Raw genomic sequence first — 57671 nt, 5'->3', positions numbered from 1 at the left:
ACGATGCCTGCGCACACGTCCTTGATTTCTCCCTCGTCGCAGATCTGAGTGTTGGCGTCATAGGATCTGCCGTTGCAAATAGCAGGATAAAGAACCTGAGAAGAATCACCGCAGGTAAGGGTGACTGAACCATCTCCGTTGTCTTTGGAAGTGCAGTCAATGATGGTGTCGTGGAGAGTGACTGTGTCCTTGACTGTGACCGTGTCGCTCGAAGAAATGGTGTCGCGGATGTTTATTGTATCGCGGACATAGACCGTGTCGATTCTGGTGATTTCTTTTTGTTCAGAATCGGCGGCAGAATTGACGCTGGTGGAATCGTCGCAGGACGCAAAAAGTAGAGCAGCGGTAACTGCAGCTATATAGAATTCCAAACACCTTATGTAGGCAAAGATAGAAAAAAGAAAAGCTGTTAAAGGGGTGTCCTGATGCTGGCTGTGACTTCTGGAATTTGCTTTAGTTGGTACTATGGAATTGTATTTTGCTAATTTAGATATTATGAAAAAAAATTGGGGATATTTCGTCTGTGTTGGATGTTTTGTTCGGCTGAAAAGACCAAGGAAATTCAACAAAGACGCATGGACAATGACCGCGCCTCGAAAAGTGGTTATTTGGGTGTGGCCCTTGTTTCTCCTTTTGTTGTCAAAGAAAAGGAACTGATGGGGTGCTGAAATCTGGATGAACTACGCAAATTTTGTGGGCTTCAAATTTGAGGTCCGTTTTGGAACTTATATCTTGTAGGACTCTCTATGGACATTTCTCATTACCTGCCTGTGATTTATGGAATCGGGGTTCCCTTCTTGGGGACGGTTCTTGGTGCGGCCTGCGTGTTCTTTATGAAGGGAAATTTGCGCCCCAAGGTGCAGCGTGGCATGATGGCATTTGCTGCGGGCGTGATGGTGGCGGCTTCTGTGTGGAGCTTGTTGCTACCTTCCATTGAGTCGTCGGGTGATTACGGCAAACTTGCTTTTGTTCCGCCGGTGGCTGGATTTTGGGCGGGCATTCTTCTGCTTTTCTTGATTGACAAGATTACTCCCCATTTGCATTTGGGTAGCGATTCGCCGGAAGGCCCGCGGGTGAAAATGAAACGCACGACAATGCTTGCGTTGGCGGTGACGATCCATAACATTCCCGAAGGAATGGCTATTGGTGTGGTGTTTGCGGGTTGGCTTGCTGGTATCAGCGGGGCAGTTGGTGCTGGCGATGTGGCAAGTGCGGGTGCTGCGGGAGGAATTTCCTTGGCGTCTGCGGTGGCGGTTTCTGTGGGTATGGCCTTGCAGAACTTTCCGGAAGGCGCGATCATTTCGCTGCCTTTGCGTGCGGAGGGCGAGACTCGCCTGAAGTCATTTGGACTTGGCTTTATTTCTGCGGTGGCGGAAGCAGGTGCTGCGGTGATTACCATTCTTCTGGCTGGTTTTGTTTTGCCGGCGATGCCCTATTTGCTGAGCTTGGCTGCTGGCGCCATGATCTATGTGGTGGTGGAAGAACTTTTACCCGAGGCTAACGAAGGCGTTCACTTTGACGGTGTGACCTTGCTTTTTGCCTTAGGATTCTCCCTGATGATGGTTCTGGACACGGCGCTTTAAATTAAGTTTGGACCTATGTCCAAGTTTTCTGAATATATCGGTAGTCAGTTTGGGAATCCCCGCGGTGTCGTGGGGGCGATTTGTTGCATCATCATGAATGTCATTAACAGGGCCATGTACAAGAATACGGTGGCTCTTGTGGATGTGAAATCCGACGACAAAATTCTGGACATCGGTTTCGGTAACGGTTGCTTGCTGCAGCGACTCTATGGAAAGTTCAAGTGCGACTTGTACGGCATTGATATTTCCGAAGACATGGTGAATGCCGCCATGGAGCGAAACAAGGTGGCTGCCGATGATGGAAAACTTCACTTGCAAATCGGTGATTGCTGCGACTTGCCTTTTGACGAAGGAATATTTGCGGCGGTTACATCTATCAATACCATCTATTTTTGGAATGATACGGCAAAGGGCCTTTCTGAAATTCGCCACGTGCTGAAACCGGGGGGCATTTTTTACAATGTGGTTTACACCAAGGAATGGCTGGACAAACTTTCCTACACAAAAAAAGGGTTCAAGAAATTTGAACCTGAAGATTTGATTTCGCTGGGGAGCAATGCTAACTTTGAAAAGGTGACCGTAAAGGAAATCGTCAAAGGCAAAAGTTTCGTGGTGATGTTCAAAAAATAAAAAACGGCAGGGACTTGCGTTACCAAATCCCTGCCGCGGGCCTTCGCCCATTTTGCTGTGTGGATCAGCAGAAAAAATCCTTCCAGATCTGAGTGCCTAATTCGCTAAGTCTGATTTGAGTCCGTTCGATTTCTTCGTGAAGACCCTTCCGGATAATTTCCTCGATGGTGGTGAAGGCCACATCGGAGCGGAGCTTTCCTAAAAGGCGAATGGATTCTGCGTTGCTCTTTACGGGGAAGGCGATGTTCTTCAGACAGATTTCAGCCTGTTCCAGACAATAGCGCAGGGAACGTGGGAAGTCTTCTGTCAAAAGCAGGAATTCCGTTACGTTGTATGGCGTTACATTGGAATTACGACGGTGGAACATTTCGTATGCACCGACGCTTTTTAGAACGGCATTCCACTGCACCGTATCCATGGCCATGCCCACCATGCTCACATCCGGAAGGAGGATGTAGTATTTTACATCCAGAATTCGGGAAGTCTGGTCGGCTCGTTCCAACATGGTTCCCAGGCGGGCGAAATTCCAGGCGACATCGTGGCTCATGGTGCCCTGAATGATACCTACCGTCAGCTGGCTGAATTCCTTCACGCTGCTGTAAAAGGCATGGGGGGAAGCCAATGCCTGCTGGGACATTTCAGGATCGTTCAGTTTCAGGTAGAACTGATTGATGGCAATCCATAGTTCCGAAGAAATTCTTTCGCGGACGCAGCGGGCATTTTCGCGGGCGGCAGCCACGCAGGAAATAATGCTGCTGGGATTTTCCTTGTCGAAGGTAAGGAACGTCAGGGCGTTTTCAATGGAAACGTGGGCGTACTTCTTGAAAAAATCGTCAGCGTTTCCTGCGGTCTGGATTACAGGTTCCCAGGGGCGTTCTTCGCCGGGCAAGTCCAGCTGAAGCTGGAGATTGACATCGATACTTCGGGCCACATTTTCGGCACGTTCAATATAGCGGGCAAGCCAATAAATGGAATTTGCAACTCTACTAAGCATAAATTTTCCTAAAAGGTTTGAGGTTTGAGGTCGCTCAGCTTTGTTTCGCTTTTGGGTCGCACCATTCTGGTGCTTTGGGGTTAGAGAATCGCGGCTACGCCGCCTTTGTCTAGCTCTAGGGGCGTAAGCCCCGACCTCATAGCTGAAAGCCTTACGCAGTAAGGCGCGCTCACTGCTGTTGTTGTTGTTCCATCCATTGTCTGGCTTGTCCCAACTCTGGGGCCTTTTCGTTTTCGGCGATGACCCAGGTGTCCTTGCAGCCGCCACCTTGTGAGCTGTTCACCACGATGGAACCTTTGCGGAGTGCCACGCGGGTAAGGCCACCGGGGAGAATGTAGGTGTCCTTGCCTTGCACGATGTAGGGGCGCAAATCCACATGGCGACCTTCAAAACCGCCGTCCACAATGCAGGGGACGCGACTGAGTGAAATCATGGGCTGTGCGATATAGTTACGGGGATTGGCCTTGATCTTTTCCTTGAAAGCTTCGCACTCTTCCTTAGTGGACTTAGGGCCTACAAGCATGCCGTAACCACCAGATTCGCTGGCTGCCTTCACCACCATGTTTTCGATATGGTCGATGACGTGCTGCATATGCTTGGGGTTTTCGCAGACGAAAGTAGGTACGTTGGGGATAATGGCTTCTTCTCCCAGGTAGTACTTGATAATCTGCGGTACATAAGTATATATAGCCTTGTCATCGGCAACACCGCAACCCGGCGCATTGGCCAGTGCCACGTTACCCGCCTTGTAGGCTTCCATCAAACCGGGAACACCCAGGCAGGAATCGGGGCGGAAAACTTGCGGGTCCAGGAATTCATCATCAACACGACGGTAGATTACGTGAACCTGTTTCAGTCCGCGGGTGGTTCGTGCATACACCTTTTTGTCTTGCACTACCAAGTCATCGCCGGTCACCAAGTCCACACCCATTTGCTGTGCCAGGAAGGAATGTTCGTAGTAGGCGGAATTGTAGATGCCGGGGGTCAGCACCACAACCTTCGGGGTTTCAACGCCTTCGGCCAGGTATTCCAGGGCATGGCGGAGACGCGTGCAGTATTCGTCTACCGGGCGGATGGAACAGTGAGTGAAAACCTGGGGGAAGGTGCGCTTCAGAATCTGGCGGTTCTGCAACACGTAGGACACGCCGCTGGGGCAGCGCATGTTATCTTCCAGAACATAGAAGGTGCCGTCGGTATCGCGAACCAGGTCGGTACCGGTAATGTGGGCCCAGATTCCCTTGGGCGGCACGAAGCCTTCCATCTGGGGGCGGTAAGCGGTGCATGTGTTGATGAGGCTTTCGGGGACAACCTTGTCGCGCAAAATCTTGCGGTCGTTGTAGATGTCTGTCAAAAAGCAGTTCAACGCTTCGGTACGCTGCTTAAGACCTGCTTCCAGATGTTTCCAGTCGGCGGCACTGACGATACGGGGGATGACATCGAAGGGGATGATCTTGTCCTTACCATCCTTGTTGCCATACACGGCGAAAGTGATGCCGTTGTCGTAGAAGGCTGATTCTGCAACTTTCTGACGACGCTGCAGTTCTCCTTCGGGGAGTTCGTTGATGCGGCTGATCAACGGTTCTGCCGCCGGACGGGGAGTTCCATCGGGAAGGCAGAGCTCATCGTAAAAGCCCTCGGTATTGTAGTTTCCAAATTTCATGTTCTGTTTTCCTTGTGTGTTTTTTAGGTACGAGGCTTCTGGTTCCAGGTACGAGGTTTATTTCTCGTCTACGTTGACGGCTACTTTCAAGGTGTGATCGCCGCCGCCCGTAATGACGCCCTTTAGGGGGCTTACGTCACCGAAGTCTCTTCCCCAGGCGAGGATGATGTGTTCCTCGCCGCCCAGCACATTGTTGGTGGGATCCAGTTCCACCCAACCGTGGCCGGGAATGTAGGTGCTTGCCCAGGCATGTGTGGCGTCGGCACCTACAAGTTTTGGCTGACCCTCGGGCGGGTGGGTTCGCAGGTAACCGCTTACATAGCGGCACGGCAAATGCAGTGACCTTAGGCAACCAATCATCAAGTGGGCGAAATCCTGACAGACGCCTTTGCGCCCGCGAAGAATTTCTTGGGGTTGTGCGCCGATTCTTGTGGCACCGGGAGTGTACTTGCAATCCGTATAGATGCGGGTCATCAGTTCCTTGGCGGCGTCAAAAATTGGGCGGCCCGGTTCAAAACTTTCCAGCGCGTAGTTCTTGACAGATTCGTCGAAGTTGGCGAAGGGCGAAGTGTAGGCGTACATGGCCGCGTCCAGAATTTCATCGTTGTTTGGACGTTCCAGAATTTTTGCCACTTCTTCCCAGGGCATGGTTTCTCCGGCTTTGGGCGGTTCCTCTTCACGGACTTCTACAACGCCTGTGGTGTTGAATCTGAAATGAGTGTGTTCTTCTTCAACGCTAAAGGCGAGAACGCGGTTCCCGAAAATGTCCAACCTTTCCTGGCGTGCCGTAGGATTGGGTTCCACTTCGATATTGTGGCTAATCCAATTCTGCCGGCTGACCATGCGGGGGAGCATATGGGCTAGGTGATTGCTGTAGAGAACGGGCAGATGGTAATCGTAAACTGTTTCGTGATCGATCTGATATACAGGCATCTTAAACCTCCGACACTTCTGTGGTTGTGGCGTGAATAACTCCTGCGCGAGGAGCGTGGTTCAAGTAGAGCCTGCTTATGATTTCTGCGATATGTTCTACATTCTTTATTTGTTCGTCAACTAGTCTTGTTAAGTTCTCCCTTTGATATCCGATAGTTCCTGCTAACGATTCGATGTTCGCCAGACGAAGATCCGTAAGGACTCGCATCAATTCAAGATCCAGAGGCGAGAAGGCGGCTTCTCCCTGGAGGTTTCCTGGCAGGTGTTCCGTTTCTTCACGCAGGCGTGCAATCTGATAGGCGACGCTTCGCGGATTTGATTCGTCAGACAACAGCAAATCCAATACCGGCACCACTTGCAAACGGCCGCCGTAGCGACGGTGGTAAGTCATGAGACCGTCACCAATTTCAAGTACGGCCTGCAACAGGCGCAGGTTTGCAATTTCTTCGGCGGGGGCCGTAGACAGCAGACTTTTAATCAGCTGTAAGGTGCGAATGGCGCATTCTATCTGTCGACCGATTTCTAGGAATCGCCATTCGTGGCCGCGCGTCATGGAGTCCGCTGCGAGCCCGGCCACGGCAGCACTGTCTGATAAGACTGCCTTTAGGTAAGGCAACAGTGATGCTGCACCTGCCCCCGCCGGCATTTCTGCAACACCGAATCCGTTCAGGTAAAGCCATAGATCTTCAGAAATTCTGTCTCGCAACTGAACAGCCAGATCGCGAATTTCTGTCAGTACACATTGCATCCCGTTACGGTTATCCTTTCTCAGGATGAAGTAGCGCAATGCGTTTTCCGGATCCTGTGCCATTCTCGCCAGGGATTCATCGGAAAGGCCTGCTTTCAGAATCCAGGGAAGTTCCGGCATTTCTGTCCAGGATTCATCAGACAGTCGCACTGCAATTCCTCTTGCAATACGAGCCATCATGTTGGAAGCGGACAGGTCCCGGCCGAGGCGATACAAATTCTCAGCAGCGCGGCTGGGCAAATCACCGCCTGCTCGAGAAGGTGTAATGGCCTGGTCGGCCGGGGCCAGGAGAGAGAAGTGGGCAACAGGTCTTTCGGAAAGCACCCAGATGTCCTTTTCTCCAACATCGCGTTCAAGGATGTGGGCCTTTGAAATGCTTGCTGCGGCGCTGTTTGCCAAGTTCTTGTCGATGAACTGGAAGATCCCCAGTCCGCCGGGCATTACGGAAGTTTCCTTTGCTGTGTTTACGGCAAAGAACCTCATCAGCGAAACGGCCGGTTCAATGCTTGCGGAACTGCTGACATCGCCTGGACGGTGTGCTAGAACTGTTGCCAAGTCTACGGACTTTTCGGCGACCCATTGTTCCGGCGAATTTTCGATAGCCTGCAACAGCGCAAGCTGCGCCGTTGTGGTCATGGAAGCGTATGCCTTGGGCTCCGGCTCCTTGAAATTTCCAGCGTCCCTAAAGGCTTTCTTGAAAATCCACTTTTCGGGTTCTGCAAGAACACGATCTATATCGTTAGCGTTTCCAAGCCAGACGGTTTCCACATCCTTCAGGAGCAATTCTTCTCCGAGAAGTTCCTTGCAAATCTCCGGGAGGAAGGGCTTGAACATAGGCGTTTCTAAAACACCTGTTCCAAGGAAGTTTCCGATGGCCACGTTCCCTGCGCGTACGGTGCTGATCAGGCCCACTGCCCCTTCGCCACTATCAATGCGAAGTTCCAGCGGATCGCACATGCCATCTTCGACACGACGGAAAATGGTACCGATTTTTTTCAGCCCCATCAAGGTCTTCATGTAGACTTGCAAATTTCGTACGGCCAAGTCGTCGTTTTCGACCAGGGGGATTCCCAAGTAGCGGGCCAGCATGGCATCTTCGGCACGACGGGGATTGTCCGGCCCCGAGGCCAGAAGCACAACCTTTCCACTGTCGCCTCGAGGATCTTGGGCGTTAATATCCTCGTGCATGGCGTCTAAACCATCCAGCAACTTCTTGAAGAAACCTGCCAGACGTTCCGTACGCATGCTGCGGAATAATTCCGGGAATGCGCGGCTGACGCCAATGCGGTTTTCCAGGGCGCGGCCTAAACCTTCGGGCACTTGCAAATGGTCTGCGATGGCGACGAAGGAGCCGTCTTCGAGGCGGGCCACATCTGTTGAGGATAGATTCACGAAGATGCCGCCGGCGGGTTTTACCTTCCAGGCCACTTGCATAAAGTCCGGATTGGCGAACAACAATGCGGCTGGCAACTTACCCTTTTTCCACAAAGTCTGATCGCCGTAAATGTCATGGGCCAAGGCGTTAAAAAGCCTGGCTCTCTGAGCAACGCCTGCTTCCAGGATGCTCCATTCCTCAGACGAAATCACCAAGGGAATGGGGTCGGTACCCTTGTGGCTGCCGCTGGAACTGGACGAAAGATCGTTCTCGTCCAGAACGTTATGCAAGCGCCTACAACGGTGCTCGAACTCCTCCTTCGACAATGCCGAAAGGGATTTGATAAATGAGTTTTCTGATTCCACACAGTTCATGCACTAACAAGTGCAAAAGCCGTGCCAAAGTCTGTGATGTTTCGATGAAATCGAAAAAAAGCCTAGCCTAAACGCCCCAAGCTTGCTGAACAAATTGCTTTTAAGACATTTTCCGACAAATTTTTCGTTTTTGACGAACTGATAACTTTATCGTAAGATTTATGTAGATACAATTTTTGATTGTTTTACATTTTTTGTTTGTAAAGGCTAGTGAGAAAGATCTGTTTTAACCTTGTATGTTCTGGAAAAAATCCCAGATAGTTTCGCCACGCATGGCTAACGCGCGGATGGTTAAACCTTTTTCCGCAAAAGATGTTCCAATGACGCCGTCAAAGCTTTTGCCCATTTCTCGAACTTTTTCTTTGAGTTGGATAAGCTTTTCTTTTTCGGGACTGTACACAAACATCATTCCGTTATGGGTGTAATTGCCCCAAAAGCCGATTTTCGTGTAATCGAATTTTTTAGGGTCAATCAGGGTGTGGTCGGCAAAGGCTAAATGTTCGCCCACGTAAAAGCGACTCTTGCTTTGGAATTTTTCCATGGCGAAAAATTCGCCCATGCCTGTACGGCCACAAGTGAAAATGTCGGTGTAATAAAATGTTGCGGAAGGATGAATCTGGACTCGAACATTGCTTTGATAATTGCTGCCGGCAAAAGGGATTGCCGGATAGGGCATGTAATTGACGCGGGCGTCGGCCCCGACGTTGATGTCGATATCCTTGGAGGCAATTTTTCCATCGGTATTGAAAACCTTCTCGTAGCTTTGAGAAAGGAAAGTGACGTCGCAACCTTCTTTGAAATCTAGCTGCAACGAAAAATGGTCTCCGCCGAGAAGTCCGGCGGAGGCTGCCATCATCATAATGTCTGAGTGTTTTCCATTATGAAATGGATGCATAACCTTGTAAGGGGACGTGTAGAAAGCGTCCTCGATTTCGGTCATGCCATTTCGCAGACAAGTCTTTATGCGGAGTGTGCTCTGCATAGGTCTCTTGCGGACCAGAGGAGACGTGCTAACCAAATAACGAGTGCAAGTGCCACTACAGAAACACCCAGGAAGGCGTCGTTCAGCATATCAGCTGCTGCAGGGGTAAAGTATTCTGCACCAAGTTCTGCGTATTCAGCGATAGCATCTACCAGCCACATGAGGGATGCGCCCCAGAACATGTAGCAAAGGGTTGAATACTTCATGGTGTCTTTGCCGTGTTTTTTCATCTGGTTGAACCAGAGAAGGCTTGCAATGATAGCTGCGAAAACGGTAATGAGTAAAGTCATTTTAAGCCCCCTTGGAATGGTTGACTGTTGCGTGGCTGCTTGATGGTTTCCGAACCTTTAGGAATATCAAGGAGGCCGCCCACGCCAATGTGACCATGCAAGCCATCCCAACGCCCACAGTGGACATTTCATGAATCATGACTTGCGAGGATTCGGGATCCTGTGCTGCAGTCAAGAAAGGGTAGAAAGGTTGAATTTCTCCGTGCCAGAAGTGCTCAAAAGCAAGCAGAGCGGAACCGCCCCACAGCAATTTTGATAAACGGCGGGGAGCCTGCAACGGGGCTTTATCGGGGAATTTTTTTTCAACCACCAAAGTGACGGCTGTGGTGATTAACGCCTCTGCGGCAGGAACAACAAAACATGCCATAAGTGACTCCTTTAAAAAATGGTAAATGTTTCGACGGGCTAAATACCTTCAAAAAGTACGGCTTTCTTGATCCACGCAATGACTTCATCTACGCCGTCCATACTCATGAGGTTTGTGAATAAGTACTTGCGACCTTCTCGCATCCGTTCGGAATCGCGGGCCATGACTTCAAGGCTTGCGCCTACAAGAGGAGCCAGGTCCGTTTTGTTGATGACCAGCAGGTCGGAACGCATAACGCCGGGGCCACCCTTACGGGGAATCTTTTCGCCTTGGGCAACGTCGATAACATAAATGCTTGCGTCGGCCAGGTCGGGGCTGAAGGTGGCCGACAGGTTGTCTCCGCCGCTTTCGATAAAAATAATCTGGACATCTGGAAACTTGCGGGCCATTTCGTCTACGGCTTCCAGGTTCATGGAACAGTCTTCACGAATGGCGGTATGGGGGCATCCTCCAGTTTCTACACCGACGATTCTTTCGGGAGGCAGGGCTGAATTCTTGATCAAAAATTCGGCATCTTCCTTGGTGTAAATATCGTTGGTTACTACGCAGATGCTGTATTCCTTACTCATCTTGCGAGTAAGTCTTTCTATCAATGCTGTTTTTCCGGATCCAACAGGACCGCCTACGCCAATTTTAACATAACTCATATTTTGCTCGTTAGCTCATGTAAAGTCGTGAATAAAGTTCTTCGTGTTTCATTCCTGCAATATCTATGCCAGTTCCGCCTACGCCCAAGTCATCCATGTCCAGCGTGCAGGCTCGCTGAACGGCTTGGATGATTTTCTTTTGGGAATTGCTTAAAATCTTTTGGCCGACCATCTGACTTAGAGGAATCATCTTGACGCCGTTTGTGACAATGGCGTTTAGCAAGCTGTAGGTGTAAATGCTTGCGGCTTCTTCCTTGTTTAAACCGATGTCGTTTGCGAAGAGACCGATTGCAATGGCGTGGTTTCCGATGCAAGAGCCATTTTTTAAAACTTCATCTCGATAAAAGTCCAGAGATGGAAAGCAGTTGTTTTTTGCACCTTCAAATTCACCATAGATTTTTAAAAATCTGCTACAAAGTTTTTTGGAGCCGGTGCGGACTTCTTCCGGTGCTTTTAAGGCCATAGAGAAACTGTCTAAATTTTGAATGTAGTCAAAATCGGCGGCATGATCATAACTGAGCATCATAACGCCTAGATCATTGTAGGGAAGCACGCTTAAAAAACTAGAAGCATATTCCTGGAGGGCGTCTCCATTTGTGATGGTCTTGTTAGCAATTAAAGTCTCAAGACCATTGGAGAGTGTGAATGCTCCAATGGGAAAGAGGCTGTCGCAAACTTGAATCATCCGAAGGGTGGCGAGCATTTTACGTACTAGTGTTGATGTTCATGGTGATGGCCATGTTCGTGATGTTCATGGTCATGGTCGTGACTATGGGAGTGACCGTTACTTGCACCGTGTGCCTTGCAGACGATGTAGTCAGAAAAAACATCTTCTACAATCTGAGGGAGAAATCCCAAACGGACTAGGTATTCGAAGGTGGGCTCGTCATAAGGAATGGTGACATCCTTTTCTGTAATTTGCAGGGAAAGATGCCTGTTACCCAATTCAAATCCAAGGCGTCCCATTTCTTCCATAGTCTTGACGGGAATGCGAACCAGTTTTGTCTTGTTGATCTTTACAGCGTAAATTTTATCGGGACTGACGGCGAGAACATCGCCATCAGAAAGGGATTCCTCAATCTGAATTCCTAATTCGGTTCCGTCATCGGCAACTTTAAAAATACGATGCTTGTCCAGTTCAAACCATTCGAATGGAATGTCTACCACGGTCTTGGAAGGAACTTCGTTTCCGTGATGGATGTTTCCGAGAATTTTATCGGCAATCATTTTTTGACTCCTTGCAGATTGCTTTTTAGAAAAGGAAGTACCTTCTGGCAAGAGAAAGTTCTGTGGCGGCTTCGCAGGTGATTCGTTCACCATCCACCTTTACAGTGTAGGTTTCAGGATCTACTTCCAGCTTTGCGATGCGGTCGTTGTGAACCATGTCCTTCTTGCCGATGTTTCGACAGTTGCTTACGGGGAGGACCATTCTTTCGAGGCCCAGTTCTTCCTTGATGCCATTTGCAAAAGCGTATTCCGAAACGAAGGTGATGCAGGTTTTTGCTAAAGCCTTGCCGTGGGCACCGAACATATCGGTATACACAACTGGCTCTGGGGTGGGAATGCTGGCATTGGCATCGCCCATTTTGGATGCGCAAATAAAACCATTCTTCAGGATCATTTCGGGCTTGGCTCCGAACATGTCGGGACGCCAAAGGACAAGGTCTGCGATTTTGCCAACCTCTACGGAACCAACGTACTTTGAAATGCCATGGGTAATGGCCGGGTTGATGGTATACTTGGCAATGTAACGCTTGATGCGATTGTTGTCGTTGCGTTCGCAGTCGGTGTCGAGAGTACCGCGTTGTTTTTTCATTTTGTCTGCGGTTTGCCAAGTACGGGTGATTACTTCACCCACGCGGCCCATGGCTTGGGAATCAGAACTCATCATGGAGAAAATTCCCATGTCGTGAAGGATGTCTTCGGCGGCGATGGTTTCCGGACGAATTCTTGAATCCGCAAAAGCCACATCTTCTTTATTGTTCTTGTCCAGATGGTGGCATACCATCAACATGTCCAGATGCTCGTCAATGGTATTTCTGGTGAAGGGCATTGTCGGATTTGTTGAGGACGGCAAGACGTTTTCGAAGGCGGCTGCGCGAATGATGTCGGGAGCGTGTCCACCGCCAGCACCTTCCGTATGGTAGGTGTGGATGGTGCGTCCCTTAAAGGCTGAGATGGTATCTTCTACGAAGCCGCCTTCGTTTAATGTATCCGTGTGGATGGAAACCTGGACGTCGAATTCATCCGCGATGCCTAGGCAAGTGTCAATAGCCTTGGGAGTGGAACCCCAGTCTTCGTGAAGCTTCAGGCCTGCAGCTCCTGCACGCACCTGTTCTCTCAAGGTTTCTGCACAGGATCCATTTCCCTTGCCGAGGAAGGCTAAGTTGACGGGCAAATCTTCTGCTGCTTCCAGCATCTTGTGAATGTTGAATGCGCCGGGCGTACAGGTGGTAGCGTTGGTACCGTCAGCAGGGCCTGTGCCGCCACCAATCATGGTGGTGATGCCACTGTAAAGAGCCGTACGAACTTGCGTGGGAGAGATAAAGTGAATGTGGGTGTCGATACCACCGGCTGTCAAAATTAGGCCTTCGCCAGCGATGGCTTCGGTGGAACTGCCGATAATCATGCCTGGGGTAACGCCATCCATCATGTGGGGGTTGCCGGCTTTTCCGATGCCAGCAATTTTTCCGTCCTTAATGCCTATATCGGCCTTGAAAATTCCAGTGGCGTCAATGACAAGCGCGCTTGTAATGACGGTGTCTAGGCATTCGTCATCCTTAAAGGGAACTGCCTGGCCCATGCCATCACGCAGTGATTTTCCACCGCCGAATTTTGCTTCGTCACCGTAAATGCAATAATCTTTTTCGACTTCAGCAATAAGGGAAGTGTCTGCAAGACGGATGCGGTCGCCTACGGTGGGGCCATACATTTGAGCGTAATCTTTTCTGGAAATCTTGTACATGTTAAGCTCCCGTAAAACCAGAGGTTGATGCTCTGCCAAATGCAGCCGTTTTTACGAATTCATCATCCATAGGGCCTTCTACTAGACCGTTCAATCCATGACCTTCGCGGCTACCACCGATTTCAACCAGGTTTACGGTCTTTGTTTCGCCGGGTTCAAAACGTACTGCGGTTCCCGCGGGTACATCAAGACGCATGCCGTAGGCAGCCATACGATTGAAATCCAGTTTTTTGTTGACTTCAAAGAAATGGAAATGAGAACCTACTTGAACTGGGCGGTCTGCCGTATTGGTAACATCTAGAGTAAGTGTTCTCTTGCCCGCATTCAGTTCGATGAAACCTTCCTCCACGAGAACTTCGCCAGGAATCAATTTCCCGGTAGCAGGAATTGGATCGTGTACGGTAACTAGCTTTGTTCCGTCAGGGAATGTGGCTTCCAGCTGAACTTCATGAATCATTTCTGCGACGCCGTCCATCACCTGTTCGGCTGTCAGCATCTTTCGACCCTCGGACATCAATTCTGCAACGGTCTTGCCATCTCGAGCCAATTCCAATAACTTGCTGGAAATGTAGGCGATGGCTTCCGGATAATTCAGTTTCAGTCCGCGTTGCAGTCTTTCACTTGCCACAATGCCTGCATAGTGCAGCATCAACTTTTCGGTTTCTCTAGGAGTTAAATGCATAATTAATCCGTCATCAATTTTTGGACTTCAGCCTTGTCACAAAGGGATGTTTCCCTGTGGAAAATGATGTTTCCCTTTTCCATGATGTTGATGTAGTGGCTGTTTTCCATAACGAAATCCAGATACTGTTCCACCAGCAAAACGGTAATGCCCTTCCATTCGTTAATCTTACGGATGGCGCGGCCAATGTCGTTAATGATGGATGGCTGGATACCTTCGGTAGGTTCGTCAAGAATCAAAATTTTTGGGTCCTGCACTAGGGCGCGTGCGATGGCAAGTTGCTGCTGCTGACCGCCGGAAAGGTCGCCACCGCGGCGTTTGGCGAATTTGGGCAGGATAGGAAACAGGTCGTAGAGATATTCGGGAATCTTGTTCTTACCCACCTTTTCTCCACGGCCAAGAATGGGCTGTATGCCCAATTCCAGATTTTCCTGGACGGTCATCTGCGGGAAAATGTCTCGACCTTGCGGGACGTAGCCAATACCGCAGCGAACGCGCTCGTAGGCGGGAAGTTTTGCAATTTCCTTGCCGTCAAAAACGAGAGATGTTTCGGGGCCGGTCTTTACTAGCCCCATAATGCTCTTTAGTGTGGTGCTTTTTCCAACGCCGTTTCGACCGATGAGGCTTACGATTTTTCCCTTGGGGATGTCCAGGCTCAAACCTTCAATGACGCGGCTTTCGCCATAATAGGAATCCATGTTTTTCAAATAAAGCATAATTATTCTCCACCACGACCCAGGTAAACTTTCTGCACGGTAGGATCGGCAAGAACTTCCGTTACGCTGCCTTCCATCAGAATTTTTCCTTCATGAAGGACTGTTACTTTGTCGGCAACCTGCTTCACGAAATCCATATCGTGTTCAATAACGATGACGGTACAATCCTTCTTGATTTCCTTCAGGATTTCTCCGGTTTTAAATGTTTCTGGCTTGCCCATGCCGGCGGCGGGTTCATCTAGCATAATGACTTCCGGCTTTTGCACCAGCTGCATTGCAATTTCGAGCCATTGCTTTTCACCGTGAGCCAATGCTCCCGCGCGCCATTGACGTTTGTCGGCCAGGCCCACTTTCTGCAGGGTGGCTTCGATGTTATCCAACTCTTCCTTCTTGGGCTTGCGCAGAATGGTGTCCATAATTCTCTTCCCTTTTTTCAGGGAGAGAATCATGTTTTCTTCCACAGTCAGGTTTACAAACACCGAGGGAACCTGGAATTTTCTGCCGATTCCAAGCCAGACGATCTTGTATTCCTTCATTCCCGTCAAGGTTACAGGATCCTTGTACATAGGATGGTAAACCACATTGCCTTGGGTGGGTTTTGTTTTGGCGCAAATAATGTCAAGTAATGTTGTTTTCCCTGCTCCATTGGGGCCAATGAAGAAATGAATTGTATTTCTCTTGACTTTTGTGTTTACATCGGTTAGAGCATAAAACCCATCAAAGCAAACAGAAACATGGTTGATATCCAATACAGATTCTGAAAGCTGTGTGATTTTGATAGGTGCGGGGTTCTTGGCAAGAAGTTCTTCTTTTGATACGATTTCGGTTTGCATAAAAACTCCTTAGACCTTTTTGAACAGAGAAGGAACCTTGTCGCGAACTAAGCCTACGATGCCGCCCTTGAAGAACAGGATGGTGACGCAGAAAAGAACGCCGATGATGTACTGCCAAATTTCTACAGTGCTTCCGGAACTCAAATTGTATTCGCAGATGTTAATGAAGAAGGCTCCGATGACAGCGCCAATAATAGTGCCGCGGCCTCCGATGGCCACCCAGATTACCATGCCGATGGAGTAGGTGATGGTCATCTGGGAAGGAGTGATACATCCATTGAAGTTGACAAAGATTGCGCCTGCAATGCCTGCGAAAATAGCGGAGAGAACGTAGATGAAAGTCTTGTAGCGACTTACAGGATATCCAGAGAAATAAGTCCTATTTTCGCCATCGCGAATGGCTATCAACACTTTACCGAACTTACGTTCTACAAGGAATTTGGAAAGTGCGTAAACAGCGATCAAGGCGATGAGGGACACATAGAATAGAAGGAGCATGTTTCCCTGATTGGCGCTGCCCTTGATGCTTCCAAAGATAGACTTGATCTCTGTAATGCCTACGTTTCCGTTGGTATAGGGAGACATGGCGATGAACAGGGAGCATGCAGCCCAAGTAAGAGCCTGAGAAATAATGGAGAAGTACACTCCCTTTACACGGTTCTTGAAAATGAAGTAACCTACAATCCAGGCGACTACGGCGGGGGCGATAATCACCAGTAGCAGACTTCCCGGAGAAAGTGTAAAAGGAACCCAAATCAGAGGCATCTCGGTAAGGCCACCGATGTGCATGAAATCGGTCAAATGACCGCCTGTGGCCTGCATCTTCAGGTACATGGCCATGGCATATCCACCCAGGGCGAAATACAATCCGTGTCCGAGACTCAAGATTCCTGTATAGCCCCAGATCAAGTCGATACCGATGGCGACAATAGCAAAGCTAATGCACTTGCCCAGGAACAAAATGGTGGAACCGCCGCTAACGACGCCCATCATCAAAAGGACGGGCATCATGGCGAGAATAAAAACGATAATTCCAAAAGTGATGTTGGATCCGTGTCTTTCGAAAAGTCTTAATGCTTTCATATTTGTACCAGTAATCCTTATTCGTTAAACCTTAATCCAAATTTCTGCTCTTGATAACGAACAGTCCCTGAGGTCTCTTTTGCAGGAATACGATGACAATCAGCAATACCACTGCCTTGGCGATGGTGGAGGAGGTGTAGTTTTCGGTAAAGATGGAGCTGATGCCGATGATGCCGGAGCCGATGACTGTTCCAATCAGGTTTCCGACGCCTCCAAGTACGACTGCCATGAAGGAGTTGACGATATAGCTTTGCCCGACAGTAGAGTCAATGGAGCCGAGAAGAGCTACGGAGCATCCTGCGATACCTGCAAATCCAGAGCCCATTGCGAAAGTCAAGTTGTCCACCTTGCGGGAGTTGATGCCCATGCACTGTGCCATGGGACGGTTCTGCATGACGGCTCGCATCTGGCGACCGAAATTGGACTTGTACATCACAAGCCAAACGGCACCCATGCAAAGAGCTACCAGCAAGATGATGAAAATTCTGTTATAGGAGAAAGTGCATTCTCCGAGAGTGATGCCGCCACTTAAAAAGGAAGGAGCCGTAACGTTTACACCCTGGGATCCAAAAATGGAGCGTGCACCTTGCTGTAAAATCAAGCTGATGCCCCATGTTGCTAAAAGGCTGTCGATTTCACGACCGTACAGTCTTGAAATCACGAATTTTTCAAGAAGGCTTCCTAGCCCGAATGCGACGCCAAATGCGGCGATGATGGCTACGAAGTAATAGAGTCCGCCAATAGATTCTGGCAGGAACTTGGCGAAAAGCTGCTGGACCACAAAAGTCATGTAAGCGCCGATCATGACGAATTCACCATGGGCCATATTGATTACGCGCATGACGCCAAAGGTAATGGCTAGGCCGAGCGATGTCAGCAAGATAATGGAGCTGAGGCTCAAGCCGTTAAAAAGGATGTTGATGGTCTGTTCCAAGGTGTCCTCGGTCCGTTTGCGTTTGTTTTTTGATTGTTAAAAGAAGTGTTGAAATAAAAGGTGGCGGGCCCAGAGACCCGCTTCCCTTTATAGAATGCAAGCGAAAGGCCTGCGGTCTTTATGAGGATGGGTATATTTTAGTTCAGCGGCTGGAGGCCTGCCTTAACTGCCCAATCATAGGTGGTCAGGTAAGGATCCGGTGCAACAGGAGCTGCGGTGGCGTAAACTTCCTTGATGAGACCATCTTCGGAAACTTCACCCACGCGGACAGGCTTTGCAAGGTGCTGGCTCTTGCCGTCGATAGCCACAACGCCTTCCGGAGCCTTGTAAGAAATGGAACCGGACTTGATTGCTGCAAGAACTGCATCCACTTCAAAGCTCTTTGCTGCCTTCACAGCTTCTGCCCACAGATAAACTGCGTCATAAGCAGCTTCTGCCGGGTCGGAGGTTACGCGGTTTGCACCGAACTTTTCCTTGTAAGCAGCAACGAATGCAGTGTTTTCAGGAGTGGAGGTGGTCTGGTAGTAGTTCCAGGAAACCAGATGACCCTTCAAGATGGCGGGGCCGATGGTTGCCACTTCTTCTTCAGCAATGGAGAAGGACATGGTCATGTATTCCTTGCTGGAGTAGTTCTTTTCGGACATCTGCTTGAAGAAGGAAACGTTGCCGGTGCCGTTCAAGGTGTTCACGATAACATCGGGCTTTGCGGCTTCGATCTTTGCGATGATTGCTGCGAAGTCTGTCTGATCCATGTCTGCGTATTCTTCGCCGACTACAGAAATGCCTGCAGCCTTAGCCTGTGCGTTGATGATCATGTTGGCGGTGCGGGGGAACACATAGTCGGAACCCAGCAGGAACAACTTCTTGTAGCCCTTGGAAATCAAGTATTCAATAGCCGGAACGATCTGCTGGTTAGGAGCTGCACCGGTGTAGACAATGTTCGGAGACATTTCCATGCCTTCGTACTGTACTGGATACCAGAGCAGGGACTTGTATTCTTCAAAGATGGGCTTTACAGCCTTGCGAGAAGATGAGGTCCAGCAGCCGAAAACGGTAGCGACCTTTTCGATGTCGATCAACTTTTCTGCCTTGGTTGCAAAAGTAGATGGTTCGGAAGCGCCGTCTTCTTCAACAAAAACAATCTGCTTTCCGAGAACGCCGCCGGCCTTGTTGATTTGTTCGATTGCCAAAACTTCGGCGTCACGGACGGACTTTTCGCTGATGGCCATAGGGCCGGTCAGAGAGTGAAGCAAGCCCACCTTTACGGTTGCGGATTCTGCAGCCTTTTCTTCGTTGCAACCCATGAGGCCAAATGCGCCCAGGACTACAGCACTAGCTGCAATAGTGGATAGGAACTTGCGTGCGATATTCATAGGGGTCTCCTTGTTGGTTTCGCCCTGTCAGGTGCAAAAGCCGTGCCAAAGTTTTAATTACAGGACTGGTTTGCCATTCTAACCCAGTGAATTAAAGGTTTTTAAAACATTGCGAAGGAAAGAATCTAGAGTGTAGTTTTAGATAATTTTCGTATAACAATTTCGTAGATACATTTTTTGAATATTTTACAGAAATTGTTTGTAAAAGTTACTGAATAAATATGGTTTCTTCGTTTAAGAAGCCCTAGGATTTACATTTTTATTTCATTTCCTGTAAAAGGCGGCCGATTCGAATAAATTTGACGTTTTTTATCCGCTATGGCACGCTTTTTGCGGATGTTCCAACAGAAAACTATGGAGGTGGTTTGGAATCGCAACAGAAGTACATCTTCTGCGTCCCTAACCACTAATCACTAACCACTAACCACTCCCTTATGAATACCGCAGAAGTTTTGATCAAGTCCTTGGAAAGTGAGGGCGTCAAGTATATTTTTGGAATTCCCGGTGAAGAAACCTTGGAATTGATGGAGGCCATCAAGAATTCTTCCATTCGTTTTATTACGGTTCGTCACGAACAGGGTGCGGCCTTTATGGCGGATGTTTATGGTCGTTTGACAGGTAAGGCCGGCGTCTGCCTTTCTACCCTGGGCCCCGGGGCTACCAACTTGGTGACCGGTGTGGCCGATGCCAATTCCGATGGTGCTCCGCTCATTGCCATTACGGGTCAGGTGGGTACGGAACGTATGCATTTGACAAGCCACCAGTATTTGGATTTGGTGAACATGTTTACGCCTATTACCAAGCGCAGTAAACAGGTGGTTCGTCCGGATACGGTGAATGAAATTGTCCGCATTGCATTTAAGTACGCCGAGATGGAAAAGCCGGGTGCCTGCCACATTGACTTGCCTTGCAATATTGCTGCTATGGAAGTGGCGGGAGAAGTGGCTCAGACTCCGCTGAAACACCATCGTGAAAATATCGAGTACGCCAGCGACACTGCAATCAAGGCGGCCGCTGCTGCCATTGCAAGCGCCAAGCGTCCCGTAATTTTGGCGGGGCATTCTGCAGTGCGAAATAACGCATCTGATGCATTGACAGCTTTTGCTTCGGCTGCGAAGATTCCGGTGGTGAGCACCATGATGGCTAAGGGTGTTATCCCTTGCGACAATACATATTCCATGTGGTGTATCGGTATTCCTCAGAAGGATTACCAGAACTATATTCTGGAACAGTCTGACTTGGTAATCGCCATCGGTTACGATGTTGTGGAATATGCTCCCGCCAAATGGAACACTAAGGGCGATAAGCGAATTATCCATATTGATGAAACGCCCAACCACATCAATAAATTCTATCAGCCCGAAGTAGAAGTTATTGGAAATATTTCTGCTTCTCTGGAAGCGCTTCGCTGTCTTTGCCCCAGCACAAAGGATCCGGAATGGGCCTTGTACATTCGTGAGAAAATGGCTGCGGATCATGCCCGTTATGACTTGGATAAAAGCTTCCCGCCCAAACCTCAGAAAGTGCTGCATGACATTCGCCTGGTCATGGGTGAAGAGGATATTCTTCTTTCGGATGTGGGCGCTCATAAGATGTGGATTGCTCGACAGTACCATTGCTACCATCCCAACACTTGCATTATTTCCAACGGTTTTGCCACCATGGGAATTGCGGTGCCGGGTGCAATCGCTGCAAAGCTGTTGAATCCCGAAAAGAAGGTGCTGGCAGTTACAGGCGATGGCGGCTTCATGATGAACAGTCAGGAATTGGAAACGGCTTACCGCGAACATATTCCGTTTGTGACCCTTGTGTTTACTGATGGCAATTATGGTTTGATCAAGTGGAAGCAGGAAGAACGTTATGGCGACAGCTACGCCATCAGCTTTACCAATCCGGATTTCGTGAAGTATGCAGAATCCATGCACCTGAAGGGCTATCGCATTGAACGGACGGAGGATCTTATCCCCACCCTTCGTGAAGCCTTTGAACAGGACGTGCCCAGCATTATCGAATGCCCGGTGGATTATGCCGCCAACATGGAACTGACGGAACATCTAAAAAATTTAAAAGTGTAAGCTACAACGAGGAATATCATGGGTTACATCAATTCTCTTTTTACCGCACAAACGGAAACTTCCGGCGTGGCAGTTTCTGAATCCTCTAACCTGCTTTCTATTCACAGCATTTCGGGTCACCCTGCTGTGTACCGCCATCTGAAAAATGGCTGTAAGGCAGAAAGTAAGCGGCAGAAGCAGGCTGAATAAAACTTCATAACCACGCTCCAATGACAAAAAGACCCGCGGGATTTTTCTCGCGGGCCTTTTCTTTACTGAATCATGTTGATGGATTGAATTTCGCGGTAGGAGCCTGTGGACACTTTCACGATGTAGGTTCCTTGCGGTAAACCCGATTTAACGAGGTCAACTTTTTCTCGGTATTGTCCGGCAGGTTTAACTCCAGAAATATTTTGATATAGAAGTTTGCCATAGGCAGAGTAAAGGCTAATCTTCACGTTGTCTTGTCTGTTGATGGTGTAATGAATCTCAAGAACTCCGTGATGATTCTTTAATGATGTGTACTTTGCGGGACCTTGATTCTTGAAGGCGATGGAGGTCGTTCCTTCTGAAGGCTCTCCGGGTTCGGAATCGTTTGCGATTTTTATGGTAAATCTATAGATGACGATCTTGTTTCCGGTTTTAAAACCTTGGGCAAACTTGTAGGTTTCCCCTGCAGAAACTCTATTGGGGTAATGCCCAATGGCGATTTTCCCGTCAGTTAAATTCCATTCGGCAAAGACGTATGCGTTTTCGCCCCATTCAGTGACAAGTCCGTTTTTGTCAAACCAGTGTCCCGGAGCCTTTGCGGTCGAAGTGGTGTTGAATGTGTTTCCATCGATGGCGAAGAATGTGGCGCTTGCAAGTTCATTTGCAGAAATTCCCAATGCGGTTGCCAGCTTCTGAGAATCAAATTCAACGCTTGTAGTTCCGTAATCTTCGCTAATCTGGACGGTTGCTGAAATTTCGAATTCAACAGTGTCTGCTGCGATGATGTTGGAGGAACTGCTAGAGGAACTGCCTGACACTGCTTCGCTTGAACTGCTAAAGGTGTTTTCACCGATTTCAGGCCACTCGTAGTCCAGTACGAAATTGTTGTAGTATTTCGTGTTGGCGTCACCTGCGCCACTCAAGCCTTCTTCAAGTTTGATCTTGTAATTGTAATGGTTGGTGCGGATGTTTTCATTGCCCGTGTATTGGTAATCTGTGTTGACAACAACTGCGAAAACCATTTGCGTGCCGTTGGTAGAAGAGGGGGTCTTATCCAAGCGGAGTGTCACTGCACCTTCGCCAGTAATGGGTTCGCTATAGACGGGGGTTCCATCGGTGGCGCGGTAGCAAAGCAGATAATTCATGTTGGTGTTGTTGGATTTGTCGCCAACATTGTAGAAGGATACGGTCACTTGCTTTGCGCCGGAGGAAACCTTCAGAGGAATGACGTTGGAGCCGGACCAGCCCGGAGTTGTTGCCTCGTCGGGAACGAGATATTCTCCGCTTGCTGTCATGGTCTGGTAGGGAGTCATTTTCCAGGTGTTTCTGTACTGACCGTTATCCCAGTAATACTGCTCTTCGTAACTGGTTCCGCCAAAGTTGTTGTTCAGCAGGTTCTTGATTTCGTTGGACCATTTCTTCATATCCAGCAAGGCCATCCTTGCGCGGAATTCAGTAATGAGCCTGCGAGTGGCATCGGGACCAAGGCCTTTTTCCAATGCGTAGGTTTCAAGTAGGTAGGTGGTTTTGCCGTAAGCATTTCCGTAAATCCAGCGGACAGAACCTGTGCCAAGCCAAGTTCCCATAAAGGTTGGGAAAATGTTACTGTACTGGGAACCGCCCAGAAGGTAACGCTGATTCTTGCCGGTAACGCCCTGTGCGCCGGGACCTCCGAAGGTGCCGTCTACAAGCCAGCCGGAGTAGCATTCAATGGGCATGAAGGGCGCAATGACGGTTGCCGCATTCAAAAATCCCATACCGCTGTAAACGCCTTCGCGATGGGAGAACATGTCCTGCTGAATCCAGGTATTGCCTGCTTCCTGGAACCAGTGGGCCTGTTTTGCGCCAGGGTAGCCGTTGGTCATGGAGTGAATGCCTTCATGAATCATGGCGTCCATCTGGGAAACGCGATCGCGATAGGGGCAGCTTGTGTTGAAACTGTAAAGAGGGTAGAAGGAGGCGGCTACTGCCGTATAGCCCGCCACGTATGTTTGCCAGCCGCCGGTGGTGTCTTCCTTTGCGCCGCCAGCGCATGTGCCGGAACCGTAATAGTAAATAGCGCTGTATTTGCCTTCCTGTGCTTGAGCGTCGGGTGCCCATCCCAAGGTGTCGTAAAGATAGGTGAAATCCGTATCGTATTTCTTCAGGATGCTATCGATGGTCACGTCGGTGATTCTGGAATCACGATCTTTGCCCCAGTAGATTGCCCACCATTTACCAGCTTTTTTCCCGGTAACACCAGAGCAATTGTTGTTGAACTCAGTAGGCGGTGCAATTTCACCAAGGTTGGATTTTGTGTCGTAATCCAAATCCGAACGATATGTCGGCCATGTGTATGCGTCGCCATTTGCGGCGAAAGAGGCGGTGCTTGCCACAAGCATTGCACCCAGTACTATTTTTTTCATAATCCAAATCCCATACTTAGGGAACCGCAAAAGCGGCTCACTCCCATATTAAAGATATTATGCCTGCATTATTTATGCAATAATTTGGATTATTCCAGTGTGTTAAAGTGTGTTTGAAATGTGTTAAGAATCCATTCCTTGCTGCGAGCCACACTTTCTATACGCACTTCATCGATGAGACCATTCCAGGTTTCTGTACTGATTTCGTTACCACCAACACGGAATGGAACAGCCTGATTTAGGGTATTGGGAACGAATGTATTGGTTTTGCCAACTTGTTCCCCGTTAACGAACATGGAAACCTGATGATCCTTGGAAACCAGCGTCAGGAATGTCCATTTACCCACAGGTACAATGGAAGAATCTCCAAAGGAGATTTCTTCAGGGCTTACAGGGGCGCTTTTCATGACGGAGAATTTGCCTTCAGTATTTTCAAAGTGCCATTGGAATTTTGACGTGCTGTCGCTCCAGTAACTGCGCTGCGCTACAAGAATCTGGTGGTTGCCATTGGGTCCATCCCACTTTGTCCAGAGGGAAATGGTGAAGTCACCATCGGTAGGGTCCAGGGAGTCAATTTCAATAAACTGTCCCGGCTCCAGCTGGATGGCCTTTTCAGAAATTCCATCCACATAATTGACGCTTGTCGCCAAGGTGGAATCGTTATCGAAAACGGTTTCGGCCCCTTCCATAGGGAGGTACTTTTCTGTCAATGGAGGGAGGGCGATTGTGTCAGATGTTCCTGCGGTAGACACGGGGAATACTGCCACGGGGGCTTTATTCTCCACATATTGCAAGAGGATTTCTCCTACAGGCGCGTTGTTGATGGAGAACGTTCCATCTTCGGAAATTTCAGCCTTGATGGAGGTTCCCTTGATTCGGACGAATCCATCATTTGCGCCGTCAATGCGACCTGTCAGCATTTTTCTTTCAGAAATCTGCAGATCGTTATTTTCAAGACCTGCGGCATTTATCAAGGCGCAAAGAGCGTTATATTCTGCATAGAGAATAACGGTGTCTGCGTCGGTATTTCGGTCAAAAATCAGCTCGTAATTTCCAGTACTGTCAGAAGTTGTTTCTACGGAGTCTTCAACGGAAATGGAATTGTCGATATAGGCCACCACTCTGGCAGAAGCAACTCCCTTGCCGTTTGCGTCCAGGATCTTTCCCGTATAGGCCATGGAATGGTCAATGTCAGTTATACCGCCGGCCACATCGTTCTTTTTATCGGAGCAGGCACAAACGAGAATGGAGACGGATAGGGAAATCGCAATTCCGAATGTTGAGTAGAATTTTCTCATTTTTCCCCCGAAATCTTTGTGCTCATGGGGAATGTCATGAACATCATCTCGTAAACCCGTTCAACGTTCTCGTCATTGGCAATCTTGGCCATGATTTTCTTTCGGGCGTCCCTCATGACTTCAACCACATAGTTGAAGGAACTTTCGCTCATGGCAAGCGTTGTAAATGCGGCGTATTGCTCATCTCGGGGAATGCATTCCACCGCACGCAAGGCATGCTGGATATAATCCCGACGGATTTGCTTCAGCGCAATGGGCGATACATCGGATGCGTCTACCATCAGGGAGGTTTCCTCGTAATGGTCGCCAATTTTCTGGATGAGTCCAAGCTCGGTCAGGTTCTTTACGGCGTCGCGGGCTTCGCTGGCTGTTATAGGCGGCACCACCATTTTGGCTAGGGCCTTGTAATCGCCATTCCATTTTGAACTTACAGCAAGTTCACGAATAATGGGGTTGTACCATTTGGAAAAATAGGACTGTTCCCGATTTGTCAGGTGCTTAAATTCTGCCTGTCGCCTGATTTGAACGATTTGATCCCAGGCGGCGTCCCTCTTGTTGATTTGTTCCGCCTGATTAAATTCCACAAGGGTCAGAAAGTAAGCTTCACGAAGGGCGGTGAGGCCAATGGCAGCTGCAATCTTTTCTGCAGATTTTTGGGTCAGCTTGAATCTGCCGCGAATGACATTCAAGCAATAGGAAGATGTCTTGAAACCCGCTTTTGCTGCAAAGAAACGATGAGAAAATGCCGCACTTAAAATCTTCTGTTCTTCGAAGTAATCCTGAAGAAATTTGCGGTAATCATCGTATTCAAGAAGATGCTCAACTACTTTACTTGCTGCCATAATCCAATCCCATAACAAATGGTAAAATACCTTATTTGCGTTGATTTTGAAAAAATTTTTGTTATGAGAGTGGAATTCTGTAGAGAAAACCTCATCGTCTGGAATTTTGCTCCAAAACTTTTCGATTTCTTCGCTGGAGCCTAAAGGTGCACCAATATCTTAATTCTCAATATAGACGTAAGATTGCGGCGCAAATTTTATGTTGTAATCCTGCAATGTTTTCGCCTTCTTGAATCGCTTAACGCTTCCGACCTGAATAGCAAAGTCAAAAATCTTATTTGCGAATTCGGGCTTAATCAACAACAAAACGTCCATCAGTCTTTGTACCCTTTACCAAACCATCAAAGGCGAAAATAGTGATGGAACACATTTAAACCTTCAATTGAGTATTCAAAAACTTAATGAACTTGTTGAAGAAAATAAAAAAATTGGCGAAATTTGATAAAATTTATTGAATCTCGCAATTGTAAGACTTGTTTTAGTGCAATTGTTTGCTAATCTTTTTGCAAAAAATGGCCGTAGAGGGGCTGGTTCACGAAGGCGACCCCAACGCAGGCAGCTACCGCGACGTTTCCATTTCCATTGCGGGGTCGAATCATGAGCCTCCCGATGCCGACGATGTTCCGGCGCTGATGCGCGAACTTGTAAAGTTCATCAATAGGGATTGCGAACAGCAATATGATCTGCTGAAGGTTTCCGTAGCCCATCATCAGTTTGTCTGGATTCATCCGTTCCGCAACGGCAACGGAAGAACGGCAAGGCTCTTGACCTACGCCATGATTGTGCGACTTTTCGATGTTCACCAGTCTAGGCTGTTTAACCCTACGGCGGTGTTCTGCTCCAAGTACTACGAAATGTTGAAGGTTGCTGACTCCAAGAACAACGAGGCGCAGGTACAGTGGTGCCAGTTTGTGCTGCAGGGGCTGCTAGACGAATTGCAAAAAACCGAAAAACTGACAGACGTAAACTACGTTAGGCAAAATATTCTGGAGCCTGTTCTTCGGGATGCGTCGCGCAAGGGAATCATCGACAAGGATACGCTTTTAGCGCTGCAAGTTGCTCTCGAAAAACCAATCTTCCAGGCTTCAGACTTGGCTTGCGTGTGGGCAAATACTTTTGCGAGGTCCAGAAACATCCGCGCCATGCTGGATGCTGGCCTTATAGCCCCCGTATCCGAGGGTGCCCGAAAATACTACCTGAAATTCGCAGGAAGCCCGCTGATGGTGAGCCTGATCTATACGCTGTATCAGCAAGGGTTCCTGCCAGAATCCATGATGAAGAACTAGATAAAAGAGGGGAAATGTAACCATGCGGAAGCCTGAAGAAAGTTTGCTCTGTAGTTTGTAAAATTTTCGCAAGCACCTTGCCAACTTTCTAAAAATCACCTACATTACTGCCCGACGCGCTTCTCTATCGAATGGAGAAGTGCGTCTTTTTGTTATATGGCTTTGCGGATTCTGCTTGCCGTATTCAAAGACGCCTCTGGTAACAAGAAATGAACGAAGGAGGCTGTATGGCTAAAAAAGAAATTGAACCCCTCAACAAAATTTTTGTAACTGATATTCGCGGAATTATTGAACAGTCCCGTCGGAATGCGGTGCGTAGCGTTGATTTTTGCCGAGTGCAGATGTACTGGAATATCGGGCGTCGTATTCAGGTAGAAGAGCAGAAAGGTAAAAAACGGGCTGATTACGGCTCGTTCCTCCTGAAAAATCTTTCCAAGGAACTGGAACCGGAGTACGGAAGCGGTTTTTCTTATCGACAACTGGCGTTTTGCCGTAAATTTTACACGCTTTACCCAATTGTGAACGCAGTGCGTTCACAATTGAATTGGACTCAATATAGGGACTTGATTGCTATTGACGATCCCGACAAGCGTGAATATTACGAATTGGAAACAGTGAATAACGCATGGACTAGTCGCGAACTTGAACGTCAAATTCATTCCCAGCTTTATGAGCGCCTTCTTATGAGCTCCGACAAGGAAAAGGTTCTGGCGGTAGCCCGCAAGCAAAGGATTCCCGAGACTCCCCAGGAGGTCATTAAGGACCCGATGGTCTTGGAATTCTTGGGCTTGGAACGTAATCCCGAATATTACGAACGCGATCTTGAAACCGCGATTATCAATCATTTGCAGCGCTTTTTGCTGGAGCTTGGCAACGGCTTTGCCTTTATCGCAAGGCAAAGAAGGATTCTTCTTGAAGACGACGAGTTCTTTGTAGACTTGGTTCTTTATAATCGTTTGTTGCGCTGCTTTGTGGTTGTTGAAATCAAGACCGAAAAAGTGACGCACCAGGATTTGGGACAGTTGCAGATGTACGTGAATTATTTTGACCGTGTGGAAAAATTGCCCGACGAACGCAAGACTATCGGCATTCTTCTTTGTGCCGAAAAGAACGATACCGTCGTAAAGATGACGCTCCCCGAAGACAACGAGACAATCCTTGCCAGCGAATTCAAACTTTACATGCCGAGTAAGGAGCGGTTGATTGCGGAGGTAAAGCAGGTTCGTGAAGAATTCGAACGGAAACAGGAACTGTGAACAGAGAAATAATTTGCAAAAAAATGGCCTAGTACGCTTAAAAATCTCGCTTCGTTTTTTCAAAAAATACCTATATTCCTCTATACATAGCTCCTTCTGCGACCAATGGCCCTCGAGCCTGCGGTGCGTGGGTTGAGCGCCCGTTTTATTGAGTTATTTGCTCTAGTCTCCATTCCTGAATCGCCAAATTTCAAAAGTAGTGAGAATAGGGTAAACTGCTCACGTCCCAATTGGGGCGTGGGTCGTTTGCTGTTATTGACTACGAAGGCTTTGGCGAGCCCAGGAATGCGGTAATAGCTTCAGCGACTCCACGCCTTTTTTTGTTAGCTGAATTCTTTGACTTCTTCAAATCTCCGTAAACGGGGTGATGCGGAGTCAAATGAAGAAGCTTATTGATATAAATAACTATCCCGTTTCTGTCGTGCTAAAGTCCCTTGTCAAAGATAAGACAACGGGAAGAAATATCGTATTCGCTTCAACAATCACCACTAAAAGTGGATTTGTTTATGGGAGTGCGGAACAGATTACCGAAGCTATGCTAAGGTTCTTAGGATCAGATCTAATTCAACCCAGAGTTGCAAAATCTCTAGAAACGCAAGCCGAAAGAACTCGCGCAAAAGCGGAAGTGTTCACTCCGTCCTGGATTTGCAATAAGATGAACAACCATTGTGATGCAGAGTGGTTTGGTCGTGAGAATGTGTTCAATGTAGAAGATGGCCAATCTTGGAAGCCCACAACGACAAAAGTGAAATTTGCAAATGAAGGCGACTGGCAAAAGTATGTGGACTCTAAACGCATTGAAATCACCTGCGGAGAAGCTCCCTACATTGCGTCCCGTTACGACACCACTACTGCAGAAATTATCCCCATAAATAAGCGTATAGGAATTCTCGATCGCAAATTGCGAGTCGTCAACGAAAATACGGACAATGAAGAAGATTGGCTCAAATGGACTTATAGGGCATTCCAGAGCGTTTATGGATACGAATATCAAGGCGACAACTTGCTTATAGCACGCATTAACCTACTGGTGACCTTTGTGGACTATATGAAAAATCGATGGAATCGTGAACCGACGGATGCTGAACTTAGAAAAGTCGCCAATATCATCGTCTGGAATTTTTGGCAGATGGATGGCATCACAGGAACAGTCCCTTTTGGGAACAGTTTTAAAGAAGAAGAGCAGACTGGCATATTTGACTTTGCTGTTAGCGAAAAAGAACAACAGTCCGAAGAAATAGAATGCAGAATTTTTGATTGGACAAGGCAGAAATCTTTGACCTATAGAAGCATAAAGGGAGGTCGTAAAAATGAAGTTTGATTTTGCAATTGGAAATCCTCCGTACCAACAGGAGTCTCGTGGAGCAAATGCTAACGATACCCCGGTCTATCAGTTTTTTATGAAGCTGCTTATCAAATAGCAAATAAGGTTGAATTGATTACTCCGGCAAGGTTTTTGTTTAATGCAGGTGGTACTCCCAAAGAGTGGAATGAAAAAATGTTGAAGGATAAGCATGTAAAAGTCCTTGAGTACACTCAAAAGAGTTCTGATGTATTTGCTAACACGGATATAAAAGGTGGTGTCGCAATAACCTATAGAGATGTTTTTCAAGATTTTGGTGCAATAGAAACATACTCCCCGTATAATGAACTTAATTCAATAAAAACAAAAGTTGCGGAACAAGGTGAATTAAGCCTTATGTCCGTTGTGACGAATAGAGGGTTGTATAAGTGGTCTAATTTAGCGTATGTTGAACTTCCTGAAGAAATGAAATTAACCGCAGATAGTCGTGTTGCTCCGAGTTCTTTTGAACGCATGTCTACCATTCTTTTAAAAACAAAACCTGAAGATGGCAACGAATATATTCAAATATATGGTAATGTTAAGGCCGAAAGGATGTTTAAGTGGGTACGGAAAAGTTATATAACTGAAGTAAGTAATCTTTTCAAATTTAAAGTTCTTGTACCTAAGGCGAATGGCTCTGGGGCTTTGGGTGAAACTCTAAGTAATCCTGTTGTATGTGGTCCGCAAATAGGCTTTACAGAAACATATATATCCATTGGAGAGACTGATTCTGAAAATGAAGCTTTGGCGGTTTTGAAGTATATAAAGACAAAGTTTGCTCGTGTAATGTTGGGAATATTGAAAGTTACACAAAACAACGCAAAACCTGTTTGGAAATATGTCCCTCTCCAAGACTTCTCTTCTAATTCCGACATTGACTGGTCAAAATCTGTTGCAGACATCGATCAGCAACTTTACGACAAGTACGAATTATCTCCTGAAGAAAGAACCTTTATTGAAACCCATGTAAAGGAGATGGAATAATATGGCTATGCAAAATCCGAACATTAAGACAACAAAACCTGTTGTTCCGATGATTTACGCCTATACCACTCCGGGTATTTCCTATCATGATGGCTACATCAAGATTGGCTATACAGAACAAACAGTTGAAGAGCGCATCTATCAGCAAACACATACTGCAGGAGTCAAAGCCCAGGTGGAGTGGCAAGGTAACGCCATTTTTGACGATGGTTCTGGAGTGATTTTTAATGACAAACTGTTTCACGCCTACTTGCGCAAAAAAGATGTTAAACAGCCCATGGACTTGGGGAATGAATACTTTAGCAAAGATGACAGAAACGAATGGTTTTTCATTTCACCCAATGATTCCCGCTCAATGTTCTACGAATTTCGTTCAAGTCGAGGTATCGTAGATTTAACGGAAGATATTGTTCCCTACAATCTTCGTGCAGAGCAGGAGTCTGCTGTTTCTATGGCCTTGGCTTACAGGAATGCTCATAACAAGGCGGAATTCCTTTGGAATGCGAAGCCGCGATTCGGCAAGACTCTCGCTGTATATGATTTGATGAAGCGTATGGGCGCGATGAATGTCCTTATCGTAACGAATAGACCTGCAATTGCAAATAGCTGGTATGCAGATTATGCAAAGTTTATTGGACGCCAATCCGGTTATTTCTTTGTAAGTGATGTGGACGGAATCAAGAATAAAAACCTGGTGATTCCTTACAAGGAATACGCTCTTGATAAAAAATCCCGTGTACTTAAGAATAAAAAGGCGATGGGGCTTATTTATTTTGCCTCTTTGCAAGATTTGAAAGGCTCAATCTACTTCGGTGGTAAATTCAACAAACTAGAAGAACTCAAGAAGACTTCCTGGGACTTACTTGTAATAGATGAAGCTCACGAAGGCGTTGACACATACAAAACTGATGTGGCATTTGATCAAATAAAACGTGATTTTACACTTCATCTTTCTGGTACTCCCTTTAAAGCTCTAGCAAATAACAAGTTTGCCGATGATGCAATCTTCAACTATACTTATGCTGATGAGCAGAAAAGTAAACATGGCTGGGATGATGCTTCTGAAACGGAAAATCCCTATGCAACGCTTCCGACCTTAAATCTTTACACTTACCAAATGTCCGAAATTGTTCGTGATGAACTTTCTCAGGGAATAGAGATAAATGGTGAAACGGAAGAATACGCCTTTGATCTTAATGAATTTTTCAAGGTTGAAAATGGAAAATTCGTTCATAATTCGTCGGTTGATAAGTTTTTAGACGCTCTTACCAAGCAAACCAAATTTCCGTTTTCTACAGAAGAATTGCGCAATGAACTTAAGCATACTTTCTGGCTTTTGGATAGAGTGGAAAGCGCAAAACTCATGGCTAAAAAACTTCATGAACATCCTGTATTCAAGGATTATGAAATTGTCCTTGCAGCTGGTGATGGACGTGTTGACGATGCCGAAGAAAATAAGAAATCTTTCGATAAGGTCAAGAAGGCGATTGCTGAACATGAAAAGACTATCACTTTGTCTGTTGGTCAGTTGACTACTGGCATTACCATTCCTGAGTGGACAGCAGTGCTAATGCTTAGTAATGTGAAATCTCCGTCTCTTTACATGCAGGCCGCGTTTAGAGCTCAAAATCCTTGTCTTTTCCATGTAGGCTCCGAATACAAGCGTAAAGAAAATGCCTATGTATTTGACTTCGATCCTGCACGAACTCTGATTATTTTCGAAGAATTTGCAAACGATCTTTCTCCGAACACTTCTTCGGGAAAGGGCGATATTGAATCAAGAAAGAATAATGTTCGGGAACTGCTGAATTTCTTCCCGGTTATTGGAGAAGATGAAAATGGAGAACTGATTGAACTGGATGCAGAAAAAGTTCTTACCATTCCTCGTAAGATTAAGTCTGTTGAAGTTGTTCGTCGTGGATTCATGAGCAATTTCTTGTTCCAAAACATCGGCAATATTTTTTCCGCACCAAAGGAAGTTGTTGATTTAATCAATCAGTTTGAAGCGGTTGAAGAACCAAAGTCAAAAACACCCGTTGTATTGTCTAATGAGGTCAAGAAGGATTTGTCCTTAGATGAAAATGGTGAAGTCAACTTGACTGATGATTATGTTATTGGAGTGGCTTCGGATATTTTTGGTCCAAAACTTTACGATGTTAAAAAACAGGTCGAGGACACAATCACAGAAGTCAAGGAATCTGAAAAACCTGATTCATTAAATGACAAACTGAAGGAATTGGTTAAGAATACTGTTGTGCAAAATGTGGTTCAAACGGCTAAAGGAAGCTATGGCGATACGGATATGCCGAAATCAGTCGCTCGACAGGTGGAAAGTACTCTTAATTCAAAAGTAGATACCATTATTGACAAAACTGTTGGACAATTTAAAATAGAATCAAATGTTATTGAGCAAGAACGCGTTGTTGCTATGCAACAGCGTAACGTGACGGGAAAAACAACAGCTGAAATTGAAACTGAATTCAAGAAAAAGCAAGAAGATGCTTTTGCCAAGTTCAAAAATGAAATGGATTCAGCAATCAATGAATTTACTCAGGATTCCATTAAAGAAACTGTCAAGACTGTGGAAACCAAAATCAAGGAGCGCGAACGAGACTCTATTCAAGATGGTGTTAGAGACCATTTAAGAGGATTCTCCCGTACGATTCCTTCGTTCCTTATGGCCTATGGTGATGAAACCGTCACTTTGGCGACTTTTGATCAAAATATTCCTGATAATGTCTTTACTGAGGTTACTAGCATAACCTTAGAACAGTTTCGATTCTTGAGAGATGGGGGAGCGTATATAGACTCTGAAACTGGAGAAGAAAAAGAATTTAAGGGACAGCTCTTTGACTCCGTGGTCTTTAATGATTCTGTGAAGGAATTTCTTGCTTTAAAGAAAAAACTTGCAGACTACTTTGACGAAAAGAGTGTTGAAGATATTTTCGATTATATTCCGCCTCAGAAGACCAATCAAATTTTCACACCCAAAGATGTTGTTAAAAGAATGGTTGATATGCTGGAGGAGGAAAATCCAGGTTGCTTTGACGATCAGAACAAAACTTTTGTCGATCTCTACATGAAATCTGGACTTTACATTACTGAAATTGTCAAAAGGCTGTACCAGAGTCAGAAAATGAAGATGCTGTTCCCAGATGACAAGGAACGTCTAAGGCATATATTTGAAAAGCAAGTCTATGGTTTAGCTCCCACAGAAATCATCTATAAAATCGCAACTAGCTTCATTTTGGGTTTTGCAGATAATACAGATGATTTGAAGCATAATTTCAGACAACTTGATGCGTTACCTTTTGCAAAGGAAGGAACCTTGCAAAAAAAATTGGATGAAGTATTTTCTTGAGTGAGCTAATGGTTTATCTGCACAAGTCTTTGAAAAACTGAAAATCAAGAAACCATTGGCGGGTTAAACCACGTGGTGGCTAAGCTTCCTTTTATTGACAAGGAACTGGTGGAAGGAATTTTTTGCAAAGAAAAAAATTACGCGTTCCGCCTTGAATGAGTAACGCAGTTTCTGCCAATAATGGTGAAAAGAATGAAACTGTTTGGTTGACTCAAGCTCAAATGGCAGACTTGTTCGTGACTGATAGAACATCCATATTGCGTCATATTCGAAATATTTACCAAACCGAGGAACTTGACGAACCTTCAACCTGTGCAAAAATTGCACAAGTTCGCATCGAAGGAACTCAATAAACTTGTTTTCGCTACACTTGTCTATCTCACCTGCACTTGCATGCTTCTATTGACCCGGGAACCATTATTGGAAAGGCCGCGGATATTCACTAGGTAGGAGCCTCTGCTATAGTCATTCAGGTTCACAATGGCGGAGCCGTTTACAGAAACGATGGACTTGGAAGTCATTAGGTGCTTTCCGCTTAAATCCGTCACGCTGATTGCAACGTTGCGGGGCAATCCGTAAAGATGGACGATGTTGTTCTGGACGACAACATTGAATGCTTTTTGTTTCAATGCGGCAACGGATGTGACATCGCCATCGTCATCGGGTTCTTCTCCTACCACGGTAATGATTCCACTCTTGACATAGGCTTCTCCTACGCCACCAATAGAAGTGACTAAGAATGCGTACTCACCAGGCTCGTCATTTACTGTGCCGCTAATCGAAACTTTCTTGTTTATGTTGTCTGTGTCAACAAGTAATCCTTCGGGAAGTCCAGTCACTTCAACGGTTTTCGCATTTTCCCAGGTGTAGCAAAAGTCGACAATGGCGGCACCTTTTTCTACAGTTTGCTTGGAACTTCCTGCGCCACACTTAGCAATGGTGGCTACGCCGGGTTCCGGATCCTGTGCGGATACTGCAGCCAATTTCTGGGTAACGCCGATCTTGCGGGAATAGGTATCGCCGGCATTGTCCTTCAGGGTAAAGGTAATGTAGCCAACGCCAGCAAAAGTGTCGGACAGTTTCACTGTCATCTTGGAGCCGCTTACTGTTCTTTGACAAGACCGGCGCAAAGTCTGACAACGACAAGATTACCCTTGTAGATGCAAGTAAGCTTGGCCAGGAATACAAGGATGCCAACGGCCTTAAGAAAGTCCGCCTGGAAGATGACGAAATCGAAAAGATTGTTAATACCTTCCGCAACGCCGAGGCCGTCGAAGACTTTAGCGTGGTAGTCAGTTACAGCGAAGTCAAGGAAAAGGGCTACAGCCTAAGCGCAGGCCAGTATTTCGACATCAAGATTGACTACGTGGATATTTCCGAAGAGGAATTCAACGCCCAGATGGCAGCCGACACCGCCGAACTCCAGAAAATGTTCGAAGAAAGCCACAAGCTGGAAGAGGAAATCAACAAGCAACTGGTCAGCCTGAAATTCGGGGGGTAGTAAAATGGAAACGAGGGAGGCCTTGACATTTGGTTTGTGTAATTGTATATTATGTGCAAGAAAACCTTGCACGCCTCTTCACAATGCGCACCCAGCGAGGTTCTTTTTTTATTTAGGGGGAATTTGATGTCTCTTAGAATCTATAGTAAACCTCCCCAGACTTTGGATCAGCAGGCCCAATTACTGATTAGCCGAGGGCTTAAAGATGTTTCTAAGGATGAACTCGTAGAAGTCCTTTCAAGGATTAGCTATTACCGTTTACGAGGATATACTTATCCGTATCAGGATAACACCTCGTCTAATTCGGAATTTCTTCCCACGGCAAGTTGGATCAACATCAAGAATGACTACCTGTTTGACTCCGCTCTTCGAAATCTTATCGTAGAAGCGCTCGGCTTTATTGAAATTGCTGTGCGCTGTCAGATGGAATACCAACTCTCCATTGCTCATGGTCCACGTTGGTACGAAGATGTATCGCTGTGTCATAATCAGAAAATTTTCAATGATAACCTGGTAGAACTTCAAAAACATTGGAGCCGTTCTCGTGAAGTTTTCAAAACGCATTACGAAAGCGAGTATGACACCTCAATTGCTCCTCCGGCGTGGATGATCTTCGAAACGACAACATTTGGTACACTTTCCAAGACCTTCTCTAACCTGAAATCTAATCTCAATGCCAAAACAGAAGTTGCGAAGTATTTCGGTTTCAATAAGGCCTCAACGAAAGTTCTAGTAAGCTGGTTCCAGCATTTAAACCTGGTTAGGAACATTTGCGCCCATTACTCTAGGCTTTTTACAAGAAGCTTTATCGTGCGCCCCATGATTCCCACAAACAAGCCAGCCAAATGGGTGGATTCGATTCCAAGTCAGGATAGAATCTATTTCTCCATTTGCATTATTACAACATTGCTGGATGTGTGTGCCCCGAATTATGATTTTAGAGGAAAGCTAAAGCAAGTGGTGAAGATGGTCCGCCCGGAACAACTGCCGTCATTGGGATTCCCTGAAAATTGGGGAGAACAAGATTTATTTGCGTAAAAGAAAATCGGAGCCCTGCTTAGAGTCAATTTTTATAGGGTCAAGAAAGTTGATAGTTTAAGTGATAGAATAAACGATAGTATAAATGATAGTTTAAACGGCGATAAAACGGCAATAAAATGGCGATAAATTTTGAAAACGGCGATAAAGCGACGAAATGGTGCGAGGCAGAGTCATTCTGAGCGGAACGAAGTGTAGTGAAGAATCTAGGATTAGTAAAATGGAAATTGCAAGTTTAGTAGTAGGTCTCATTTCTCTTATTTTGGCTATTTATTCTATTAGGGTATCCAAGCTCAATGCCAAAAAGCAACAGGAGTTCGAAGAACAAATGGAACAAAAGCGAAAGCAAGAGAGAATTCTTGAAGAACGCCAGGAGCAACTGGATTGGAAAGAGGCTGAGCGAAGGGCTCATAATAATCCATTTCCGATTACTGAGGGAAGTTTCGAAAAACGAGTAGAAAACGCCTATAAGGAAGTTCGTTCGGAAAGAATTTTGGGAAGAAAGTGATTCCCCTCCCTGTCATTCTGAACGGAACGAAGTGTAGTGAAGAATCTAGAACACGGATTAAACATGGAAATGACGAAATACAGACTCGGTGATATTGCAAAAATATTTGATGGACCTCATGCAACTCCTAGGAAAACAGAGTCTGGCCCAATTTACTTAGGGGTTGACGCCATTACGGAAGATTGCAAAATCAATCCAAGTGAATTCGCATATTTGTCCGAGAACGATTATAAGATATGGACGAAGAGGGTTGTGCCTCAACATAAAGATATCGTCTTTTCTTACGAGGCAACTTTGGGAAGATATGCCATTATTCCTGAAGATTTCTATGGATGCCTAGGTCGTAGGCTAGGCTTAGTCCGAATTATTGATGATAGGGTTGATTATAAATGGCTTTACTATTTTTTTCAATCGCCTCAGTGGACTAATTTTATAAAAAGTCATACAATTAAAGGGAGTACCGTTAATAGAATTTCTGTTGACGAAATGCCTAGTTATGAAATTCCTTGTGTGGCTATGTCTGAACAAAAGAAAATCGCTGCAGCCCTCTCCGCACTTGACGACAAAATCGCCCTGAACAAAAAGATGAACCAGAAACTCGAAGCCATGGCAAAACGCCTATACGACTACTGGTTCGTACAATTCGACTTCCCCGACGAAAACGGCCGCCCCTACAAAACCTCCGGCGGCCCCATGACCCACAACCCCACCCTCAACCGCGAAATCCCCGAAGGTTGGATAGTTGTTGACATAAATAATCTTTGTGATGTTGTCGATTGTCTCCATAGTAAGAAGCCCGATTATTGCTTTGAAAATGAAGATTCGTACTTACTTGCATTGGAAAATATTACCAAGGAAGGATATATAGATCTTTCTGAGAAGTATTATATTTCAAATCAAGATTTTAAAGAATGGACAAGTCGCATTTGCGTTAAAGAAAATGATTTCTTATTTACCAATGCAGGGCGCGCTGGAGATATGGGCATGGTCCCCGAAGGCGTGTCGTGCGCAATAGGTAGAAATATTACAGCAGTTCGCCCCAAAAATGTAAATCCATGGTATTTAAGATGTTTCTTCAAAAGCCTGTATATGCAAGAACAAATTTTGAATAATCTTGATCAGGGTTCGTTCTTTATGAGTTTTAACGTTCGCTCTATAAAAAAGCTTCAGGTCCTAATTCCGTCAAAAAAATGATGGACAAATTTACTGCAGCTATTGAACCTCAACTTAAACAAATTGAAAAAAATAACAGCGAGAATTCTCGCCTTACCACCCTCCGCGGCAAACTCCTCCCGCTCCTAATGAACGGCCAAGTTACAGTTGCATAGTTTATTCTATGAGATTATAGACAAGGACCTTCCCATGAAATCTGTTTATCCTATCGCAGTATATTTTGATCTTGAGAATATCGACTCCAAGCTTAATCTGAGAACTTGATTCTTTCGCAGGAAACTTTTGAAAGCCTATATAAAAAATCTCCTGATGTGAGCCATTATGTGTTCATAATTTCTGATACTGACCTGCCGTTGTCATGCACAAATTGCACAAGTATGGCAAAAAGGTGATAATTTATTTTTTGAATGTTTGTTGCGAAGACAGGATAAAAACTCAGTATGTGCAAAATTTGCACATACTGCTTCAGATGACGGAAATTTTATGATTAATTTACCCCGCAACATTTCTTATATTTTTTTCCTGAGCCACAGGGGCATGGATCATTTCGTCCTATTTTTTTAGGAAAAAAAGGAAATTCATATGAAGAAAAACGTTGTAGCTTACGTTTCTTATAATCTTCATTTTCTTCATACTCATTGACATATTGTTTGGCGAGATTCCACATTTCAGGATCATTATTTTGCAAATCAACAGGAATGTAAATTAAATCTTCGCAGCCTTGTTTGTCAAAGGGAGGGTTTGTTGCCAAGCCGATAACTGGTTTATTGTCTTGATGTGTATATCGTTCTATTAAACATATTCGCATCAATGCTTCTATTCGTCTTCCTTGATATTCTTCGAAGGACTCATCTTTTTTTATTGAAGGAGATGTAAAAACGAAATGGATTTTTTGAAAGACTTCAGAGGGCATTCTTCTTGTGTAATCGAATCTTTTTTGGTGCCAATAATCAACAATTACTTGTGACATGCATCTTCTGCTAAGCCGACATTCCCCTGCTAAAGCTCTCAATGCTAATTCAGAGTTGTTCAGTCCTTCGGGTGAACTATCTACTAATGATTTGTTGCGTATGCAGTGGGAAAATTTGTTTATTATTGTATCAATCATATTGTATTGATCATCTAACTTTTTGCCTTGCACATATCCGTAGTCATTATATAGAGATTGCCACTCTTTAGAAGGAACATTAACTTGATTTTTTTTGATTGTATATAGATGCTCTTGAGTTTTTTCGTTGAAATTTTTAAAGAAATTCGCAAGAAGGTCTAATTCGGAGTCTGCTCTAATTTGAATCCCTTTGTTTATAATATTTTCCTTGTATTCTAGATATTTTGTAAAATCATCTATTGTGTCTAATTTATCTAGTATAGCTTCAAAAGAAAATTCATCAAATATGTGAACATACTTTCCTTCTTCTCCCATTTTACCCAGCCAGAATGGTTTGGATGTTGGAGGGTTTATACTTGTATCAAAACCAATGAAAGGAATACCTGAACGATATTTTGAACAAATATCGGCATTTGAGTGACAAACGGCAATTCGAATAATTTTTGTTTTTTCTGTGATTTTAAATGATACTGGCTCGCTACAAGCCTTATCTTTGAAAACTCTTTCTGGGTAATTTTTTAGCCACCGTTCTGCTCCCATAAGTTGTTTTATTGAGCCTGTAATACTTCTGTTAACCCATCGTCGCCATATAATTGAAATATCTTCCGCCTCTGGAAACTTGCAGTCTTTGTCCGAAAAAAGAATTATGTAGTCTCCAAAGATTACAAGTAGGTCAACAATTTCTTTACCATCAGAAACGGAACATCCTCTTTTATCTTGATCACGAAAAACATTTGGATGCGTCCATAAGGGCAAAAAGGACTTTTTTGCCAGTGCTATAAGTTTTCGTTCGGATTCATTGAAGCCTTCTTTATCTTCCATGAACATTTACTCCCACACGATATCTTCTTCAGCTTTGTTGCGGACTTCAACAAGATTTTCAATATTTACGTGATTCACAAGCCAACCGCGCATTAAACACCGTTGTTTGAATTCGTCAAGTCGGTTTTGACCATAAATTTCTTTTAAAGTGACTACTATACCGAAATGCAAATTTGCACCATCTTGTGGATTTAGCCTATTTTTTGTCTTCAAGCTGACGCCCCATAAGCCGTCATCACCGTATGCATCGTGCGGCCGGAGAGAACCAAAGCCTTTTTCCGCAACATATTTGACATTATCCCACTTACGATAATCCGCACGCACGCTTTCTTCTGAAAGATCTTTGTATATAGCAGGATCATCAACATCTTGGGCATTGCCATTGATGGATTTGATGTTTTTTTCCTTCATTCTCCCAAATTGCATGCTGATTTCCGTATTTGTATAATCAACTCCTTGGTTTCTATCACATTTAGGGAAATAGCATAAAGTTGCTCTAGCAGCAAAAGGATGCATTGAATTTGCTACAGGAACAGGAATGTTGTAATTGTATGTGTCGAATTTTTCAGAAACGCCCATCAAAATAAATCGAATCTCATCATCTTTACTTTGAACAATGTCATTGATTTTAATTGGTATAATTCCGAAACCAATTTCCTCGGAGGGATTTTCCTTTTTCATCCAGCCTGCCGCAGAGTCTATCAATAAGGCCTTGGCTACTTCTCTTTTTAATCCAAGTATATGGATGAGATAAGCAAGTTTACGAGAAATCCATGGCGCGGCAAATGATGTTCCATAAACGCCATTTTCTCCTTCCGGTCCATAAGCGATAAGTCGTTGTTTGTAATCGCCTCCATAATAACTAAAATCCGGCTTGTTAAAGAAGGATAGTACAGGACCGCATCTTGTATAAGATGATGGTTTTTTATCTAAGTTTACGGAATTGACAACAATGGAATTTATTGAGTCTGCAGGAGCACCTATTCGTTTAGGCCCATTTTTATCAGAAGTTTGCTTATTAGTTCCTGCAATAACAAATGTCACGTCATATTCTGATTGTATTTTGTCAAGAACGGCGGCTTCTGGAGAGATATAGTCCTCCAATACCTCCTGAATCGTACCTAATGAAAGGTTCCATACTTTTATTTGTCTATTCTCGCTAACAATATCACGAATGGTTTTCAGAATGGTGAATGTACTTCCCTTATTTTCTCCCATTACGCCAAAATGTTTTACTCGAAAATGACCGCAACCGTCGTCTAGTTTGGGATTGAGAGACGGCCCATCAACGATTATGGATGAAACTTGTGTTCCATGTTCAAAATCCTTTCGCGATATAGGAATAACTGGTGAAAATCTATTTTCAAATTCAACCCAATTGGAAAAATAAACATTTGTGTCGAATAGGGTGTCTATAACACCAATGACAGGCTCGTTTTGAGGAAGTTTTATGGTTCTCTTTTTTTTCTCTTCTGTAATAAAATCGTTCTTGGTGAATTTCGCCAAGTCTGATACAGCCATCGCTATAAGATATGGTGCATTGTTATTTATTTTTTGAATATCACTTGGATTTAAAAGTAAAGTTGTTCCGTCAAGAATCTGATCTTCCGTTATGTTGATCTTTATTTTTTTCAGAAGATCAATAGTATCCTCGTTGGTTTGGTAAAGAGAGATGATTGTTCTGTCTTTTACATCAACAGGAACTCTTCTAATTGCAAATTTTTCAATATAGTAACAATCAACAATGCTAGAGACGAAACGAGATCTGGCAATGTCTTTAAAATTAATTTTTTGAGTGTTTATCTCCTCTACATGTTGCTTAAAGATTTCTCCATCGTATTGTTCAGAGACGATTTCTTCACATTTTTTGAGTGTATCGATAGCATGGTCAATTGAGTTTCTTGCAAAGCAATAAGTAATAATGTGTTTTTTGGGACTATTAGGGGAGAAGCGTGCACCGACAATACAATCGCTGCAATCTTTTTCAAAAAGACTTTGTACTCGATTACTTTTGGCTATAACTCTATCATAATGAACATCAATTAAAATATTTTGAATAAGAGTATTGTCCTTCCAAAAAGCCTTAACATCTTTCAATTGGAAAATCAAATCGTTAATATGTGATGCAAGGACTCCGTGCACAGCCGCTTTGCTTGGGAGTTGTCTGATAGGGGTTCCTTGTGGTCGAGATTTTTGTTCAAATCGGCCTTTCAAAAGGAGAACATCATTCATTATTTATCTCCTTGCAAAGCTCTGGCAACTTGACTTTTTGATACGCCAGAAAGTATCTCGATTTCACGGACAGTGAAGCCTTGTTCCTGTAATTGCTGCAGGTCGCTTGGAATATGACCGATGAATTTTTCGTACAGGCGTCTAAGATAATCGCACTCAACATTAGCATCGCTAAATGCGACCGCAGTTTTGATGATGTTTTTGAGTTCTCCTGGATTGGGCAGACATCCATTCTTGCCGATAATCTTGAAGAAAAGCCTTGTATTTCGTCCAGCAATTTTAAACTTGGTCAGGAAATTGTTCAGAATAGATTCCGCAATTTCTTGCAAATCGTCCTGGGAGTATCTATTGAAATCAACAATGGAATCGAAACGGCGGGAAAGCGCCTTGTCAAAATGCCTGAAAAGGTTCGTCGTGGCGATAATGGTAATCTGTTCGTTGAGGTTGTCAAATCCCTTGAGGATTGCCGACGTGGCACGGCCCATTTCGCGAAGGTCCTGGGAACTGGTTCTGTCAAGGGCTATGGCATCGATTTCGTCGAACAGAACAAGAATTTTTTCAGGGTGCACAAAATGATTCAGCTCGTCGAACAGTGCTGCGATGTTCTTTTGCGTTTGCCCGAGTTTGCTGTCGATGATGGTGTCGAAATCTACGCAGAACAGGTCGCGTTCCAAAATACGGGCAATTTGCCGTACGGATTCGGTCTTGCCTGTTCCAGGTGCGCCTTGGAATAGGAACTTGTTGATTCCCATGTTTCGCTGGATAGCGTTGATGATTCCAAGGATGTCTTTTTCTATTGGCGTTGGGAGCGGCAGCGAATCGCGCGAGGATGTCATTTTGTGGAAAAATGTCATCTGATCTTCGTGCATTTGCGGCACAAAGGCGTTTGCACTGGACATGAGAGCCATGATGTATTCCGAAAGCTGGAAATCGCCGTTTGCGTCGAAATCCCGGGCAATTTCGTATGCTTCCTCACGGAATGCGGGATCGTTTTTCTCGGCGTAATATCGAATTAGATTGATGACATTTTTCTTTTTCATGGACTTGACCTACCTTGTTGCCCAATATAAATAATTATGGGACAAAAGTCAAGCATTTTGGGACAGAATGTTTGCTGTTATTGCGTCTCGGGTTTTACAATGTACATCGCTACACTTGTCTATCTCACCTGCACTTGCATGCTTCTATTGACTCGGGAGCCATTGTTGGAAAGGCCGCGGATATTCACTAGGTAGGAGCCTCTGCTATAGTCATTCAGGTTCACAATGGCGGAGCCGTTTACGGAAACGATGGACTTGGAAGTCATTAGGTGTTTGCCGCTCAAATCCGTCACGCTGATAGAAACATTGCGGGGCAATCCGTAAAGATGGACGATGTTGTTCTGGACGGCGACATGGAATGCTTTTTGTTTCAATGCGGCAACGGATGTGACATCGCCATTGTCATCGGGTTCTTCTGTTTCGGTAATTACACCGGGTTCCGGATCCTGTGCGGATACTGCAGCCAATTTCTGGGTAACGCCGATCTTGCGGGAATAGGTATCGCCGGCATTGTCCTTCAGGGTAAAGGTGATGTAGCCAACGCCTGCAAAAGTGTCGTTCAATTTCACTGTCATCTTGGAGCCGCTTACAGTTGCTGTGACACCGCTTGGAATATTGCTCAAGGTATAAGTTCCGCCGTCATAGCCTTTGGTGTATTGGGACAAATCAATTGTCTGGGTTTCGCCTTTTTCGAAGGTGAAGTTTGCGCGGGCAAGCCATTCCAGGTAGCGTTCCAGTTCCGTCCAGCCATCGCCGAGACGATCCTTGTTGGCGTCGCTGAAGTCGCCCTTTGCCGAAGCGGCATTCAGACCGTACATATTTTCCCACCAGTCCGGAAGGCCGTCTGCATCGGAGTCGAAATCATCTGCCATGCTTACGCTAGGATAATTTTCCAGGCCGCCCACGTCGCTTTCGCGGTCGGGAATGCCGGGCTTCTTGCCGACGGAACCGGTGTACTTGTAAGTGCCGGTCTTGACTTCGTTAATCATGCGGGCGTCGTGATCGTCAATGACGGTGCGGTTCAGACCCACATCGCTTAGAACGTCCTTGTAGGCAGCCTTTGCTCTCTGAATGGTAGCATAAGATTCGAAGTATGGCTTGTTGACGAATACAGTCCAGTTCAGCACCTGCTTATCGTACTTCTGGTATTCGCGACCGCAGTTGTCGTTAGTGCCATCGCAGGTGAAGGAGCCGTTCGCCGCCTGCAGCACATTGTTATGGTAGTAGTATTCCTGGGTTCCGCCGCCGGTGCCTTCCAGCTGGGCGCGGAGTGTGTAGCCATGCAATGTGGTGGCTGCCCCTTCCTTATAGTAATTGCCTACGAAGTTCACGTTATGTGCGCCGCCATCGGTAACGCGGTCAATCCAGTTGTAAACCACATTGTTGAAAATGTCCAGCTTGCCTGCGTAATTGCCGTTGGCATCCAGGCCGCCGCCCATGCTCCAGTTGCGGCCATCATTATGAGCCAGCAGGTTGTGATGGAAACTGCCGACGTCGCCCCCGATGGTTGCGGCGTACCCGTGGGCCGTTCCTGCAGGATAATTGGGGTGGCCTGCAATATTCAGCGCTTCTGAAATGAGGGTGCGCTGCAGGGTGATGTTTTTTGCCCCGCGGCTGCTGAAGCCTTCGTCTGTAGTCCAACTGATGGAGGAGTGATCAATAATGGTGTGGTTTGATCCTGTAATTCCCATGCCATCAAGACCGCGGTTCTGTTCTTCGGTAGTGCTTGCAAAACCGCGGCGTACACGCATAAAGCGGACAACGCAATCGTTACCGGTAATACCGAAGGGAGCGCCTGTAATGGTGATGCCCTTGCCGGGTGCTGTCTGGCCAGCTACAGTCACATAATTGCTGCTCAGTACGAGACGTGATTTTAGATTGATGACGCCACCCACCTTGAAAACGATAGTGCGGGGGCCGATATCGTTGGTAACAGCTTCGCGAAAGGAGCCTACGCCGGAATCACTCAGGTTGGTAACATAGACGATTTTTCCGCCGCGGCCGCCCACTGCATTGCGCCCATAACCTTCAGCACCTTCAAAAGCCAAACGCCCGATGCGGAATTTCCAGACATCGCCCTTGGTGATGGTGCCGTTGGCATCCACTTCGTCAACGCGCCAGAAATAGGAGTTTAGAGGATTCGTTCCAGTGACCTTGAATGTTGTTTCGGTTTGTTCGCCTTTGTATTCTGCGCTCTTTGAAGTTGCTGCAAGTACTGCGGCAGAATCGGTACCGAAATAAACCTGATGTTTCTTTGCGGAAACTGCTGCCGTCCAGGACAAGGTCAAGTCCCCATTATTGTGGGCGGCATGATCGTTTAAATCAGCAGGAATCGGGCCGGAAGATTGTGTTGCGGAATTGGGAACATTCAAGGCGAATCCGTTAAGAGTCACGTTGCGAAATGTTGCGCTGGATGTGCTGGGAACGAACTTGATGGTGGCGCTGCCTGCAAAAGTTACCTCAAAGGAAACGTAGGCTGTTGCAGCGTTCTCTGTGGTGAGGGCTCGATTGGATGGCTTGACGGTTATCTTTTTTGTCCCGTTGACGTAGACATCAATATTGCTGTAGTTAAAGGCTTCGGGCGCGTCCACATTGTTCAAGTAGGCGAGAAGGCTGTGAGTTCCTGCAGAAAGTCCAGAGAAAGTAAGGCTGATTTCTCCGCCGGAATTTCCGCCATCTACGGTGACGCCATCTCCAACCAACTTTGCGTAATAGGGCGACTGGATAGAAGCCTTGTACCAGTTTGTTTTTAGAGCAGTTCCCGCACTGCCCTTGTTTATGGTAATCTTGACTCCACTTAAAGTCGTGTCTTTGGAGATCGCCCCGGTAACTACCCAGGGGATGTAATTGCTCTCAGTGACTTCGGAACTATTTCGACCACTCTGGTCAAAATCTACCTTGATAGTAGGTGTTGCTGCAATGGCGGAAGCGGTTCCTGCCGCAATCACGAATTTACCCAATCCAAACATTTTGCACTCCCAAAAATCCATTTCATTTGGAATTTTCTTCAAAAATATTTTCGGTCACTGCAAAATCGTATCCCTAATAAAATCAAAGAGTTGTCTATAGACTACGCGTTGTCGCTGGACAACAGAAAAATTTTGTTGAGGTGTACATGTGCGGTAATACCGAGTATCTTTAGGTTTGGGAAATCCCGGAAAATGGTGTTTGGGTTCCCAAGGGATGTTTATGAAAAGGTTTATGGTGTGTGCAGGCCTTACGCTTGTAATGGGTTTTGGTGTTGCAAACGCAACTCGTCAAATGGAAAATCTGGATCGCGGCCTGGTGGCTGTGAAGACTAGCGGGGGAGTTTACCTCAGTTGGCGCGTTTTGGGTACCGACGGCAACACCACTGGTTTTAACCTCTATCGTGATGGCGCAAAAATCGCAAGCTTCGATGGAAAAGCCGCCAGCAATTATACGGATGCTCAAGGTACAAGCGCTAGTAAGTATTATGTACGCCCAGTTGTGAACGGCGTTGAAAAATCTGCAGACAAGACTGTCTCTGTGTGGGGTTCCCAGCAGCTGGTTGTTAATCTGGATCGCCCCGCGGGTGGTTCCGATTATACTTACAGCCCTAACGATATCGCCGTAGGTGATGTAGATGGCGATGGCGAATATGAACTGATTTTGAAGTGGGATCCTAGCAATTCCAAGGACAATTCCCAGAAGGGAAAGACCGGCAACGTGTTTGTGGATTGCTATAAGTTCAATGGCAAAAAACTTTGGCGCATTGACCTAGGCGTAAATATTCGCGCAGGCGCTCACTATACCCAGATTCTGGTGGGCGACTACGATAGCGATGGCAAGGCTGAAGTGGTCATGAAAACAGCCCCTGGCACAAAGGATGGTTCCGGCAAGTACATTAGCAAGGGCGCTGCCGCCAGCGAAACAAACCACACTAAGGATTACCGCAATTCCAACGGCTACATTCTGGGCGGTAATGAATATTTGACTTTGTTCAATGGCGAGACCGGTGTGGAATTGGCTACGGTCAATTACAATCCCGCTCGCGGAACAGTTTCCAGCTGGGGCGATTCCTACGGCAACCGCGTAGACCGTTTTCTCGCTACCAACGCTTATTTGGACGGCCAGAAACCCAGCATGGTTTTCCAGCGTGGTTACTACACCCGTATGGCAATTGCCGCTTACGACTGGGACGGAAAAACTTTGAGCCAGCGTTGGTATTACAATGCCGCTACCAAGGGCAGCGAATGTTACGGCATGGGCAATCACAATCTTTCTGCAGGTGATGTGGATGGTGATGGCTTTGATGAAATCATCGAAGGTGCCTGCGCCATCGATCATAACGGAAAGTTCATGTACCGTACCGGCAAGGGTCATGGCGACGCCATGCACTTGGGCGACTTGGATCCGGATCACGAAGGCCTTGAAGTATGGGAAGTTCACGAAGAAAAGCCCTACGGATACGACCTGCACGACGCCCGCACCGGAGCAATCCTGTGGAGTTCCAACAGCGATGCTGATAATGGCCGTGGCCTCGCCGCCGACGTAGACAGCACTAGCCGCGGTTATGAAATGTGGAGTACTGCCGATGGCAACGTATATTCCGCAAAAGGTAAAGTTCTGGGAAGTCGCTACTCCGTCAATTTCCGCATCTATTGGGATGGCGACCTTCAGGATGAACTTTTGGATGGAAACAAGATTAGTAAGTGGAATTATTCCAGCAAGAAGTTTGGTGACTTGGTGACTTTGGAAGGCAATAGCTGCAATTCCACTAAGGCAACTCCCAACTTCAGCGGAGACCTTTTCGGTGACTGGCGTGAAGAAGTCATCCTTCACGATGGCGCTTCCAAGCTCTACGTTTATACCACGACAATTCCTACCACACATCGCCTTTATACTCTTGCCCATGACCCGATCTATCGCTTGGGAATGAGCTGGCAGAATACCGCCTACAACCAGCCGCCTCATCTCGGTTTCTGGCTGGGTGCTGGTGCCGACAAGGCTCCTACTCCGGACATTATGCTGGTGGGTGGCGAAGCTGGTCCTAGAATTCCTGCCATCCAGAAACAGGGTGCAGGCTCTAGTTTCCAGACCATTATGCTGGGCGACGCCATTACGGAATACGCCTTCGGTTACAGCAACTGCGATGGTCTTACCATCACGGGGTTGCCTGATGGTGTGACTGCAAAGCTGGATGCCACAAACTCCCGTTATGTCATTAGCGGTACTCCTACAAAAGCAGGTGTTTACGAAATCAACATTGTTACCAAGGGTGGTTCCGATGAAGTGGAACCCGCCACACGCACAGCAAGCATTACGGTTCTTGCAGAAGCAAAGATTGAAAATTCCGCAGTGAGCGTTTTGTCCAGCATAGAGGCAGGTGTCCCCACTGATGGCGTTGGCGTTTGCGAAACAACTAACGGTGGCTTTGTTGGTGACTGCTACTTCAATTTCGACAACATTGTTACCAGCTATGGCATCTGGAATTTGTATTCTCCCTCTGCCCAGGAAGGTGTCACTCTGGTTCTCCGCTATGCCCACGGCAAGACGGATACCCGCAAGATGGAACTGTTCGTCAATGATGAAAGCTATGGTGTCGCCACATTCCCGCCTACCGCAGATTGGACAACCTGGGATTCCGTGGCAATCAAGATTTCACTGAATAAGGGCGTGAATGTTCTGAAGTTGCAATCTGTTTCAGAACAGGGCGGCCCCAATATTGACCAGCTTGAATTTGACATGAAGGGCATTGTGCTTGCAACTGACGAATCCATCGTGGATGAGGATCCCTCTGAAGATTCTTCCGGTGAAAAATCCGACGATTCTTCTGATGATTCGGAAGACCCGCAGGTGATTGCAAACTCCCTGCACCTACAAAATGCAGGAATGGCTCAAGTTCAAGTATTTGATCTGCAAGGGCACCGCGTAGCGTCTTTCAATGCAGAATATGCTGGTGAAGTTCTAAATGCCAAACCTCATATGAGTGGACTTCCTAATGGAATCTATTTCCTGCAGGCAAAAGTGAATCATCAAGTTTTGCGAATGAAAATGATTCACAATAAATAGGCACGAATTATTTTCTGCAGTAACTAATCAACGTCGTCCCAAAAGACAGTGCGGTAAGCAATAGGCCTGCCAGCACTGTTCCGTTCCAGCCCCAGAGTGTCCAGAAGGTTCCTGCCAGGAATGTTCCGAGGGAACCGCCAATGAAATAGATGGTCATGAAGATGGTGTTCATGCGGCTGGTGGCTTCGGGGCAAAGTTTCATCACGGAACTTTGGTTGCCCAGCTGGATAAACTGCATGCCGATATCGATGAGGATAATGCCTACGACGATGGCGGCGTAACTGGAATTTCCGAAGTAGAAGGTTGCCCATGCGGCTGCCATCAAAAGGCTTCCGGCGTTGCAGAATTTTTCTACACCATAACGCTTGATGTACTTGCCGATGCGAGAGGCTGTTAATGCACCGGCGATACCGCAAAGTCCCAGAAGTCCAACAGCTTTACTGTCCTGGAAGAACGGCGCTTGCTTCATTCGGAAAGCGAGACATGCCCATAGCGCAAGAAAAGACCCGAAAGCGAATCCGGAGCGGATGCTGAAAATTCTTGCCTGAGGGAATCGGAGGAAAAGTTCCCCGATGGATTTCAGCATGGTGAAAAATGTGCCGCGATAGGTGGTGGGTACGTTGGGCAATGCCTTGAATACGATGGCGGTAGATATTAGCATCATGGCGGCTGCAATCAGGAACATGCTGCGCCATCCGAACCATTCCCCAATAAGACCGCTGAACACGCGGGAGGCAAGAATTCCTGTGAGGAGTCCGCTCAACACCATTCCAGTTTTCAGTTCCTTTTCGTCGGGTTTCGAAAACAGCGAAACCATGGGAATAAAAATCTGCGGCGTCACGGAGCAGATGCCTGTAACAAAGGAGCCTGCCAGAAGCATTCCTTCGTTCTTGGAAAAGTAAATGGTAATGAGGGCGAAAATCAGCAGGGAAAAATTCGCCAGTACAATGCGGCGGCGGTCAATCATATCGCCCAGCGGTACAATGAAAAGCAGGCCTAATGCGTAACCCACCTGTGTTAGCACCGGCATGAGATTTACATGGAATTCCGAAAGACCCATGTCCATGCGGATCATGTTCAGCAGGGGCTGGCAATAATAAATGTTTGCCACAGAAATGCCCGCCATAATGGCAAGCATCAAAGTCAAGGAGCGGGGAATTCCTGCATGTGCTTTCAGTTCGTACATTGTGCGACTTGGTACTGGTTCGCTGCGGGTCTGAGCGATTCGTTACGGACACCGCACCAGCACTTTTTTCTTTTGTAAGAAGTCAATGCATTCTTCGGCGGAGGCCTTGCTGGAGTCGAAAAGGAAAATGCGGCCGCCATCGGGGCTGCCCATTTCCTTTAGCTTCATGATTCGTACATAGCCCAGTTCCTTGCTGGCTACATAACCGGTAACGTATTCCGGGTCGTCGCTGATGCAAAGTTCTGCAACCATGCCGGGGGCGTTTGCCACCTTTGTTGCAAGAACAATGGCTTCGTTAAAATGATTCTTATTGGTGGAAGCGGTTCCGCAGGGCTCCCGGTCGTCAACAGCGTTAGTCTGCAGTGCATCCATGTAGGTGGCGCGAACCCCACGTTCCTTGTTGGGTTCCAGACGTTCACCGGTGCGGATGTCGTACAGCATGGCTCCACGCATGGAATAAGTAGCACGGAGAAGTTCCGGCAACTTTTCGCGGACGCCTGCAGCGGCTTCTCCCACAAGCTCAAACGCCTTATCAAGGCCTTCCTGCCAAGTGTCCACGTCCACGCGGGTGACGGGCAGCGCATCCAAAATCTGGATGTCTTCTTCGGCAACCTTTTCGATCTTGATGTTAATCTTGTCTGGATCACCTTTAGAATGAGTCATGGCGCGGCGTACCATAGCCTGGCAAACGTATTCTACAGCATCTCGAGAAACGATGCGTTCTGCACCGGAAATATGTTGCTCGCGAATATTGCGGCTGCCGTCTGCACCAGTTTCTTCCACATCCTGGGAAGCGCGCATTTTCAAGCTGTAGTAATCCATAAATCTTTACTCGTGGAATTCGTCGTCGCAGACGGGGCCAGGTTCGCACTGACCGATCATCTTGATGGCTTCGCATATGCGGTCCACTTCGGATTCGCTGGTAATGAGGGGCGGCATGGTGTAAACGTAATTGCAGAAGGGACGGAGCCACACCCCAGTTTCCTTGATGACGCGGAGGATGTCGTCGCTGGTGGGAATAGCCTTCAGTTCCAAACAACCGATGGCTCCGAGAACGCGAACGTCTGCGGCGTTTTCCAGATTGCGAAGCGGTTCCAAATTGGCGCGGAGTCGCTTTTCGATGGCGGCTACGCGGGATGCGTAATCACGATTTTCAAACAAGTCCAGGGAGGCAATTGCTGCGGCGCAGGCCAGCGGGTTTGCCATATAGGTGGGGCCGTGCATGAATGCGGAAATCTTGCTGTTGGTAATGACGTCGGCCACCATTTCAGAAGCGACACATGCGGCCATGGTCATGTGACCGCCCGTAAGTGCCTTGCCGATAGTCATGATATCCGGCAGCACGTCTGCGGCGCAATCTTTGCCCGCGGCACCCGGGGTACCCCAGGCGTGTTCCATGCCCCAGCGGGGGCCGGTACGGTAAAAGCCTGCGGCGATTTCATCAAAAATCAGCAGAATGCCTTTTTCGTCGCAAAGCTTGCGCAGTCTCTTCAGGTAGCCTGCGTTATAAAGCCACATGCCGTTTCCGCCCTGGAAAACAGGTTCGCAGATAATGGCTGCAATTTCACCTTCGTGTTCCGCAACCACCTGCTCCATAGAGGCGAAGTCGCGGTCGTCCCATGGTTCGTCGGCGCGGCAGTTAGGGCGTTCCGCAAAATAATGCTGAGGCATGATACCGCGGAAAAGAGTATGCATTCCATCGGGATCGCTTAAGGCCATGGCTCCTGCGGTGTCGCCGTGATAGCCTCCCTTCAACGCCACCAGCTTGCATTTTTCAGGATGGCCCTTGGCGAACTGGTACTGCACTGCCATCTTGGCGGCGCACTCCACAGAAATGCTTCCGGAGTCGGCGTAGAAAATCTTGTTCAGGCCCTTGGGCAAAAACTTCACCAGACGTTCGCCCAGTTCGATGGCTGGCTCGTGGGTGAAACCGCCAAACATCACATGGCACATCTTTTCGCTTTGCTTGCGAATGGCTTCAACAATTTCGAGGCAGTTGTGACCGTGGGCTACACACCACCAGCTAGAAACGGCGTCAATCAGTTTTAAGCCGTCAGCGGTTTCGATGGTGGTTCCCTGTGCGGAACGTGCCAAAAATCTGGCCGGCGTGTTGCGTAATGCTGCATAAGGATGCCACAAGTGACCCGCATCAAATTCAAGAAGTTCGCTGGCGTTTTTCATACCCTAAATTTAGAAAATAAAGCGGTGCGTTATGGGTGCCGCTTAAGAGGTTTGCTAACTTTATGAAGTGATGAAAATGAATTCCTTTTTTAAAGTGGCTGGCCATGTTTTCGAGGTGAAGTTGAACGACGATGCTTCGCCTTTGTTCTTCGCATCGATGGATAACTATGCTCCCTTTAAATTGGAATCTGTAGACGGTTTGCCATTAGCATTCTCGCTGGAAATTTTTACGGAAAATGTACGGGTTGATTTTGTCGAAGAGACGCGTCAGGTCGATGAAGGGCAAGAAATCATCTGCGGAAAAAATGCTGAAAGTTTGCCGACATTTGAATTTCTGTTGGGTGGAAAATCTACTGGAGTACTTGTTTGTCATGACGAATTTCAGAGCGGTTCGCTTTATGTGAATGGAACTTTGCCCGCTCATTTTCAAAAGTTCGCCTTGAACAATTCCCTGATGGTGCTGTATGCGTTGGCCACGTCCTGCAAGAATACGGTGCTGTTCCATTCGGCAGTAATTGCTCGTGAAAATCGAGGCTACATGTTCCTTGGAAAAAGCGGAACAGGAAAGAGCACTCACGCGAGAATGTGGTTGCGTCGATTCAGTAACGCTGATCTTTTGAATGACGACAATCCTGTGGTCCGTTTTGAAGAGGATGGCGTTTGGGTCTACGGAACGCCTTGGAGTGGTAAGACTCCCTGTTATAAGAATAGCAGGGTTCCGCTGGCGGGAATAGTAAACCTGAGTCAGGCTCCGCAAAATAAAATTCGCCCCATAAAGGGAATTGAAGCCTATATGGCTCTGGTGGTGAGCATTTCTGGAATGCGTTGGGATAAGAAAGTGGCCGATGGCCTCCACGCTACAGAAAACCGCCTTGCCCAGGAAGTAAAAATGTTCCATCTGGAATGCCTTCCCGACGAGAATGCGGCCGAAGTTTGCTACGGCGCCTTTACCGAGGTTTCTGCGCAGTGAACATTACGGATGAAGTTATTATAGCGGAAGCGATCCGCCTTGTAGAAAGTGGCGTGAGCGTAACGTTCCCGGTGAATGGTCGTAGCATGTTGCCCTTTATTGTGGGCGGCCGCGAAAAACTGGTTCTTGTAAAACCCGAAAACCTGAAGGTGGGCCATGTGGTGCTTGCCTTTGTTGAGGGGAACCGTTATGTGGTTCATCGGATTGTGAAAATCAGTGGTGAGAATGTAACGCTGATGGGGGATGGCAATCTGGCTTTTGGGGAACGTTGCAAGTTGTCAGATGTAAAGGCCCAGGCCATCCGTGTGGTGGATGAACAGGGGCGTCACCGTTCGCTGATTTCCAGGTGGAGTCTTTTTTGTGCGAAGCTTTGGGCTTTGTGTTTGCCTATCCGCAGATACCTTTTAAAAATTTATCTTATAACTCATAAAGTTTGACTGTACTTGAGGACATAAAATGAAAATCAAGAATGGCTTTGTTCTTCGCGATGTGTGCGGCGAAAAGGTGATTATGGGCGAGGGCCTCGGTGCCCTGGATTTTGGTCGTCTGCTTTGCCTGAATGATACCGCTGCTTTCTTGTGGAATGAAGCGTCGCAAGGCGAATTTACTGTGGATAGTCTGGCTGAAAAACTCTGCCAGGAATATGAAGTTTCCGAAGCTCAGGCCAAGGCCGATGTGTCTGCCATTGTAGCCCAGTGGCAAGAGGTTAAAGTCGTCGAATGAAATATCTGACTTGGTTGTGGCGCAATTCAAGAGGCGAACGCATGAACATGTGCGCTCGCGTCATGGCTGGCGTTTTCCAAGTGGCTTCGGGCTTGCTTACGATTTGGTTGAGCAAGACCTTTATCGATGTGACGATTCATGAAGGCTCCAATCATGATGTTGCCGTGATGGTGATGTTCCTGGTGGGAACCGTTGTGGCTGGCGTTTTGTTGCGACAGCTGAATTATTATCTGGGTATCAAGTCTTGCACTCGTGGCGTTAACCGCTTGCGTGCGGTTGTCTTTTCAAGGATTTTTTCACGGAAACTTTACGGCAAGGAAACCCTTCATTCTGGTGATGTGGCGTCCCGCGTCATGAAGGATGTGGAAACCATTTGCGATGTCACTTTTGATAAGTTGCCGCAAATGACGGTGACTTCGATCCAGCTGGTGGGTGCCTTTTTGCTGATGCGCTGGTTTGATCCGCGGTTGGCTTGGGCCTTGCTGTTGACGACTCCTTTTGCATTGGTGCTGGGAAAAATGATTGCCCGCCGTCTGCGAAAGATGACTGCAGAAATTCGCGAAAGTGAAAGCCGCGTTCAGATGCATGTGCAGGAGTGTGCCGAGAATGACGCTCTGATCCGTTCCATGGTGAGCGAGGGATTTGTGGGCGGACTGTTGAACAATATGCAGGACTGCTTAATGGGGCGCGTTGTAGTCCGTAGCCGTTTTACGGTGATTGTCCGTCTGCTGATTGGCTTGTCTTTTGGGCTTGGTTATTTGCTGGCCTTTGTGTGGGGCGGTATTGGACTGCGAAATGGAACAATCACTTTTGGCGTGATGACTTCGTTCTTGCAATTGGTAGGTCAAATTCAGCATCCCATTTTTAATTTGCTGAATTCGGCTCCTCAGTTGATTCATGCTACGGCAAGTATTGACCGTGTTGATGAAATTATTGAAAATCGTCTGACTCAGGAATCCGCTAACCTTGACCGAGTGCAACACTCAATGGAACCGTTCCCTTCTGCAGGTGTCCGCTTTGAAAACGTTTCCTTTGCCTATGACGATGACGGTAGAAAAGTTCTAGAAAATTTGAATCTTGATTTTAAGCCTGGTAGCAAAATGGCGCTGATGGGTGAAACCGGTATTGGAAAAACCACACTCTTTAGAATCATGCTTGGTCTTGTAAAACCTGACGTTGGCAGGACTATTGTTTATTCAGGGAGCCCGGATCCTCGGGAAGTTTTGGCCGATGAATCTACCCGAAAAAATTTTGCTTATGTTCCTCAGGGTAATTCGCTGATTAGCGGTTCTCTCCGCTTGAATATGCAGATGGCAAATCCTGCGGCAACTGACCAGGAAATTTCTGCGGCGCTGCACATTGCCTGCGCAGATTTTGTAAATGATCTGCCTGATGGTCTTGATACGGAATTGGGTGAACGGGGCTATGGTCTTAGCGAAGGTCAGGCGGAACGTATCGCCGTTGCCCGCGGTCTTTTGCAAGGCGGATCCATCATGTTGCTAGATGAAATTAGCGCCGCCCTGGATGTGGATACCGAAAAGGAAATGTTCCGCCGCATCTTCGAGGCGTTCCCGCAGAAGACCATGATCTTTATTACGCACCGTGAAGAAGTCTGCAAACTTTGCGATGGCGTGATAAGGCTGTAACCTATTCGCAAAAAATTATTGTAGTATCTTAGTTAGCTTCTTGGTGGCCGGACGTTCCACCATTATATGCATTGCTGCAGATACGAGAATGCAAACGATAAATGAAATGGCGAAGTTTAAAAATCCGTTGTTGATTCCGGTCAGTTCCTGGAACTTGAAAACGGGAATCCAACAGAAGGATTGGGCCAGAAAAAAGGCGTAGGAAATCTTGCAGGCAAACTGCAGAATTTTTGAATTTTCAAGTGCTTCTGACTTGACTCCGGAAAGGCTCCACAACATCGCTGCAAATGCAGGCAATGCAATAAAATCAAAGAGCATATAGTTTCCGGGAATTCCGATTTTTAATGCGGCGGTTACCGCCACGGCATAAAGTAAAAATTCTGCTGCAAAGAATTTCCACTGCTGCAAAAATCTAAACTTGTCTGCAATAGCGTCGTTGCGTAAAGAACAGAGCATGACGCCGATGGTAAATTCAAGGCCTCTGTAGAAGGGGTTTTCGTAAATAGAAGCGGTGTGGTAGAAATGAACGATGACGGGTGCCCAGCACAGGGCCACACCGCAGAATGCGATAATCAAAATTTTTGCACGGGAGCTGATTTGCTTGGCCACTTCCTGCATCAAGGGGAATAGCAAGTAACATATCAAAAGGCACGAAATGAACCAGGTCCCGTCATTATGAGAAACCGTGAAAATGGAAGAGAACGTGGATTGAAGCCCTAGGATTTCTACGGGAGCGAGAATCAGGTTTTCTTTTAGGGATTCCTGCCCTAGAGTTACAATGAAGAGCAAGGCGAAAAAGTAGTAGAGCGGTAAAATACCGATGGCCCTTTTGAAGTAGAATTTTTTTAGGGTTGTTACCTGCATTAAGTTCGTCTGACTATGGGTCAGGTGCAGAACAAAACCAGAGAGCATAAAGAACCCTGTCATGAAAACAGCGCCCATTTGAATCACGCTGTCGGCGGGACCGAAATCGCACTTCAGGAAAAGCTGTGCGTGAAAAAGGAACACGATAAAAACTGCAAGGACTCTAAAGATGTCCAGGCCTACAATACGTTTTTTGGGCATGCCCTAAATATAATCTTTTACTTAACGTTGAAGTACTCGATTTCGGGATGGCTGATGTACAGGCCGCTGACAGATGCCTGCGGGTACATGGCGCCATTTTCGGTGAGGCTGATGCCTACGCTGTCGAAATCGATGAGCTTTGCCACGTTGAAGATTTCCTTGATGTTGGGCAGTACTGGGTAGCCAACGGCGGGGCGGATGCCCTTCCAGTTGTTGTTTGCGTCCAGCTGATTGC

48 protein-coding genes and 2 pseudogenes (2 of these 50 cut by a window edge) are annotated in these 57671 nt (G+C 46.6%); 19 read left to right on the top strand and 31 right to left on the bottom strand.

Annotated features, from left to right (window positions below):
- Positions 1-371: the 5' portion of an FISUMP domain-containing protein gene (locus B7992_RS17120; RefSeq protein ID WP_254917638.1), read on the bottom strand. The gene continues 190 nt to the left of window position 1, outside the view; only the first 371 of its 561 coding nucleotides appear in the window; its start codon is at positions 369-371; its stop codon lies beyond the left edge, outside the window.
- A 375-nt stretch (positions 372-746) separates the two neighbouring features.
- Between B7992_RS17120 and B7992_RS06655 the strand changes: the two genes are divergently transcribed.
- Together B7992_RS06655 and B7992_RS06650 are read left to right on the top strand one after the other, a co-directional pair.
- Positions 747-1583 (top strand): ZIP family metal transporter, encoded by an 837-nt coding sequence (locus B7992_RS06655; RefSeq protein WP_073160137.1) that lies wholly within the window; start codon positions 747-749, stop codon positions 1581-1583.
- A 15-nt stretch (positions 1584-1598) separates the two neighbouring features.
- Positions 1599-2213 carry a class I SAM-dependent methyltransferase gene (locus tag B7992_RS06650; protein WP_088665854.1) on the top strand — a complete coding sequence of 205 codons (615 nt, stop codon included), beginning with the start codon at positions 1599-1601 and terminating at the stop codon, positions 2211-2213.
- Between the two features lie 64 nt (positions 2214-2277).
- On the opposite strand, the gene B7992_RS06645 is transcribed toward B7992_RS06650, so the two are convergent.
- The 17 genes from B7992_RS06645 to urtA all read right to left on the bottom strand — a co-directional run bounded on the left by B7992_RS06645 (position 2278) and on the right by urtA (position 19100).
- Positions 2278-3207, bottom strand: coding sequence for an alpha-E domain-containing protein (locus B7992_RS06645; RefSeq protein ID WP_073160140.1), 930 nt, complete (start codon positions 3205-3207; stop codon positions 2278-2280).
- A gap of 169 nt (positions 3208-3376) precedes the next feature.
- The gene (locus B7992_RS06640) at positions 3377-4867 is read right to left on the bottom strand and encodes a circularly permuted type 2 ATP-grasp protein (RefSeq protein ID WP_088665853.1); all 1491 of its coding nucleotides are present in this window, start codon (positions 4865-4867) and stop codon (positions 3377-3379) included.
- A 57-nt stretch (positions 4868-4924) separates the two neighbouring features.
- A complete protein-coding gene (locus tag B7992_RS06635) occupies positions 4925-5800 on the bottom strand; it encodes a transglutaminase family protein (protein ID WP_073160144.1) in 876 nt (291 codons plus the stop codon).
- Position 5801: 1 nt separating this feature from the next.
- Positions 5802-8213 carry a circularly permuted type 2 ATP-grasp protein gene (locus tag B7992_RS06630; protein WP_249269429.1) on the bottom strand — a complete coding sequence of 804 codons (2412 nt, stop codon included), beginning with the start codon at positions 8211-8213 and terminating at the stop codon, positions 5802-5804.
- A 310-nt stretch (positions 8214-8523) separates the two neighbouring features.
- Positions 8524-9279 (bottom strand): urease accessory protein UreD, encoded by a 756-nt coding sequence (locus tag B7992_RS06625; protein WP_088665852.1) that lies wholly within the window; start codon positions 9277-9279, stop codon positions 8524-8526.
- Positions 9258-9569: a hypothetical protein gene (locus B7992_RS06620; RefSeq protein WP_073286753.1), complete on the bottom strand. Its 312-nt coding sequence runs from the start codon at positions 9567-9569 to the stop codon at positions 9258-9260. The genes B7992_RS06625 and B7992_RS06620 overlap by 22 nt, the downstream gene beginning before the upstream one ends.
- Before the next feature lies 1 nt (position 9570).
- A complete protein-coding gene (locus B7992_RS06615) occupies positions 9571-9936 on the bottom strand; it encodes a hypothetical protein (protein ID WP_088665851.1) in 366 nt (121 codons plus the stop codon).
- A 38-nt stretch (positions 9937-9974) separates the two neighbouring features.
- Positions 9975-10583, bottom strand: coding sequence for an urease accessory protein UreG (ureG, locus tag B7992_RS06610; protein WP_073237008.1), 609 nt, complete (start codon positions 10581-10583; stop codon positions 9975-9977).
- 10 nt (positions 10584-10593) lie between these two features.
- A complete protein-coding gene (locus B7992_RS06605; RefSeq protein WP_083538245.1) occupies positions 10594-11286 on the bottom strand; it encodes an urease accessory protein UreF in 693 nt (230 codons plus the stop codon).
- Between the two features lie 8 nt (positions 11287-11294).
- Positions 11295-11810 carry an urease accessory protein UreE gene (locus B7992_RS06600; protein ID WP_073237003.1) on the bottom strand — a complete coding sequence of 172 codons (516 nt, stop codon included), beginning with the start codon at positions 11808-11810 and terminating at the stop codon, positions 11295-11297.
- Positions 11811-11835: 25 nt separating this feature from the next.
- Complete coding sequence (gene ureC, locus B7992_RS06595; protein WP_088665850.1) at positions 11836-13548, bottom strand: urease subunit alpha; 1713 nt, start codon at positions 13546-13548, stop codon at positions 11836-11838.
- Between the two features lies 1 nt (position 13549).
- Complete coding sequence (gene ureA, locus B7992_RS06590) at positions 13550-14230, bottom strand: urease subunit gamma (protein ID WP_073160180.1); 681 nt, start codon at positions 14228-14230, stop codon at positions 13550-13552.
- A 2-nt stretch (positions 14231-14232) separates the two neighbouring features.
- Positions 14233-14946: an urea ABC transporter ATP-binding subunit UrtE gene (gene urtE / locus B7992_RS06585; RefSeq protein ID WP_073160182.1), complete on the bottom strand. Its 714-nt coding sequence runs from the start codon at positions 14944-14946 to the stop codon at positions 14233-14235.
- A gap of 2 nt (positions 14947-14948) precedes the next feature.
- Positions 14949-15779 (bottom strand): urea ABC transporter ATP-binding protein UrtD, encoded by an 831-nt coding sequence (gene urtD / locus B7992_RS06580; protein WP_088665849.1) that lies wholly within the window; start codon positions 15777-15779, stop codon positions 14949-14951.
- Between the two features lie 9 nt (positions 15780-15788).
- On the bottom strand, positions 15789-16862 hold the full coding sequence (urtC, locus tag B7992_RS06575; RefSeq protein ID WP_073286770.1) for an urea ABC transporter permease subunit UrtC: 1074 nt from the start codon (positions 16860-16862) through the stop codon (positions 15789-15791).
- A gap of 31 nt (positions 16863-16893) precedes the next feature.
- A complete protein-coding gene (gene urtB / locus B7992_RS06570; RefSeq protein WP_073160186.1) occupies positions 16894-17796 on the bottom strand; it encodes an urea ABC transporter permease subunit UrtB in 903 nt (300 codons plus the stop codon).
- Between the two features lie 137 nt (positions 17797-17933).
- Positions 17934-19100 (bottom strand): urea ABC transporter substrate-binding protein, encoded by a 1167-nt coding sequence (gene urtA, locus B7992_RS06565; RefSeq protein ID WP_346348701.1) that lies wholly within the window; start codon positions 19098-19100, stop codon positions 17934-17936.
- A gap of 503 nt (positions 19101-19603) precedes the next feature.
- Between urtA and B7992_RS06560 the strand changes: the two genes are divergently transcribed.
- Together B7992_RS06560 and B7992_RS16595 are read left to right on the top strand one after the other, a co-directional pair.
- Positions 19604-21244 (top strand): acetolactate synthase large subunit, encoded by a 1641-nt coding sequence (locus tag B7992_RS06560; protein ID WP_073160189.1) that lies wholly within the window; start codon positions 19604-19606, stop codon positions 21242-21244.
- Positions 21245-21262: 18 nt separating this feature from the next.
- Positions 21263-21433 (top strand): hypothetical protein, encoded by a 171-nt coding sequence (locus B7992_RS16595; protein ID WP_158236723.1) that lies wholly within the window; start codon positions 21263-21265, stop codon positions 21431-21433.
- Positions 21434-21495: 62 nt separating this feature from the next.
- Here B7992_RS16595 and B7992_RS06555 read toward each other — a convergent pair whose 3' ends face one another.
- The 3 genes from B7992_RS06555 to B7992_RS06545 all read right to left on the bottom strand — a co-directional run bounded on the left by B7992_RS06555 (position 21496) and on the right by B7992_RS06545 (position 25978).
- The gene (locus B7992_RS06555) at positions 21496-23838 is read right to left on the bottom strand and encodes a DUF4859 domain-containing protein (protein WP_088665848.1); all 2343 of its coding nucleotides are present in this window, start codon (positions 23836-23838) and stop codon (positions 21496-21498) included.
- A gap of 89 nt (positions 23839-23927) precedes the next feature.
- Positions 23928-25136: a LamG domain-containing protein gene (locus B7992_RS06550; RefSeq protein ID WP_088665847.1), complete on the bottom strand. Its 1209-nt coding sequence runs from the start codon at positions 25134-25136 to the stop codon at positions 23928-23930.
- Positions 25133-25978, bottom strand: coding sequence for a TIGR02147 family protein (locus B7992_RS06545; RefSeq protein ID WP_088665846.1), 846 nt, complete (start codon positions 25976-25978; stop codon positions 25133-25135). The genes B7992_RS06550 and B7992_RS06545 overlap by 4 nt, the downstream gene beginning before the upstream one ends.
- Positions 25979-26490: 512 nt before the next feature.
- Here B7992_RS06545 and B7992_RS06540 point away from each other — a divergent pair.
- The 6 genes and pseudogenes from B7992_RS06540 to B7992_RS06520 all read left to right on the top strand — a co-directional run bounded on the left by B7992_RS06540 (position 26491) and on the right by B7992_RS06520 (position 34563).
- Complete coding sequence (locus tag B7992_RS06540; protein ID WP_088665845.1) at positions 26491-27264, top strand: Fic family protein; 774 nt, start codon at positions 26491-26493, stop codon at positions 27262-27264.
- Positions 27265-27491: 227 nt separating this feature from the next.
- On the top strand, positions 27492-28520 hold the full coding sequence (locus tag B7992_RS06535; RefSeq protein WP_088665844.1) for a YhcG family protein: 1029 nt from the start codon (positions 27492-27494) through the stop codon (positions 28518-28520).
- A 379-nt stretch (positions 28521-28899) separates the two neighbouring features.
- Positions 28900-29841 (top strand): hypothetical protein, encoded by a 942-nt coding sequence (locus tag B7992_RS16945; protein ID WP_217897580.1) that lies wholly within the window; start codon positions 28900-28902, stop codon positions 29839-29841.
- Positions 29831-30849 (top strand): annotated as a pseudogene (locus tag B7992_RS16935) (Eco57I restriction-modification methylase domain-containing protein). The gene B7992_RS16945 and the pseudogene B7992_RS16935 overlap by 11 nt, the downstream one beginning before the upstream one ends.
- A gap of 7 nt (positions 30850-30856) precedes the next feature.
- Positions 30857-34210 (top strand): DEAD/DEAH box helicase family protein, encoded by a 3354-nt coding sequence (locus B7992_RS06525; protein WP_088665859.1) that lies wholly within the window; start codon positions 30857-30859, stop codon positions 34208-34210.
- A 155-nt stretch (positions 34211-34365) separates the two neighbouring features.
- Complete coding sequence (locus B7992_RS06520) at positions 34366-34563, top strand: hypothetical protein (RefSeq protein WP_212668374.1); 198 nt, start codon at positions 34366-34368, stop codon at positions 34561-34563.
- Positions 34564-34584: 21 nt separating this feature from the next.
- On the opposite strand, the gene B7992_RS06515 is transcribed toward B7992_RS06520, so the two are convergent.
- Positions 34585-35301: a T9SS type A sorting domain-containing protein gene (locus B7992_RS06515; RefSeq protein WP_073236977.1), complete on the bottom strand. Its 717-nt coding sequence runs from the start codon at positions 35299-35301 to the stop codon at positions 34585-34587.
- Positions 35302-35312: 11 nt separating this feature from the next.
- Here B7992_RS06515 and B7992_RS06510 point away from each other — a divergent pair.
- The 4 genes and pseudogenes from B7992_RS06510 to B7992_RS06495 form a co-directional block, all read left to right on the top strand.
- A pseudogene (locus B7992_RS06510) lies at positions 35313-35711 on the top strand (N-6 DNA methylase); the annotation flags it as partial.
- A gap of 126 nt (positions 35712-35837) precedes the next feature.
- On the top strand, positions 35838-36749 hold the full coding sequence (locus tag B7992_RS06505; protein WP_176421867.1) for an Abi family protein: 912 nt from the start codon (positions 35838-35840) through the stop codon (positions 36747-36749).
- A 220-nt stretch (positions 36750-36969) separates the two neighbouring features.
- Complete coding sequence (locus B7992_RS06500; protein ID WP_141100392.1) at positions 36970-37257, top strand: hypothetical protein; 288 nt, start codon at positions 36970-36972, stop codon at positions 37255-37257.
- Positions 37258-37293: 36 nt separating this feature from the next.
- Positions 37294-38451, top strand: coding sequence for a restriction endonuclease subunit S (locus B7992_RS06495; RefSeq protein WP_141100391.1), 1158 nt, complete (start codon positions 37294-37296; stop codon positions 38449-38451).
- Positions 38452-38917: 466 nt separating this feature from the next.
- On the opposite strand, the gene B7992_RS17115 is transcribed toward B7992_RS06495, so the two are convergent.
- The 4 genes from B7992_RS17115 to B7992_RS06475 form a co-directional block, all read right to left on the bottom strand.
- Entirely contained in the window at positions 38918-40360 is a 1443-nt protein-coding gene (locus tag B7992_RS17115; RefSeq protein ID WP_176421866.1) for a YecA family protein, read from the bottom strand.
- 6 nt (positions 40361-40366) lie between these two features.
- Positions 40367-42592, bottom strand: a complete 2226-nt coding sequence (locus tag B7992_RS06485; protein ID WP_088665838.1) for a S8 family peptidase — start codon at positions 42590-42592, stop codon at positions 40367-40369.
- Entirely contained in the window at positions 42592-43632 is a 1041-nt protein-coding gene (locus tag B7992_RS06480) for an ATP-binding protein (RefSeq protein ID WP_088665837.1), read from the bottom strand. The genes B7992_RS06485 and B7992_RS06480 overlap by 1 nt, the downstream gene beginning before the upstream one ends.
- A 119-nt stretch (positions 43633-43751) precedes the next feature.
- Positions 43752-46601 (bottom strand): T9SS type A sorting domain-containing protein, encoded by a 2850-nt coding sequence (locus tag B7992_RS06475; RefSeq protein ID WP_217897577.1) that lies wholly within the window; start codon positions 46599-46601, stop codon positions 43752-43754.
- Positions 46602-46821: 220 nt separating this feature from the next.
- On the opposite strand from B7992_RS06475, the gene B7992_RS06470 reads away from it, so the two are divergent.
- Complete coding sequence (locus B7992_RS06470; RefSeq protein ID WP_141100390.1) at positions 46822-49665, top strand: carbohydrate-binding protein; 2844 nt, start codon at positions 46822-46824, stop codon at positions 49663-49665.
- A 7-nt stretch (positions 49666-49672) separates the two neighbouring features.
- Here B7992_RS06470 and B7992_RS06465 read toward each other — a convergent pair whose 3' ends face one another.
- The 3 genes from B7992_RS06465 to bioA are packed head-to-tail and all read right to left on the bottom strand — an operon-like array spanning position 49673 to position 53032.
- Positions 49673-50851 (bottom strand): MFS transporter, encoded by a 1179-nt coding sequence (locus B7992_RS06465; protein ID WP_088665836.1) that lies wholly within the window; start codon positions 50849-50851, stop codon positions 49673-49675.
- 42 nt (positions 50852-50893) lie between these two features.
- Positions 50894-51673 (bottom strand): 6-carboxyhexanoate--CoA ligase, encoded by a 780-nt coding sequence (locus B7992_RS06460; protein WP_088665835.1) that lies wholly within the window; start codon positions 51671-51673, stop codon positions 50894-50896.
- Between the two features lie 6 nt (positions 51674-51679).
- Positions 51680-53032, bottom strand: coding sequence for an adenosylmethionine--8-amino-7-oxononanoate transaminase (gene bioA, locus B7992_RS06455; protein ID WP_088665834.1), 1353 nt, complete (start codon positions 53030-53032; stop codon positions 51680-51682).
- A gap of 76 nt (positions 53033-53108) precedes the next feature.
- Here bioA and B7992_RS06450 point away from each other — a divergent pair, with 76 nt between their 5' ends.
- From B7992_RS06450 to B7992_RS06435, 4 genes are read left to right on the top strand one after another with little or no spacing between them, the layout of a single operon-like run.
- The gene (locus B7992_RS06450) at positions 53109-54002 is read left to right on the top strand and encodes a hypothetical protein (protein WP_199174012.1); all 894 of its coding nucleotides are present in this window, start codon (positions 53109-53111) and stop codon (positions 54000-54002) included.
- Entirely contained in the window at positions 53999-54439 is a 441-nt protein-coding gene (locus B7992_RS06445) for a S24/S26 family peptidase (RefSeq protein WP_199174011.1), read from the top strand. The genes B7992_RS06450 and B7992_RS06445 overlap by 4 nt, the downstream gene beginning before the upstream one ends.
- A gap of 19 nt (positions 54440-54458) precedes the next feature.
- On the top strand, positions 54459-54725 hold the full coding sequence (locus B7992_RS06440) for a PqqD family protein (RefSeq protein ID WP_088665832.1): 267 nt from the start codon (positions 54459-54461) through the stop codon (positions 54723-54725).
- On the top strand, positions 54722-56371 hold the full coding sequence (locus tag B7992_RS06435; RefSeq protein ID WP_088665831.1) for an ABC transporter ATP-binding protein: 1650 nt from the start codon (positions 54722-54724) through the stop codon (positions 56369-56371). The genes B7992_RS06440 and B7992_RS06435 overlap by 4 nt, the downstream gene beginning before the upstream one ends.
- 15 nt (positions 56372-56386) lie before the next feature.
- On the opposite strand, the gene B7992_RS06430 is transcribed toward B7992_RS06435, so the two are convergent.
- Both B7992_RS06430 and metH read right to left on the bottom strand, forming a co-directional pair.
- The gene (locus B7992_RS06430) at positions 56387-57436 is read right to left on the bottom strand and encodes an acyltransferase (RefSeq protein ID WP_088665830.1); all 1050 of its coding nucleotides are present in this window, start codon (positions 57434-57436) and stop codon (positions 56387-56389) included.
- A 17-nt stretch (positions 57437-57453) separates the two neighbouring features.
- Positions 57454-57671 carry the 3' portion of a methionine synthase gene (metH, locus tag B7992_RS06425; RefSeq protein WP_088665829.1) on the bottom strand. It continues 3427 nt past the right edge of the window, so the window shows 218 of its 3645 coding nt (coding positions 3428-3645); its start codon lies beyond the right edge, outside the window; it ends in the stop codon at positions 57454-57456.

This window comes from Fibrobacter sp. UWH1, from assembly GCF_002210365.1.
In the GTDB taxonomy this organism is placed as follows: domain Bacteria; phylum Fibrobacterota; class Fibrobacteria; order Fibrobacterales; family Fibrobacteraceae; genus Fibrobacter.
This window is presented reverse-complemented; position numbering and strand designations above follow the sequence as displayed.

Excerpts from the sequence above, each read along its gene's own strand:
- B7992_RS06655 (WP_073160137.1), top strand. The coding sequence starts at position 747 with ATGGACATTTCTCATTACCTGCCTGTGATTTATGGAATCGGGGTTCCC.
- B7992_RS06650 (WP_088665854.1), top strand. The coding sequence starts at position 1,599 with ATGTCCAAGTTTTCTGAATATATCGGTAGTCAGTTTGGGAATCCCCGC.
- B7992_RS06645 (WP_073160140.1), bottom strand. The coding sequence starts at position 3,207 with ATGCTTAGTAGAGTTGCAAATTCCATTTATTGGCTTGCCCGCTATATT.
- B7992_RS06640 (WP_088665853.1), bottom strand. The coding sequence starts at position 4,867 with ATGAAATTTGGAAACTACAATACCGAGGGCTTTTACGATGAGCTCTGC.
- B7992_RS06635 (WP_073160144.1), bottom strand. The coding sequence starts at position 5,800 with ATGCCTGTATATCAGATCGATCACGAAACAGTTTACGATTACCATCTG.
- B7992_RS06625 (WP_088665852.1), bottom strand. The coding sequence starts at position 9,279 with ATGCAGAGCACACTCCGCATAAAGACTTGTCTGCGAAATGGCATGACC.
- B7992_RS06620 (WP_073286753.1), bottom strand. The coding sequence starts at position 9,569 with ATGACTTTACTCATTACCGTTTTCGCAGCTATCATTGCAAGCCTTCTC.
- B7992_RS06615 (WP_088665851.1), bottom strand. The coding sequence starts at position 9,936 with ATGGCATGTTTTGTTGTTCCTGCCGCAGAGGCGTTAATCACCACAGCC.
- ureG (WP_073237008.1), bottom strand. The coding sequence starts at position 10,583 with ATGAGTTATGTTAAAATTGGCGTAGGCGGTCCTGTTGGATCCGGAAAA.
- B7992_RS06605 (WP_083538245.1), bottom strand. The coding sequence starts at position 11,286 with ATGCTCGCCACCCTTCGGATGATTCAAGTTTGCGACAGCCTCTTTCCC.
- B7992_RS06600 (WP_073237003.1), bottom strand. The coding sequence starts at position 11,810 with ATGATTGCCGATAAAATTCTCGGAAACATCCATCACGGAAACGAAGTT.
- ureC (WP_088665850.1), bottom strand. The coding sequence starts at position 13,548 with ATGTACAAGATTTCCAGAAAAGATTACGCTCAAATGTATGGCCCCACC.
- ureA (WP_073160180.1), bottom strand. The coding sequence starts at position 14,230 with ATGCATTTAACTCCTAGAGAAACCGAAAAGTTGATGCTGCACTATGCA.
- urtE (WP_073160182.1), bottom strand. The coding sequence starts at position 14,946 with ATGCTTTATTTGAAAAACATGGATTCCTATTATGGCGAAAGCCGCGTC.
- urtD (WP_088665849.1), bottom strand. The coding sequence starts at position 15,779 with ATGCAAACCGAAATCGTATCAAAAGAAGAACTTCTTGCCAAGAACCCC.
- urtC (WP_073286770.1), bottom strand. The coding sequence starts at position 16,862 with ATGAAAGCATTAAGACTTTTCGAAAGACACGGATCCAACATCACTTTT.
- urtA (WP_346348701.1), bottom strand. The coding sequence starts at position 19,100 with ATGGGTTGCAACGAAGAAAAGGCTGCAGAATCCGCAACCGTAAAGGTG.
- B7992_RS06560 (WP_073160189.1), top strand. The coding sequence starts at position 19,604 with ATGAATACCGCAGAAGTTTTGATCAAGTCCTTGGAAAGTGAGGGCGTC.
- B7992_RS16595 (WP_158236723.1), top strand. The coding sequence starts at position 21,263 with ATGGGTTACATCAATTCTCTTTTTACCGCACAAACGGAAACTTCCGGC.
- B7992_RS06555 (WP_088665848.1), bottom strand. The coding sequence starts at position 23,838 with ATGAAAAAAATAGTACTGGGTGCAATGCTTGTGGCAAGCACCGCCTCT.
- B7992_RS06550 (WP_088665847.1), bottom strand. The coding sequence starts at position 25,136 with ATGAGAAAATTCTACTCAACATTCGGAATTGCGATTTCCCTATCCGTC.
- B7992_RS06545 (WP_088665846.1), bottom strand. The coding sequence starts at position 25,978 with ATGGCAGCAAGTAAAGTAGTTGAGCATCTTCTTGAATACGATGATTAC.
- B7992_RS06540 (WP_088665845.1), top strand. The coding sequence starts at position 26,491 with ATGGCCGTAGAGGGGCTGGTTCACGAAGGCGACCCCAACGCAGGCAGC.
- B7992_RS06535 (WP_088665844.1), top strand. The coding sequence starts at position 27,492 with ATGGCTAAAAAAGAAATTGAACCCCTCAACAAAATTTTTGTAACTGAT.
- B7992_RS16945 (WP_217897580.1), top strand. The coding sequence starts at position 28,900 with ATGAAGAAGCTTATTGATATAAATAACTATCCCGTTTCTGTCGTGCTA.
- B7992_RS06525 (WP_088665859.1), top strand. The coding sequence starts at position 30,857 with ATGCAAAATCCGAACATTAAGACAACAAAACCTGTTGTTCCGATGATT.
- B7992_RS06520 (WP_212668374.1), top strand. The coding sequence starts at position 34,366 with ATGAGTAACGCAGTTTCTGCCAATAATGGTGAAAAGAATGAAACTGTT.
- B7992_RS06515 (WP_073236977.1), bottom strand. The coding sequence starts at position 35,301 with ATGACAGTGAAACTGTCCGACACTTTTGCTGGCGTTGGCTACATTACC.
- B7992_RS06505 (WP_176421867.1), top strand. The coding sequence starts at position 35,838 with ATGTCTCTTAGAATCTATAGTAAACCTCCCCAGACTTTGGATCAGCAG.
- B7992_RS06500 (WP_141100392.1), top strand. The coding sequence starts at position 36,970 with ATGGAAATTGCAAGTTTAGTAGTAGGTCTCATTTCTCTTATTTTGGCT.
- B7992_RS17115 (WP_176421866.1), bottom strand. The coding sequence starts at position 40,360 with ATGGAAGATAAAGAAGGCTTCAATGAATCCGAACGAAAACTTATAGCA.
- B7992_RS06485 (WP_088665838.1), bottom strand. The coding sequence starts at position 42,592 with ATGAATGATGTTCTCCTTTTGAAAGGCCGATTTGAACAAAAATCTCGA.
- B7992_RS06480 (WP_088665837.1), bottom strand. The coding sequence starts at position 43,632 with ATGAAAAAGAAAAATGTCATCAATCTAATTCGATATTACGCCGAGAAA.
- B7992_RS06475 (WP_217897577.1), bottom strand. The coding sequence starts at position 46,601 with ATGTTTGGATTGGGTAAATTCGTGATTGCGGCAGGAACCGCTTCCGCC.
- B7992_RS06470 (WP_141100390.1), top strand. The coding sequence starts at position 46,822 with ATGAAAAGGTTTATGGTGTGTGCAGGCCTTACGCTTGTAATGGGTTTT.
- B7992_RS06465 (WP_088665836.1), bottom strand. The coding sequence starts at position 50,851 with ATGTACGAACTGAAAGCACATGCAGGAATTCCCCGCTCCTTGACTTTG.
- B7992_RS06460 (WP_088665835.1), bottom strand. The coding sequence starts at position 51,673 with ATGGATTACTACAGCTTGAAAATGCGCGCTTCCCAGGATGTGGAAGAA.
- bioA (WP_088665834.1), bottom strand. The coding sequence starts at position 53,032 with ATGAAAAACGCCAGCGAACTTCTTGAATTTGATGCGGGTCACTTGTGG.
- B7992_RS06450 (WP_199174012.1), top strand. The coding sequence starts at position 53,109 with ATGAATTCCTTTTTTAAAGTGGCTGGCCATGTTTTCGAGGTGAAGTTG.
- B7992_RS06440 (WP_088665832.1), top strand. The coding sequence starts at position 54,459 with ATGAAAATCAAGAATGGCTTTGTTCTTCGCGATGTGTGCGGCGAAAAG.
- B7992_RS06435 (WP_088665831.1), top strand. The coding sequence starts at position 54,722 with ATGAAATATCTGACTTGGTTGTGGCGCAATTCAAGAGGCGAACGCATG.
- B7992_RS06430 (WP_088665830.1), bottom strand. The coding sequence starts at position 57,436 with ATGCCCAAAAAACGTATTGTAGGCCTGGACATCTTTAGAGTCCTTGCA.